This is a genomic window from Pseudomonas mosselii (genome assembly GCF_003205295.1).
Taxonomy (GTDB): domain Bacteria; phylum Pseudomonadota; class Gammaproteobacteria; order Pseudomonadales; family Pseudomonadaceae; genus Aquipseudomonas; species Aquipseudomonas mosselii_B.
In genome coordinates this window covers 54560-111071 of sequence record NZ_QJRP01000017.1, presented here as the reverse complement: position 1 = coordinate 111071, position 56512 = coordinate 54560, and the positions used below count along the sequence as shown (strand labels likewise).

Here is a 56512-nt window from a genome sequence, read left to right as displayed (position 1 = left end):
GCCTGCGAACAACAGCAGGCTGAGGGTGCGAGCCTTCTGCTCCTGCAACTCGATGCCGAACAACTCGATATGGCTGTGCAGCAGACCCAATATGGCCGCGCCCAGGCGCCGACCGGAGGCGCCCGTGCCGATGGCGTCGTTGTCCATGCCGGCTCCTCAGCGCTTGGCCAGCAGGCCGATCAGCAGGCCGACGCCGGCGGCGATGCCGATGGCCTGCCACGGGTTCTCCTGCACGTACTGCTCGGCGCTGCCGAGCGCCGCCTGGCCACGGGCACGCACCGAGTCCTGGGTCAGTTGCAAGGTCTCGCGGGCTTGTACCAGGCGTTCGTGGATCTGGTCGCGCAGTTCGTCGGCCTGGTCGCCGGCCAGGTTGGCGGTGTCGGCGAGCAGCTTCTCGGTGTCGCGGACCAGGGCCTGGAAGTCAGCCATCAATATTTCCTGTGCAGTCTTTGCCGATTTGCTGGCCATGGATGGGCCTCTCCCTGTGGATGTGTACTGGCTATTTCGAGTGACCGATGGTGCGGAAGGTTCAGCGGGATGTGTTGGTACAGCCCTTGCTAAAAAGCGGTGCGTGTCCGCCGAGGCTTGCGCCGAAACCATGCGCCACCGGTGCAGATACCGCTAAACCTTAACCCAATCCACGACAAACCCAAGAAAAAACCACGCAGGTTCCGCCCGGCTCACCGAAATGGGGCAGGGGCCTGGCACCGATCAGGTGCATGGATGCCGGTTCTTGAACTGTCCTGGTGCCTTTTTGCAGGTCTGCCACTTCATGGAAAACATGCACAGCGCGATGGACTCCCTGGTCCACGGCTCCAACACCTTGTTCATTCTCATGGGCGCGATCCTGGTCCTGGCCATGCACGCGGGGTTCGCCTTTCTCGAGGTCGGCACGGTGCGGTACAAGAACCAGGTAAACGCCTTGTCGAAGATCCTCAGCGACTTCGCCGTCTCGGCATTGGTGTACTTCTTCATCGGCTACTGGATCGCTTATGGCGTGAGTTTCCTGCAACCGGCGGCGACGCTGGCAAGCGATCACGGCTATGCGCTGGTCAAGTGCTTCTTCCTGCTGACCTTCGCCGCGGCCATTCCGGCGATCATCTCCGGCGGCATCGCCGAACGGGCGCGCTTTGCGCCGCAACTGTGCGCCACGGCGTTGATCGTGGCGTTCATCTACCCGTTCTTCGAAGGCGTGGTGTGGAATGGCAACTTCGGCCTGCAGGCTTGGCTGCAGGCGCGCTTTGGCGCGCCGTTCCATGATTTTGCCGGGTCCGTGGTGGTGCACGCCATGGGCGGCTGGCTGGCGCTGGCGGCGGTGCTGCTGCTCGGTGCGCGCCGCGGGCGCTACCGCGACGGGCGCCTGGTGGCGTTCGCGCCGTCGAGCATTCCGTTCCTGGCCCTGGGCTCGTGGATCCTGATCATCGGCTGGTTCGGCTTCAACGTCATGAGCGCGCAGACCCTGCAGGGGGTGAGCGGGCTGGTGGCGATCAACTCGCTGATGGCCATGGTCGGTGGCACGCTGTCGGCCCTGCTGGCCGGGCGCAACGACCCGGGCTTCCTGCACAACGGCCCGTTGGCCGGCCTGGTGGCGGTTTGCGCGGGCTCCGACCTGATGCACCCGGTGGGCGCGCTGGTCACCGGGCTGGTGGCCGGTGGCCTGTTCGTCTGGTGCTTCACCGCCGCGCAGAACCGTTGGAAGATCGACGACGTGCTGGGGGTGTGGCCATTGCACGGCCTGTGCGGTGTATGGGGCGGCATCGCCTGCGGCGTGTTTGGTCAAGCGGCCCTGGGCGGGTTGGGCGGCGTCAGCCTGGTCAGCCAGTTGCTGGGGAGCCTGGCGGGCGTGCTGGTGGCGCTGGCCGGTGGTTTTGCCGTGTATGGCCTGATCAAGGCGGTGCATGGCCTGCGTCTGAGCCATGAGGAGGAGTTCCAGGGGGCGGACCTGGCCGTGCATCGGATCGGTGCCACCAGCCAGGATTGAGCCAGGTCAGGTGCGCATCGGTGGGGACGGACCTAGAATGAGCATCCATTCATGCGAATTACGGATGTCTGCATGCTCCCTGAAACCCAGTTGTTCGGCACCGTGGGGTGCCACCTGTGCGAAGTGGCCGAGGCCGTGCTGATGCCATTCGTCGAGCACGGCCTGTTGGTCGAGCTGGTCGATATCGCCGACAGCGAGGTGTTGTTCGAACGTTACGGGCTGAGCATCCCGGTGCTGCGCCGTTGCGATACCGGCGCCGAGCTGGGCTGGCCGTTCGATGCCGAGCAGGTGGTGGCCTTCCTCGGCTGAGTCGCGCATTGACGAGCGGGTGGCTCGCTCCGTATGCTGTATATAAATACAGTATCCGAGGTGAAGCCATGCTCAATGTCGAGCAACTCAAGTACAGCGTCAATCACATGGCTCCCGAGCGTGTGTGCGAGGCCGTGCTGGAATTGCGCCTCGACGGCATCGTCACCGACGAACGCACGCCGTTCGGCAAGGTGCATTTCAACACCTGCTTCGCCGAGATCGAGGCGCTGTTCCAGCGCGCCGGCTTCCACCGTCCGCTGGACGTGGTGGGCTACCAGGGCCTGAGCTATGCCCTCTACGATCCGGGGCGCTGGGACGCAGTGCAGGTGCTGCGCTGGCTCAAGGCGCGTTGCGAGCTGGCCAGCGAGGCTGGTTGAGGGGCGTGGGGTAGGGGATAATGCCGCCCCCTGCAAAACCGAGCCTGATGATCATGCCTTTCGACCCCGCCCGCCAGCAAGCCAGCACCGTATGCCTGCCCCCAGGGCACTGGACGACCGTGCTCGACTGCCTGTGCGATCATTTCAAGGGCATCGGCCGTGAGCAATGGCTCGACCGCTTCGCCCGGGGCCGGGTGCTGAATGCCGATGGCCAGCCCATTGCGGCGGATACGCACTATCGGCGGGGCATGCGCTTGCACTATTTCCGTGAAGTGCCCAACGAAAAAGTGATCCCGGTGCAGGAAGCAATCCTGCATGTCGACGAGCATCTGGTGGTGGCGGACAAGCCGCACTTCCTGCCTGTCACGCCCACCGGCGAGTACGTCGAACAGACGCTGCTGCGCCGGCTGATCCGGCGCCTGGACAACCCGCACCTGGTGCCGCTGCACCGCATCGACCGGCATACTGCCGGGCTGGTGCTGTTTTCCGCCAACCCGCAAAGCCGTGGCGCCTATCAGCGCCTGTTCCCCGAGCGGCGCATCGACAAGCACTACCAGGCCATCGCCGCGGCCATGCCGCAGCATGACTACCCGCTGGTGCACCGCAGCCGCCTGGTGCATGGCGAGCCGTTCTTCCGCATGCATGAAGTGGAAGGAGCCGACAACAGCGAAACCCATGCCTGTGTGCTGGAGAAGAATGGCGAGCTGTGGCGCTATGGCCTGGCACCGGTTACCGGCAAGACCCACCAGTTGCGGGTGCATATGGCGGCATTGGGCGCGGGGATCTGCAACGATCCGTTCTATCCGCAGTTGCTCAACGAGCAGGATGATTACGCGCGACCGCTCAAGCTGCTGGCCCACAGTCTGCGCTTCGAGGATCCGTTGACGGGGGAGGTGCGTTACTTCGAGAGCCGACTGAGGCTCGACTGGTAAAAGCATCGCGGGGCCAGCCCGCTCCCACTGGCCTGGCGCTATGCACAGGACTTGTGGGAGCGGGCTGGCCCCGCGATGACGCCTACCGATTTCAGCGGTTGAAGCGCTCCACCAGCGAGTACTGGGTCCCCGCCGTGCTGGTCAGCTCTTCGCTGAGCAGCGCCGAGCGCTGGGCCTGGCCGGAGGTTTGGTCGGCCAGGTCGGCGATGGTGCTGATGTTGCGGCTGATCTCCTCGGCCACCGCGCTCTGCTCTTCGGTGGCGGCGGCGATCTGGGTCGCCATGTCGGTGATGTTGGCCACGGCCTCGCTGATGCCCACCAGCGCCTGGTCGGCCTCCATCACCCGCTCGACGCCTTCCTGGGCCTGGCGGTGGCCAGTCTCCATGGTCTGCACCGCATTGTTGGCGGTCTGTTGCAGCTTGGCGATCAGGGTGTGGATCTGACCGGTGGATTCGGCGGTACGCTGGGCCAGCTGACGGACCTCGTCGGCGACCACGGCAAAGCCACGGCCCATCTCCCCGGCGCGCGCCGCTTCGATGGCGGCGTTGAGCGCCAGCAGGTTGGTCTGGTCGGCAATGCCCTTGATCACATCGACCACGCCGCCGATCTCGTCGCTGTCCTTGGCCAGCTGGGTGACGGTCAGCCCGGTCTCGCCCACGGCGGCGGACAGCCGCTCGATGGCGTCACGGGTCTCGCCGGCGATGTTGCGGCCCTGGCTGGTCAGGCGATTGGCTTCCTGGGTGGCGTCGGCGGTGCGCTGGACATGGTTGGCCACTTCCTGGGTGGTGGCGGCCATCTGGTTGACGGCGGCGGCGACCTGCTCGGTCTCCACCCGCTGGCGCTCCAGGCCCGAGGAGCTCTGGTGGGCCAGGGCATCGGACTGGCGGGCCTGGTCGCTGAGCTGCTCGGCGCTGTCCTGCAGGCGGGTCAGGCAGGTCTTCATCCGTGCGTCCTGGCTGAGCATGGCCATTTCCAGGCGTGCCTGGACACCGCGACTGTCGGTGTACATCTGCGCGATCAGCGGGTCGGAGGTGGTCTGTTCGGCCAGGCGCAGCAGGCGCTTGAGGCCGCGCTGCTGCCAGCTCAGGCCGAGCAGGCCGAGCGGCACCGACAGGCCGGCGGCCAGGGCGAAGCCCCAGGAGTGGCCGAGCCAGTTGCCGATCAGGAAGCCGATCTGGCTGACCAGGATGAACGGCAGCCAGTCCTGCAGTACCGGCAGCCACTTGTCACGTTTCGGGATGGCCGAGCGGCCTTGGTTGATGCGCTGGTACAGCGCCTCGGCGCGGCGGATCTGCTCGGCGGTGGGCTTGACCCGCACCGATTCGTAGCCAACCACCTGGTTGCTGTCGAAGATCGGCGTGACGTAGGCGTTGACCCAGTAGTGGTCGCCCGACTTGCAGCGGTTCTTGACGATGCCCATCCACGGCAGGCCCTGCTTGAGGGTCTGCCACATGTGGGCGAACACGGCCGGCGGCACGTCGGGGTGGCGCACCAGGTTGTGCGGCGCGCCCATCAGGTCCTCGCGGGAAAAACCGCTGATCTCGATGAAGGCATCGTTGCAGTAGGTGATCACGCCCTTGGCGTTGGTGGTGGAGATCAACCGCTGCTGGGCAGGGAAAGTCCGTTCTCTCTGGGTAATCGGCTGGTTGTTACGCATTGGCTGTTCAATCCGCAAGGCTTTCGACGGGTATCGGCAAGCCTCTGGTTTTATTGAATGAATATTTAACTGGCTTGATCTGGGGCAAGGTGCCATCAGTCGGGTTGAGCTAATGCAGCCCACCTGATCGCAGCCGTTGCCACCAATATTGCAGTTTTCTTTATAAATGATGACGAATAGGTCTGATCATGACCGATTGTTCAGTTCGGGGCCAGCATCGGGTAGCTGAAAGCCGCGAAGTGCGCCAGGTTGACGCAGGTGTGGCACAGCACCGCCGCCGCCAGCCCGCCATGGCGATAGGCCAGACCATACCCCACCCCGGCCAGGGTGGCCAGGTAGAACCATTGCCAGCCACCGGCCAGGTGGGCGAGGCCGAACAACAGCGCGGCCACCAGCAACGCCAGCCCTTCATGCCTGAACAGACGTTGCAGGCCGCCCTGGATATAGCCGCGGAACAACAGTTCCTCGGTCAGGCTCACCAGCAGCAGGTTGTTCAGCAGCCACAGCCAGGCCTGGTCGGGCCATTTCGGTGCCCAGGCGACCATGCCCAGTGCCCAGGCGCCGCCCAGGCAGGCGAGCAGGGTCAATGGCAGGGTCAGTGCCAGGCCGGGCAGCAGGCCGCGCGGACGCAGCATCACCAGCCACGGGCAAGCCAGCAGCAACCATAGGCCGATCAGGGGCTTGTCCAGGTTGAGGTACAGGGAGAAGGGCACGGCGCCGTCGCTGAGCACGGCCTTGTCGATCACTTTGGCGCCGTTGAAACCGGGTAGCCAGTGCAGGGCCAGGGCGATGGCGAGCAGGACGAACAGCAGATGGCCGAGGCTTTGTTGCCAGCGTACCGGACGGCGGGCGAGCAGAGCGCTGCACAGCAGGGCAAGCAAGGCGGGCAGGGCGGCGAGGCCGAGGCTGCCGTAGGTCAGGGCGATCGCATAGCCGAGGGCGAGCAGGAGCAGGGCGATCCAGTGGGGAAGGGGCATGACATTTCCTTAGTGCCGGTGAATCCGAGGAGGGTAGGACTTACACCATGGCTGTCAGGACACGTGGCTGTTTGCGCGCATGGGCGGGTATTGCCGGGACCGCGTTGCGGTCCTTTCGCGACACAAGGCCGCTCCTACAGGACGGCGCGGTCCCCTGTAGGAGCGGCCTTGTGTCGCGAAAGGGGCGCAACGCGCCCCCGGCAATCTTGAATTGGAAAGGGATGGGCCCAGCCTTACCCCGCGATCAATTGCCGCAGCACATAATGCAGGATCCCCCCCGACTTGAAGTACTCCACCTCATTGAGGGTGTCGATCCGGCACAGCACCTCGATCTGCTCCTGGCGCCCGTCCTCGCGGGTAATGCGCACCGGCAGGGTCATGCCCGGACGAATCTGCGCGCCATCAAGCCCCAGCACATCGATGCGTTCCTTGCCAGTCAACCCGAGGCGCTTGCGGTCGTCGCCAGCCTTGAACTGCAAGGGCAGCACGCCCATGCCCACCAGGTTGGAGCGGTGGATGCGCTCGAAGCTCTCCGCCAGCACTGCCTTGACCCCCAGCAGGTTGGTGCCCTTGGCCGCCCAGTCACGGCTGGAGCCGGTGCCGTATTCCTGCCCGGCGATCACCACCAGTGGCGTGCCGTCCTGCTGGTAGCGCATGGCGGCATCGTAGATCGACAGTTTTTCGCCCGTGGGTACGTACAGGGTGTTGCCGCCTTCCTCGCCACCGAGCATCTCGTTGCGGATGCGGATGTTGGCGAAGGTGCCGCGCATCATCACCTCATGGTTGCCGCGCCGTGAGCCGTAGGAGTTGAAGTCCCGCGGCTCCACGCCCTTGCCGCGCAGGTAGCGGCCAGCCGGGCTGTCGGCCTTGATGTTGCCGGCCGGGGAGATATGGTCGGTGGTCACCGAGTCGCCGAGCAGGGCGAGGATGCGCGCGCCGTGGATATCGCCGATTTCCGGCAATGGACCACCGATGTCGTCGAAGAACGGCGGGTGCTGGATATAGGTGGAGTCTTCCTGCCAGACATAGGTGGCCGCCTGGGGCACCTCGATGGCCTGCCACTGGGCGTCGCCGGCAAACACTTCGGCGTACTCCTTGTGGAACATGCGCGTGTCGACATTGCGCACGGCCTCGGCGATCTCCTGCTGGCTTGGCCAGATATCGCGCAGGTACACGGGCTTGCCGTCCTTGCCGGTGCCCAGGGCGTCCTGGGTCAGGTCCAGGCGCACGCTGCCGGCCAGGGCATAGGCCACCACCAGCGGCGGCGAGGCCAGCCAGTTGGTCTTGACCAGCGGGTGCACCCGGCCTTCGAAGTTGCGGTTGCCCGACAGTACCGAAGCCACGGTGAGGTCGGCGCTGCCGATGGCCTTCTCGATCGCCTCGTCCAGGGGGCCGGAGTTGCCGATGCAGGTGGTGCAGCCATAGCCGACCAGGTCGAAACCGAGCTGATCCAGGTAGGGGGTGAGGCCGGCAGCCTTGAAGTAGTCCGTCACCACCTTGGAGCCTGGGGCCAGCGAGCTCTTGACCCAGGGCTTGCGGGTCAGGCCCTTCTCCACGGCTTTTTTCGCCACCAGCCCGGCGGCCATCATCACGCTGGGGTTGGAGGTGTTGGTGCAGGAGGTGATGGCGGCGATCACCACGGCGCCATCGCGCAGCGTGTGGGTCTGGCCGGCGTGGCTATAGTCGATCTCGCCGGCCTGGTCGGCATTGCCCACCGCCACACCGCCGCCGCCTTCGCTTTCCAGGCGGCCGACTTCCTTGGCCAGAGGCTTGGGCTGTAGTTCGATGAAGTGGTCGAAGGCCTGGGCGACCTGGCCCAGGGCGACCCGGTCCTGCGGGCGCTTGGGCCCGGCGAGGCTGGCCTCCACCTCGTTCATGTCCAGCGCCAGGGTATCGCTGAACAGCGGCTCCTGGCCCGGCAGGCGCCACAGGCCTTGGGCCTTGCTGTAGGCCTCGACCAGTTGCACGGCCTCCTCGGGGCGGCCGGACAGGCGCAGGTAGTCCAGGGTCACCTGGTCCACCGGGAAGAAACCGCAGGTGGCGCCGTACTCGGGAGCCATGTTGGCGATGGTGGCGCGGTCGGCCAGCGGCAGGTCGGCCAGGCCGTCGCCGTAGAACTCGACGAACTTGCCCACCACGCCTTTCTTGCGCAGCATCTGTGTCACCGTCAGCACCAGGTCGGTGGCGGTGATGCCCTCGCGCAGCTTGCCGGTGAGCTTGAAGCCGATCACCTCGGGAATCAGCATCGACACCGGCTGGCCGAGCATCGCTGCCTCGGCCTCGATGCCGCCCACGCCCCAACCGAGCACGCCCAGGCCGTTGATCATGGTGGTGTGCGAGTCGGTGCCGACCAGGGTGTCGGGGAAGGCGTAGGTGCGGCCGTCCGCTTCACGGGTCCACACCGTGCGGCCCAGGTACTCGAGGTTGACCTGATGGCAGATGCCGGTGCCCGGCGGTACCACGCGGAAGTTGTCGAAGGCGCTCTGGCCCCAGCGCAGGAAGGCATAGCGTTCGCCGTTGCGTTGCATCTCGATGTCGACGTTCTGGGCAAAGGCATTGGGGCTGGCGTAGCGGTCGACCATCACCGAGTGGTCGATCACCAGGTCCACCGGCGACAACGGGTTGATCCGCTGCGGGTCGCCGCCGGCCTTGGCCATCGCAGCGCGCATGGCGGCCAGGTCGACCACCGCCGGCACGCCAGTGAAGTCCTGCATCAACACCCGCGCCGGGCGGTACTGGATCTCGCGATCGGAGCGACGCTCCTGCAGCCACTGGGCCACGGCGCGCAGGTCGTCGCCGGTGACGGTCTTGCCGTCTTCCCAGCGCAGCAGGTTTTCCAGCAGCACCTTCAGCGACATGGGCAGGCGTTGCAGGTCGCCGAGCTGGCGGGCGGCTTCGGGCAGGCTGAAATAGTGGTAGGCGCGGTCGCCCACCTGGAGGGTCTTGAGGGTTTTCAGGCTATCGAGCGAGGGCATTTACAACTCCTTGTGCTCCGGTGCCCGGCGACTGCGGGTCGCTCGCCGGTGTCACCGCTCTGGACCGGTCCGCACGGCACGGACCTGGCTGAACAGTCAGGTTAGACCGGTTTGTCCGCCCTGACCCTTTTCTGGACCGATGGGGCGTGTCGTCGGTTCCGATCTTCCTTTATCATTCGCCGCCCTGGCGCCGTCTGCGCCAGTGATGTGGAGTGAGAAATGAATACCCTGTTCATGCATTGCCGGCCCGGCTTCGAGGGCGAAGTCTGCGCCGAAATCAGCGAACACGCCGCCCACCTGGGCGTGGCCGGCTATGCCAAGGGCAAGCCGCAGAGCGCCTGCGCCGAGTTCGTCTGCACCGAGCCCGGTGGCGCCGAACGCATGATGCAGACGCTGCGCTTCTCGCAGCTGATCTTCCCGCGCCAGTGGGCCCGCGGCACCTACGTCGAGCTGCCGGAGACCGACCGCATCAGCGTGCTGCTCGAGCACCTGGCCGCGCTGCCGGTGTGCGGCAGCCTGTGGCTGGAAGTGCTCGACAGCAACGATGGCAAGGAGCTGTCGACGTTCTGCCGCAAGTTCGAGGTGCCGCTGCGCAAGGCCTTGGAAAAGGCCGGACGGTTGGTGGACGATGCCCGGCGGCCACGCCTGCTGCTGACCTTCATCAGTGGCCGGCGGGTATTCCTGGGGCTGGCCGAGGCCGATAACTCGGCGCTGTGGCCGATGGGCATCCCGCGCCTGAAGTTCCCTCGCGAAGCCCCCAGCCGCTCGACCCTCAAGCTCGAGGAGGCGTGGCACCAGTTCATTCCCCGCGAGCAGTGGGACCAGCGCCTGAACGACGACATGACCGGCGTCGACCTGGGCGCCGCCCCCGGCGGCTGGACCTACCAGCTGGTCAAGCGCGGCATGCTGGTGACCGCCATCGACAACGGGCCGATGGCCGAAAGCCTGATGGACACCGGCCTGGTCACCCACCTGATGGCTGACGGCTTCACCTGGAAACCCCGCCAGACCGTCGACTGGATGGTCTGCGACATCGTCGAGAAGCCGGCGCGTACCGCCTCGCTGATCGAGACCTGGCTGGGCGAAGGGCTGTGCCGCGAGGCAGTGGTCAACCTGAAGCTGCCGATGAAGCAGCGCCATGCCGAGGTGCGCAAGCTGCTCGAGCGCATCGAGGCCGGGTTCAAGGCGCGCAAGGTGAAGGTGTCGATCGCCTGCAAGCAGCTGTATCACGACCGCGAGGAAGTGACCTGCCACCTGCGCCGGCTGGACCTGAAACCGCGCTGAGGCCATCGCGGGGCTGTGACAGCCCCGCTTCATGCGCCACAATGACGATCATTTTGCGGAGCCCTACATGACCGATTTCACCCACGACGCGATCCTCGATGCCACCGGCCTGAACTGCCCGGAGCCGGTGATGATGCTGCACAAGCACGTGCGCGAGCTGGCCGGCGGCGGCGTGCTCAAGGTGATCGCCACCGATCCGTCGACCCGCCGCGACATTCCCAAGTTCTGCATCTTCCTTGGCCACGAGCTGCTTGGCCAGCAGGAAGAGGCCGGCACCTACCTGTACTGGATCCGCAAGAAGGCCGACTGAGCCGGCTGCGATCGCGCTACACTGCGCTCCCCTGACAGGAGAGCGCCATGCTGATAGTTGCCGACGAGAATATCCCGCTGCTCGATGCCTTCTTCGCCGGTTTCGGCGAGATCCGCCGTTACCCCGGCCGGGCCATCGACGCCGCCTGCGTCAAGGACGCCGACGTGCTGCTGGTGCGCTCGGTGACCCGCGTCGACCGGCAACTGCTCGAAGGCAGCCGGGTGCGTTTTGTCGGCACCTGCACCATCGGCACCGACCACCTTGACCTCGAATATTTCGCCCAGGCCGGTATCCACTGGAGCAGCGCACCGGGCTGCAACGCCCGCGGCGTGGTGGACTACGTGCTGGGCAGCCTGCTGACCCTGGCCGAACTCGAAGGCGTGGACCTGGGCAAGCGGGTCTATGGCGTGGTCGGCGCCGGCGAGGTCGGCGCACGCCTGGTGCGGGTACTGCATGGACTGGGCTGGAAGGTGCTGGTGTGCGACCCGGTGCGCCAGGCGAGCGAGGGCGGCGACTTCGTCGACCTGCAGACGATCCTCGAACAGTGCGACGTGATCAGCCTGCACACGCCACTGCAACGCGGCGGCGAGCACCCGACCTGGCACCTGCTCGACCAGCCGCGCCTGGCGCGCCTGCGTGCCGGCGCCTGGCTGATCAACGCCAGCCGCGGCCCGGTGGTGGACAACTCGGCCCTGCGCGAACTGCTGCTGGATCGCGAGGATCTGCACGCGGTGCTCGACGTCTGGGAGGGCGAGCCGCAGGTGGACCTGCAACTGGCCGACCTGTGCACCCTGGCCACGCCGCATATCGCCGGCTACAGCCTGGACGGCAAGCAGCGGGGCACGGCGCAGATCTACCAGGCCTTCTGCCGCTGGCGCGGGGAGCCCGAGCAGGTGAGCCTGGCCGACCTGCTGCCGGCACCGGGTCTGGCGCAGATCGAGTTTGACCCGAGCGCGGATCCGGCGTGGGCATTGGCCACCCTGTGCCGGGCGGTCTACGATCCTCGTCGCGACGATGCCGATTTCCGTCGCAGCCTGAGCGAAGATCCTGCCGAACAGCGTGCGGCGTTCGATCTGCTGCGCAAGCACTACCCGGTAAGGCGCGAGATCGAGGGGCTGGCAGTGCGTGTACGTGGGGAGGCGCCGCAACTGGCGCAACTGGTCAGTGCACTGGGGGCGGTGCTGGCCTGAGGGCCGGCCAATAAAAACCCGGCGCAAGCGCCGGGTTGCAGGCAATTCGGGGGTCAGGCCTTGGCGACTTTCTTGACCCGGCTCTCTTCCAGGTCCTTGCAGGCCTTCTGGATCATCTGCTCGGTGATCGGGATCTCGCGGCCCTGGGCATCGATGATCGAGCCGCAGACCTGAGATTGCGGACGGTTCTGGGTCTTGGGCGTGTCGGTGCTGTGCTGCAAGCTCATGTCCTGTCTCCTCTTTCAGGTTCAAGCTCAAGGTAGCGCTTCGCCGTGACTGGTCTGTGACAGTTTCTTCGGCGTCATGCCGGAACAGTCCAACAGAAAGCGCGACAAAGCTCCAGACACAGGTTAGAACGAATGAGCATAGTCACTGTTGTCCTGTTCGATCATGGGACGGCGACGCATTCCCAGGCGTTGCATGAGGCCGACGAGTGGTAGTCTTGGTCTAATCCGAGCACAGAACGACGTTTGCCATGCCCGAGCCGATCTCCCCCCGCCAGCGCCGCGCCCTGCACCTGGGCTGGCGTTTCGTCCGCCCCTATCGCCGCCAGGCCCTGCTGGCCTTGCTGGCGCTGGTGGTCACCGCCGCCATCACCCTGTCCATGGGGCAGGGTATCCGCCTGTTGGTCGACCAGGGCTTCATGACCGGGTCGGCGCACCAGCTCAACCAGACCATCGGCCTGTTCCTGCTGCTGGTGCTGGCACTGGCGGTGGGGACCTTCGCCCGCTTCTATCTGGTGTCGTGGATCGGCGAGCGCTGCGTGGCCGATATTCGCCGGGCGGTGTTCGATCACCTGATCGGCCTGCACCCGGGCTTCTTCGAGGACAACCGCAGTTCGGAGATCCAGTCGCGGCTGACCGCCGACACCACCTTGCTGCAGTCGGTGATCGGCTCGTCGCTGTCGATGTTCCTGCGTAACGCCCTGATGGTACTGGGCGGGGTGATCCTGCTGTTCGTCACCAACCCCAAGCTGACCAGCATCGTGGTGCTGGCCTTGCCCCTGGTGCTGGCGCCGATCCTGCTGTTCGGGCGGCGTGTGCGCAGCCTGTCGCGGCAGAGCCAGGACCGGGTGGCCGACGTGGGCAGCTATGTTGCCGAGACCCTCGGCCAGATCAAGACGGTGCAGGCCTACAACCATCAAGGGCATGATCAGGCGCGCTTTGCCGAGACCGTGGAGGCGGCGTTCGGCGTGGCGCGCCGGCGCATCGCCCAGCGCGCCTGGCTGATTACCCTGGTGATCGTGCTGGTGCTTGGGGCGGTGGGGGTGATGCTCTGGGTTGGCGGCATGGACGTGATCGCCGGACGCATCTCCGGCGGTGAGCTGGCCGCCTTCGTGTTCTACAGCCTGATCGTCGGCAGCGCCTTCGGCACCCTGAGCGAGGTGATCGGTGAGCTGCAGCGGGCCGCCGGTGCCGCCGAACGCATCGCTGAGCTGCTGGCGGCGCAGGCGGCGATCCTGGCGCCGGCACGACCGCAGGGGCTGGCGCAGGGCCGTGCCACGGGTGACATCCAGCTGTGCGACGTGCGCTTCGCCTACCCGTCACGCCCCACTGCCGCTGCCATCGATGGCCTGAGCCTGCACATCCGCCCGGGCGAAACCGTGGCCCTGGTCGGGCCGTCGGGAGCCGGCAAGTCGACCCTGTTCGACCTGCTGCTGCGCTTCTACGACCCGCAGGAGGGCGCGATTCTGCTCGATGGCCGGTCGATCACCGGGCTTGAGCCTGCCGAGCTGCGCCGCCAGTTCGCCCTGGTGGCCCAACAGCCGGCACTGTTCCGTGGCACGGTCGAGGCCAACATCCGTTACGGCCGGCCCGACGCCAGCCTGGCCGAGATCGAGGCAGCGGCGCGCAGCGCTCATGCCGATGAATTCATCGCCCAGTTGCCCCAGGGCTACCAGACGCTCCTGGGCGAGGGCGGCGTGGGCTTGTCTGGCGGCCAGCGCCAGCGCCTGGCGATTGCCCGGGCGCTGCTGGTGGATGCGCCGATCCTGTTGCTGGACGAGGCCACCAGTGCCCTGGACGCGCAGAGCGAGCACCTGGTCCAGCAGGCGTTGCCGCAGTTGATGGCCGGGCGCACCACGCTGGTCATCGCTCACCGCCTGGCGACGGTGCAGCATGCCGATCGCATCGCGGTGATCGACAAAGGCCGACTGGCGGCAGTCGGCAGCCATCGACAATTGATCGAGCAAAGCCCACTCTACGCACGCTTGGCAGCGCTGCAGTTCAACCCAGCCTGAGCGGCCGTGGCTGTCGCTGTTTTGTAACAATTCTGTAGCAATTGCCTGAGACTATCTGCCTCGGCCGTTGCGCAGGTGCTCGCCCTGGCTGTCATCGCCCGATGGCGGCTTTTTGGGGCGAACGAGGACAAGGATGCCTCTGTCGGCGGTGCCGGCGTGCGCCGTTTCCCTCTTCCTTGTTCCGAGATCCGCAATCTTGCGTAAATCCCTCAGAGTGCAAATCCTCTCCCTGCTCGGTGGCAGCCTGGTGGCGATCCTGCTGATCGCCCTGGTGTGCTTCCAGTTCCTGTCGTCCAGCGTGCGCGGCTACGCCGAGCTGGTGGACGGGCCGTTGCGTGCCTCGCAACTGATCGACGAAGCCAACCTGCAGTTCAAGGTCCAGGTCCAGGAGTGGAAAAACGTGCTGCTGCGCGGTCGTCAGCCGGCGGAGCTGGACAAGTACTGGCAGCAGTTCCAGGCCCGCGAGCAGCAGGTACAGCAGTTGCTGGGGCAATTGATCGACAGCAGCGAGCCGGCGCTCAAGGCGCGCCTGGAGCAGCTCAAGGCCAGCCACCGGCAACTGGGCTCGGCCTATGAGCAGGGGCGCCAGGCGTTCCTGGCCGCCGGCGGCGACCCGGTGGCGGGCGACCTGGCGGTCAAGGGCGTGGACCGTGCAACCAGCGACCAGATGAGCGCGCTGGTGGAGCAGTTGCGCGCCGACGCCCACGGGCGTGCCGGCGCCATCAGCGCCAGCGCCGAGCGCACGGTATGGCTGGGTGTGCTGGTGATGCTGGGCTCGGCCGTACTGGTAGGGCTGTTCAGCCTGTGGCTGGTCAACCGCAGCCTGGTCGAACCGATCCGTCAGCTGATCGACTACGTCGCCCAGCTCAGCCAGGGGCGTTTCGCCGCCCGCGTCGACAGCCGCCGCGAGGATGAACTGGGGCGCCTGGCGCTGGCCGCCAACACCCTGCGCGACTTCCTCGCCGAGACCGTCGGGCGCCTCAAGGACAACGCCGAGGAACTGGAAAGCGCCAGCGGCCGGTTGCGCAGCATTGCCGGCGACATGGCCCATGGCACCCACGACCAGTTCCAGCGCACCGACCAGGTCGCCACGGCCATGCACGAGATGTCCGCCACTGCCCAGGAAGTAGCGCGCCACGCCGCCGATGCCGCCCGCGCCGCGGACGAGGCCGACCACAGTGCCCAGGCCGGCGAGCAGGTCATGCAGCGGACCATCGACACCATTGCCGTGGTCAACCGCGAGATCGCCGGTACCGCGACGGTGATCCGTCACCTGGAGCACGACAGCACGCGCATCGGCAAGGTGCTCGAAGTGATTCGCGGCATTGCCGAGCAGACCAACCTGCTGGCGCTCAACGCCGCCATCGAGGCCGCCCGTGCCGGCGAGGCCGGGCGTGGTTTTGCGGTGGTGGCCGACGAGGTGCGCAGCCTGGCCCAGCGCACCGCGGCGTCGATCGCCGAGATCCACCAGATCATTGAGGCGGTGCAGTCGGGCGCGGTGGAGGCGGTCAAGGCCATCGAGAGCGGCCAGCAGCGCAGCGAGGAGGGCGCCGAGCAGGTGCAGCAGGCCGGGCAGATGCTGCAGCGCATCACCACGGCGGTGGAGGCGATCCGCGACATGAACCGGCAGATCGCCACGGCCGCAGAGGAACAGACCAGTGTCGCCGAGGACATCTCGCGCAACCTGGTCGAGATCACCCGCATCGCCACCGCCAACCAGGAGGCCGTGCAGCACACCGAACAGGCCGGGCAGCGCTTGCACGGTCTGTCGGGACAGCTGGGTGAGGTCACTTCCCGCCTCACTGCCTGACAAGCCTGCACGATCCCTGTGTAGGAGCGGCCTTGTGCCGCGAACGGGCCGTGCAACGGCCCCGGGATTTCAATGTTGACGCAATGATCGCCGGGGCCGCTTTGCGGCCCTTTCGCGGCACAAGGCCGCTCCTACAGGCGTTCGGGGGAAATCCGCCATCCACCCGGCAAAGTACCTGTCCATTTGGCGGATTGCCGCCAACCAGCCCCGGCCAATCCCACTGCGTCAGCACGCCACAGGCCTGCGCCATTGGCCCAGGCCAACCTGGCACACTCCCTGCTTTACGGCGCTCCGGGCCACGGCCCGAGGCGATCGTGCCCCGATTTCGCAAGACTCCTGCTGACCAGAACAACAACATCCGGGCGTGCACGCCGGGGGCAACGACTGCCAGTCCTTCACTTCAATTGGATTGAGCTAATGAAAAAAATCCTGCTGACGCTCCTGTGCCTGGGCGTCATCGGCTGCTCCAAGCCCGCGGAACCACAGAAGTCCGTCGAGGTCCTGCTGATCGGCGGCGGCATCATGAGCGCGAGCCTGGGGACCTACCTCACCGAGCTGGAACCGAACTGGAAGGTCGACGTCTACGAGCGCATGGACCAGGTCGCCGAGGAAAGTTCCAACGCCTGGAACAACGCCGGCACCGGCCACTCGGCGTTCTGCGAGCTGAACTATACCAGTGTCGGCAAGGATGGCAGCATCGACATCAGCAAGGCGGTCAACGTCAACGAGCAGTTCGAGGTGTCCAAGCAGTTCTGGGCCTATCAGGTCGAGCAGGGTGTGCTGAGCAACCCGCGTTCGTTCATCAACAACGTGCCGCACATGAGCTTTGTCTGGGGTGACGACAACGTCGCCTTCCTGCACAAACGCGTCGAGGCCCTGCAGCACAGCTCGCTGTTCCGCGGCATGGAGATCACCGAGGACCACGAGCAGATCCGCAAGTGGGTGCCGCTGGTGATGGAAGGCCGAGATCCCGGGCAGAAGGTGGCCGCGACCCGCATGGCCATCGGCACCGATGTGAACTTCGGCGAGATCACCCGCCAGCTGTTCGCCTCCATGACCCGCAACCCCAATGTGCAGCTGCATCTGAGCCACGAAGTGCGCGACATCGTGCGCAACGCCGATGGCAGCTGGAATGTGGTAGTGGCCGACCTGGCCAACGGTGGCAAGGAGTCTTCGGTCAAGGCGAAGTTCGTCTTCATCGGCGCCGGTGGTGGTGCGCTCAAGCTGCTGCAGAAGTCCGGCATTCCAGAGGCCCAAGGCTATGCAGGCTTCCCGGTCGGTGGCCAGTTCCTGATGACCGACAATGCCGACCTGGTCGCCCGCCACAAGGCCAAGTTGTACGGCAAGGCCTCGGTCGGCGCGCCGCCGATGTCGGTGCCGCACCTGGACACCCGGGTGATCGATGGCAAGGAAGTGCTGCTGTTCGGCCCGTTCGCGACCTTCTCCACCAAGTACCTCAAGCACGGTTCGCTGTTGGACATGTTCAGCTCGCTGACCACCCACAACATCAGCCCGATGATGCATGCCGGTATCGACAACATTGACCTGAGCACCTACCTGATGGGTCAGCTGATGCTCAGTTTCGATGACCGCATGGCGGCCCTGCGCGAGTACTTCCCCAACGCCAAGAACGAAGACTGGAAGCTGCTCCAGGCCGGCCAGCGCGTGCAGGTGATCAAGAAGGATCCCGAGCACGGTGGCGTGCTGCAGTTCGGCACCGAAGTGGTGGCCGCCGAGGATGGCAGCATTGCCGCGCTGCTGGGCGCTTCGCCCGGCGCCTCGACCGCCGCACCGATCATGCTGAGCGTGCTGGAGAAGACCTTCAAGGATCGGATCAAGAGCGCCGAGTGGCAGGCCAGGCTCAAGGAGATCGTGCCGACCTACGGCCAGAAGCTGAACAACGACCTCGAACTGACCAACAAGACCCGTGAGTGGAGCAGTACGCGCCTGCAACTGCTGTACGTGCCGGTGTTGCCGGAGTAACCGCGTAAGCTGAGCGCGGGAGCGGCGCCAACCTGTAGGAGCGGCCTTGCCGAGGCGTCGGACCGGTCGGAAAGGGCTGCGCAGCAGCCCCGGGATTTCAGCGTTGTTGCAAAGATCGCCGGGGCCGCTTTGCGGCCCTTTCGCGACACAAGGCCGCTCCTACAGGGTCCAGTGTTGCCCGATGCAGGGCGCCACCAGGCCTTTTCGCAGGCAACAAAAAACCCGCTCGAGGCGGGTTTTTTGCGGGATATGGTCGGAGAGACAGGATTCGAACCTGCGGCCTTCTCGTCCCGAACGAGACGCGCTACCTGGCTGCGCTACACTCCGATGTCCAAAATGCTACTGCATCGCTTTTTTCAACGCAACCCCTTGTTGCAAAAAGGAGTTGCGCCAAAAACGCAGGGCTGGATCACAGCTCCTTGACGGTGCGGATCTGGTCCTTGTTGATGCGCGTGCGCTTGCCGTCGAGCTGTTCGAATTCGTAGAAACCGGAATCGTCGTCATAGGAAGGGGTGTCCACCGCCTGGATCTCGCGGCCGTCGTTCAGGGTGATGACGGTTGGCGAGGCGCAGCCGGCGAGGGCGCCCAGGCCCAGGGCAAGCAGGAAGGCGGGAAGGGTCCGTTGGATCATCGTGTTTCTCCAGTGCGATGGTGCTAGATGTCATTAAGACGCAGGGCGTCCACGCAAGTTCCTTGCACAGTGCAGCATAGCGCCATCGCGGCGGCATTGACCAAGAACAACGCCGCGGGTGGCCTGTGATATAACAGCGCACATTCCCAGTTACCCTGCGACGGACTCCCATGAAAGCCAAGGCAGATACCCCTTTCGTTGCGCTGAACATTGCCGTGCTGACGGTCAGCGACACCCGCACCTTCGACACCGACACCTCCGGCCAGCTGTTCGTCGATCGCCTGGGCGCCGCCGGCCACCGCCTGGCCGAGCGCGTGCTGCTCAAGGACGACCTCTACAAGATCCGCGCCCAGGTCGCGACCTGGATCGCCGACGACCAGGTGCAGGTGGTGTTGATCACCGGTGGCACCGGCTTCACCGGCCGCGACAGCACCCCGGAAGCCGTGGCGTGCCTGCTGGACAAGCAGGTCGAGGGCTTTGGCGAGCTGTTCCGGCAGATCTCGGTGGCCGACATCGGCACCTCCACCGTGCAGTCCCGCGCCCTGGCCGGGCTTGCCAATGGCACCCTGGTCTGCTGCCTGCCGGGCTCGACCAACGCCGTGCGCACCGGCTGGGACGGCATCCTCGCCGAGCAGCTGGACGCCCGTCACCGGCCGTGCAATTTCGTGCCGCACCTGAAGCAGGCGGCGGCCTGTGACAGCCGTGGCTGAGGTGGCCCGGCCCTTGATGCCGGTGGAAGAGGCCCTGGAGCGCCTGCTGGCGCTGGCCGACACGGCGCCCATCGCCGAGACCGAACAGGTAGTACTGGCCGAGGCCGAAGGGCGGGTCCTGGCCCATGAGCTGGTGGCCGGCCTCGACCTGCCGCCGTGGCCCAACAGCGCCATGGACGGTTACGCGCTGCGCCTGGCCGACTGGCAGGGCGAACCGCTGCGGGTGACCCAGCGCATCTTCGCCGGGCATGCGCCACAGCCCCTGGAACCTGGCACCTGCGCACGGATTTTTACCGGCGCGCCACTGCCGGAAGGTGCCGATTGCGTCGAGATGCAGGAAAACACCGAGGTGCTCGAAGACGGCCGGGTGCGCTTTCTCGAGCCTCTGGCACTGGCGCAGAACGTACGCCCCAAGGGCCAGGAAACCCGTGTCGGCGAACAGGTGATGAGCGCCGGCACGCGGCTGGGCCCGATCCAGCTCGGGCTGGCCGCGACCTTGGGTTTCGGCACGCTCGAAGTGCGGCGTCGGCCCCGGGTTGCGGTGCTGTCGACCGGTGACGAACTGGTCGAGCCGGGCCTGGCCCTGGGCCCCGGGCAGATCTACAACAGCAACCGACGCCTGTTGGTCAGCTGGCTGCAACGCCTGGGCTGCACGGTGGTCGACGCCGGCATCCTCCCGGACGATCTCGAGCGCACCCGCCAGTGCCTGGGCGGGCTGGGCGATGTCGACCTGATCCTGTCCACCGGCGGCGTGTCGGTGGGCGAAGCCGATTTCCTCGGCCTGGCCCTGCGCGAGGCGGGTGAGCTGGCGCTGTGGAAGCTGGCGATCAAACCGGGCAAACCACTGACTTTCGGCCATTACCAGGGGGTGCCGGTGATCGGCCTGCCGGGCAATCCGGCCTCGACCCTGGTCACCTTCGGCCTGCTGACCCGGCCCTACCTGCTGCGTCGGCTGGGAATGACCCATGTCGCTCCGCTGCGCTTCAGCGTGCCGGCGGGCTTCGACTGGCCCAAGGCCGGAACGCGCCGCGAGTACCTGCGGGCGCGCATCGAGGACGGTCGCGTGCGCATCTACAAGAACCAGAGCTCCGGCGTGCTGCGCAGCGCGGCATGGGCCGATGGCGTGGTGGAGGTGCTCGAAGGCACGACGCCGCAACAGGGCGATGCGGTGACGTTCATTCCGTTCAGCGAGCTACTTGGCTAGCACGCCGCCGGCGGCTGCGGCGCCGGCCGGCGCCAGCTGGGTCAGGCGCATGTGCACGTTCTCCAGCTGCTGGGCGGCGACGCTCCAGTCATGACGCTGGCGGGCGAACTGGCGCCCGGCCTCACTGAGCTGGCACATGCGCCATGGCTGGTTGAGCAACTGGGTGACCAGTAGCGCCAGCTGGCCGCTGTCGTCGCTGCCCAGGTAGTGCTCGCCGTTGTTCATGGCCAGGCCTGAGGCGCCCTTGCTGGTGGTGATCACCGGCAACCCGGCGGCCATGGCTTCAAGGATCTTCACCTTGGAGCCGCCGGCGTGGCGCAGCGGCGCGAAGAACAGCGCCGAGCGCCGTTGCAGCTCGCGCAGGTCGGGGCGATAGCCCACCCACTCGATGCGCGGGTCGTTCCAGTGCAGCTTCCAGCTGGCCGGCAGGGCGTGGCCGGCAATGGCCAGGCGCACCGCCGGATTGCTCATCCATACCTGGGGCAGGATCTCTTCCAGCGCCCATTCGATGGCCTCCAGGTTGGCGCCGTACTCGAAATTGCCGACGAACAGCAGACGCTGGCTGTGCGGCGTGGGGCGAACCTCCTGGTAGTGGTCGCAGTCCACGCCATTGACCACCACGTTCACCGGGCGCCCGCTGATCTGGCCGATAAGCTCGGCATCATGGGCGCTGACCGCCACCACCTCGGTGGGCTGGCGCAGCACTCGCTGCTCCCAGCGCCGGTAGCGCCAGCGGTCGAAGGCGTTCAGCGGCCGTAGCCACAGGGGCAAGCGGTCGTGGCAGGCGGCGCCCATCACCGATTCCAGGTAGTGCTCGCTGAGCATGTAGGGCAGGCCACGGGCCTGTAAGGCCTTCTCGAACGGCTGGAAACTGTAGCTGTGCTCGATCTGGATCACGTCCCAGGGTTCGTCCAGCAACTGCTCGAAGCGGTGCCTCAGGCAGGGCGCCAGGCCATTGATGATGGCCCGCATGGGGTAGTCGATGATGGGCGAGGCCAGCAGGTTCAGCGGGCTGTGCAGCGCGCGCCGGGGTAGCACCACCAGGCGCTCCACCAGTGGCTCCAGGGCCTCGCGCGCCGCGTCGCTCAACGGGACCTTGGACTGCACCAGCAAGGTGATCCGGTGGCCATGCTGCGCCAGGGCGCGCAGCAGGTGGTATTGCCGGGTCTTGCTGCCGCTGGTGGTGGGCCAGGGCAGGTAGGGCAGGGTCCAGAGTATGCGCATGAGCCCGAATCCTCGCGGTTGGCCGGGTGTCGGCCCTGGATGGCAAAACGCGCCCTCTGGCAGTCAAGCAGGTGCTGCTGCTGCCGGGGCGCGTCCATAGATATCAGTAAAGCGTACGATGTCGTCTTCGCCCAGGTATTCGCCGCTTTGCACCTCGATCATCACCAGGTCGATGACGCCGGGGTTGGTCAGGCGGTGGCTGCGTCCGGGCTTGATGAAGGTCGACTCGTTGGTGTCGAGCAGAAACTCCTCTTCACCGTTGGTCACGCAGGCCATGCCGCTGACCACGATCCAGTGCTCGCTGCGGTGATGGTGCATCTGCAGTGACAGCGATTCGCCGGGGCGCACCATGATGCGCTTGATCTTGAATCGCGGCCCTTCCTCGAGCACGGTGTACAGGCCCCAGGGGCGGGTCACGGTGCGGTGCAGGCGGTAGGCGTCGTGGCCCTGGTGCTTGAGCTGCTGGGCGATCACCTTGACCTCCTGGCTGCGCGCGGCATCGGCGATCAGCAAGGCGTCGGGGGTGTCGATGACGATCAGGTTGTCCAGCCCCACCGCGCCCACCAGTCGCCGGGGCGAGTCGATGTAGCAGTTGCTTACGTCATGCAGCACGGTTTCGCCGTTGCAGTAGTTGCCCTGGCTGTCGGCCGGGCGCAGCTCGCGCACCGCTTCCCAACTGCCGATATCGCTCCAGCCGATGGCGCAGGGCACCACGGCCACCTGGGTGGAGGGCTGCATGAGGGCGTAGTCGATGGAGATATCGGGGGCCAGCGCAAAACTGTGGGCGTCGAGTTCCACCTGCTGGCCGCACGTCCCCTCCTTGAACTGGCTCTGCGCCAGGCAGTGGGTCACGTTGTGCAGTACCTCGGGGGCATGGGCCTGCAGCTCCTGCAGCACAGTGCCCGCGCGCAGGCAGAACATGCCGGCGTTCCACAAGTGCCGGCCGCCGTCCAGGTACGCCTGGGCGGTGTCGGCGTCGGGCTTTTCGACGAAGCGCGCGACCCGGTAGCCGTCGTCGCCGAGCGCTTCACCCTGTTCGATGTAGCCGAAGCCGGTCTCGGCGCGGGTCGGCAACAGGCCAAAGGTGGTCAGCCAGCCTTGCCCGGCCAGGTCCATGGCCTGCTGGACGGCCGCCTCGAAGGCACCCTGGTCCTGGATCAGGTGATCGGCGGGCAGTACCAGCAACAGGCTGTCCTCGCCGTGCAGGCGGGCGCAGTGCAGTGCTGCTGCGGCGATGGCGGGGGCGGTGTTGCGACCGAACGGTTCAAGGATGAAGTCGAGGGTGACGCGTTGGGTGCCGACCTGGCGATACTCGTCCTGGGTACGGAATACCACTTCGCGGTTGGTCACCGTGAGCACCCGTTCGACGCCGGGCAGGGCGCTGGCGCGGGTAAAGGTCTTCTGCAGCAGGCTCATGCCATCGGGCAGGCGCATGAAGGGCTTGGGCATGGCCTCGCGGGAGACCGGCCACAATCGGGTGCCGGCGCCGCCAGCGATGATGCAGGGAATCAGAACGCTCATAGTCACAGCCTCGTATCAGGGCGCCGGGGGGCAGCGCAATGCAAGGAAATCACGACCTGTCAGGCGTCTGGCGGCGCAAAGTCAATAAAATGACTTTTCGAGTCGGCTTCGTCCGTTATGGCCAAATATTTGTCAGATGATGCACCTGTGGCGTCCGGCTTTCAATGGCATTTGTGTGAAGCGGCGGTTTTTCGGCGTTGCAGGGAGCAATCTGCTCGTTGCAGTGGTCGAGATTGCGGTAGGGCATTTCTTTTCGGGGAGAACAGCATGAGCGAGCGCAAGGCACTGTTGATCCTGCATGGCAAACAGGCTGGCAACGAAGAGGTGCGAGCCGCGGTGGGCCAGTTGCGCGAGCGGGGCTGGACCCTGGATGTGCGACTGACCTGGGAGGGCGGTGATGCCCAGCGCCTGGTCGGCGAGGCGCTGGTGGCGGGTTATGCCCAGGTGGTGGCCGGGGGTGGCGATGGCACGTTGCGTGATGTGGCCGAAGCCATGGGCCTGGCCGCCACCCAGGCCAGCCTGGCGCTGTTACCGCTGGGCACTGCCAACGATTTCGCCAAGGCGGCCGGCGTGCCCCTCGAGCCACAGGCGGCGCTCGACCTGCTGGAGGTGCCGGCGCGGCCGATCGACCTGGGGCGGGTGGGTGACCAGTTGTTCCTGAACATGGCCACCGGTGGTTTCGGCAGTCAGGTCACGGCCAATACCTCGGAAGACCTGAAGAAGGTGCTGGGCGCGGCGGCCTACCTGTTCACCGGCCTGTCGCGCTTCAGCGAGCTACAGGCCGCCTCGGTGGAACTGCAGGGACCAGGCTTCCAGTGGCAGGGTCAGTTACTGGCGCTGGGCATCGGCAACGGCCGCCAGGCCGGCGGCGGGCACGTGCTGTGCCCGGAGGCGACGGTGGACGATGGCCTGCTGGACATCGGCATCCTGCCTGCGCCACAGGAGATTGCCGGCGCCCTGCGCGACCTGTTGGCCGGCGACGGCCTGTTTGTCCGCGCGCGGCTGCCGTGGGTGGAAATCAAGGGCGCCCAGGGGCTGGACATGAACCTTGACGGCGAGCCACTGCAAGCCGCCAGCCTGCGCTTCGAGGCCGTGGCGCAGGCGTTGCGCATGCACCTGCCGACGGACTCGCCGCTGCTCAGTCGTCCAGGCTGATGATCTTCTCGCGCACGGCGAACAGCACCAGCCCTGCCACGTCGTAGATCTGCAGGCGCTTCATGATCTGCGAGCGGTGGGTCTCCACGGTCTTGATCGACAGGCCCAGGCCGGCGGCGATCTCCCGGGTCGACTTGCCGCGCACGATCAGGCGCAGGATCTCCAGCTGACGCCCCGTCAGGTTATGACCTTCGCTGCTCGGCTGGCGGCCGTTCTGCGCGCGTAGCAGGGCCTGGTTGATGACGGTGTGGGCGATGGCCGGGCTGAGGTAGCGTTCGTCGTTGCACAGCGCAGTGAGCGCCTGTTCCAGCTCGGTGGCCGTGGTGTCCTTGAGCAGGTAGCCGTGGGCGCCGCTTTCCAGGGCGCGCATGATCATTTCCGGGTCGGTGTGCATCGACAGGATCAGGACCTTGCAGGTGCAACCGTTTGCGCGCAATTGCGTCAGCGCGTCCAGGCCGCTGGTCGAACGCATGGAAATGTCCAGCAGGACGATGTCCGGCGCCAGGCGCAGGACGTGGTCCAGAAGTTGGCCGCCGTCGTCGGCCTCGCCGATCACGGTGTAACCGGGGATGTCCGATACCAGTGCCCTGACGCCTGCGCGGATCAGGGAGTGGTCGTCCACCAGCAGTAATCTACAGGTCATCGGGGGCAGGGGTCCTGGCGCGTTCTTGGCTGCGGGGTGGCCATGGAAAGAGGGCTTCGATCTGGGTGCCTTGGCCGGGCTGGCTGGTGATGGTCAGGCTGCCTCGCAGGGCGGTCACCCGCTCCTGCATGCCGGCCATGCCGCGCTGGCCGTAATCCGCGGGGGACTGGGCTGGCACGAAGCCGCCGCCGTCGTCGTGGATCGACAGGGCAAGGCCGGCCGAGGTGCGTTGCAGGCGAACCACCAGGTTGCGGGCACCGGCATGGCGCAACATGTTGGTGACCGCCTCCTGGGTGATGCGGAAGGCGGCCATGGCCACCTCTTCGCTGATGCCGCCCAGGCGCTGCTTGCATTCCAGGCTCCAGTGCACCTCGGTGTTTTCCAGGGTGCGCAGCAGATGCGCGCGCAGGCTCGCCTCCAGGCCCAGGCTGGCCAGCTGGCGCGGGTTGAGAATGGTGGAAACGTCGCGCACGTTGCTCAGGGTCAGGTCCAGGGTGCTGCGCAGGGTGCTGCAGTGCTCCTGCAGCTCGGCCGGTACCCGGCGTTGCAGCCAGTCGACCTGCAGCTTGGCGGCGGTCAGCAGCTGGCCGATATCGTCGTGCAGCTCGCGACTCAGGCGCTGGCGCTCGCTCTCCTGCACCTTGAGCATGCGCGTGGCCAGTTCCGCCGGGCGCAGGCTGATCGAACGCGCCCAGTGGCGCAGGTGCCAGCCGACGCCGAGCATCGCCAGCAGTTGCAGCAGCAGCAGGCTGGCCGACAGCGGCTGGGTGCTCAGGTATACCACCAGGTTCGCCGCCAGCGATGCAACGCACAGCAGCGCGGTCGTCCAGCGCAGCAGGGCAACGCTGGAGCGGCAACGCTGGAGAAACTTCAAGCGTGGGAGCATAGATAGGGAAGCCACTGAATTATAGCGGTTAGGGGCATTGCACACGTCTGACCAGGGGTTTTACCGCCCCGCTTGCAATCAAGTGCGGAATGCGGATCCAATCGCCCGATAACCTGGGCGCGCATGTTCGAGTGGGCGCATGTTATCACTTTGATTGAATTTGGTCGCGGGGGGATAACTGCTTGAAACCTCGTATTTTCCGGGCTGTGGCGGGCCTGGCGGTCGAGGGCTTGGCTAGCAGAGTGCCATTATTAAATGATGTTTCCAGTGCGCACAGGGCAACTAATAATCCCGCTTCGCAAAAACATTTGGAAAAACTTGTCCAACTTTGCAAGTTTCATCCTGAGCCGACCTTAGTTGTGACTCAGTTGGCTGCATTTAATGTTGCCGGTCGGGCGAGTCGATGCCGGTGCTTGCCGTATGAGGGTGGGCGCAGTACACCCCTGTCTGCTGGCAGTCCGCGCACAGCTGCGTGGACGGCTGGCCCAGGGAGGTGGCCAGTTCGCCCAGCAGCAGCCGTTGTTCGTCGGTGTCCATGCCTAGCTGGCCGGTCTGCGGGTCCAGCAGTTCCAGTTGCCAGTCGAGCAGGGTCAGGCAGGCGTCCAGTGCGGGCAGGCTGCTGCCGTGCAGGTGCTGCTGGGCACAGGTGGGCGCGAGCAGCTTTTGCAAGGCGAACGCATAGTGGGCGACCTCGAGCAGGCCGAGCGCGTCGGCACGGCGGGCCAGGGTATCAAGTGCCGTGGTGAGACTGTGGCAGGCGTCCGGGTCGTTGGCGATCAGTTCCAGGTGCTGCAGGCATTCCTGGGACCTGGCCAGCAGGACCTGTGCATCCTGCAGGAAGGCCGCCACGGCGGCGTTGTGCAATGGTGTGCTATCCATCATGGCGCCCCGTCGTCAGGGATTGGCCGTACCAAGATGATCGCTCGCAAAAGCCTGACTCCGTTCATGCAGTGAGAATGGCGTCACATTAATGGCTAATGGATATTGCGAACATCAGGTTGCACCCGATTGCTACTAGGGGATTCCCTGATGAGGATTCAGGCGGGTCGTTCGTTGCGAGCGACGGCTGCAGCGGGATGTGGCAGCAGTAAAGCATGATGGTAAAGTGATATCAATCACCCGGCGTGGCTTTTTCCATAAGGGGTCAAGCTGCGCGCGCATCCGCCGATACAGGGGGATGCATTCATTTTTTACCGACTCACGCCTGGGGGCTTTCCAATGGCTGGCATTCTCGACACGGTAGACCAACGCACGCAACTGGTGGGTGAGAACCGCCTGGAAATCCTCATGTTCCGCCTGGCCGGCCGACAGTTGTTCGCCATCAACGTGTTCAAGGTCCAGGAGGTGCTGCAACTGCCCAAGCTGACCCTCATGCCGCAGCGCCATTCCTTCGTCTGCGGCGTGGTCAACCTGCGTGGCCAGACGCTGCCGGTGATCGACCTGTCCCAGGCGATCGGCATGCGCCCGCTGCAGCCCGGGCCGGACAGCACCATCATCGTTACCGAGTACAACCGCTCGGTGCAGGCGTTCCTGGTGGGCGGCGTTGATCGTATCGTCAACATGAACTGGGAAGCCATCATGCCGCCACCGGCCAGCGCCGGTCGCCAACACTACCTCACGGCGATCACCAAGGTCGACGAGAAGCTGGTTGAGGTCATCGACGTGGAGAAGGTGCTGGCCGAGATCGTGCCGTACAGCGCCAAGGTGTCCCGCGACAAGCTGGAAGACCCGGTGCTGGCCCGCGCGCGTGGCCGCGAAGTGCTGCTGGTGGACGACTCCAGCGTGGCCCTGGCGCAGTTGCGCGACACCCTGTCGCAACTGGGGGTGAAGCTGCACGTGGCCAGTGACGGCCTCAAGGCCCTGCGCCTGCTCAAGGGTTGGGCCGACGCCGGGGAGAATGTCTGCGAAAAGCTGCTGATGATCTTCACTGACGCCGAAATGCCTGAGATGGATGGCTACCGGCTGACCACCGAGATCCGCAGCGACCCGCGCCTGCGTGGCCTCTACGTGGTGCTGCACACCTCGCTGTCGGGCAGTTTCAACGAATCGATGGTCAAGAAGGTCGGTTGCGACAACTTCCTGTCCAAGTTCCAGCCCGACCGCCTGGTGGATGTGGTGCGTCAGCGTCTGAACATGGATCAGGCTCAGGTGTAAGCTTGGTTTTTCCATGGAAAGCGGGTGAGCAGGGATGTTTCTGAGTGCGTTGTATCGATACCCGGTGAAATCGGGGCAGGCCCAGGGCCTGCAAGCGTCCTCGGTCGGCAATCTGGGCCTGGACGGTGATCGGCGCTGGCTGGTGGTGGAGGAAGAGAACGGCCGTTTCCTGACCCAGCGCGCCTGGCCCCGACTGGGGCAGATCGGTGCCGACTACGGCGAGCAGGGCCAGCTGCTGCTCCAGGCGCCGGGGCAGGCACCGCTGGAAGTGCCGGTGCCGCCAGCCGACGACGCCCTGCGCGGCGTCACCATCTGGCGCGACTCCTTGCGCGTGCCCGATGCCGGCGATGCCGCCGCGGCCTGGCTCAGCGAGCTGCTGGGCAAGGCGGTCAGGCTGGTGTATTGCCCGGAGCAGCGGGCCCGCTACCTGCCTAGCGGCTACGGCCTGAACAGTGACCGGGCAGCCTTTCCCGATGGTTTTGCGCTGCTGCTGATCGGCCAGGCCTCGCTGGATGAGCTGAGCCGTCGGGTGGGGCGCCCCATGGAGATGCTGCGTTTTCGCCCGAACCTGGTGGTCGAAGGTGCCGAGGCGTTCGCCGAAGACCGCTGGAAGCGCATCCGCATTGGCGACATGACCTTTCGCGTGCTCAAGCCGAGCGTGCGCTGCATCCTCACTACCCTCGATCCTGCCACCGGCGAGCGCAGCCCGGACCGTGAGCCGTTGACCACGCTCAAGACGTTTCGCGAGAGGGAAGGGGATGTGCTGTTCGGCCAGAACCTGGCGGTGGATGGCGAGGGGGAGCTTAAGGTGGGTATGGCCGTCCAGGTCCTCGAATAGTGCCATCGCGGGGCAAGCCCGCTCCCACACACCGTGGGAGCGGGCTTGCCCCGCGATAGGGTCCGATCACATATCGTCGAAATACCGCTCATGCCAATCCACCAGCGGCTGCGGTGAATTGAGCTTCTGCCCGTAGATGACCGAATACGACAGCACGTTCTGTACGTACTGGCGCGTCTCGTCGAACGGAATCGACTCGACCCATACATCGAAGCTCAGGTGCTTGGCGCCCTTGAGCCACTGGCGCACGCGCCCGGGGCCGGCGTTGTAGGCGGCCGAGGCCAGCACGCGGTTGCCGTTGAACTGGCTGTGCACCTGGCTCAGGTAGGCGGCGCCGAGCTGGATGTTCTTGTCCGGGTTGAACACCTGGGCTGGCGAGGCCAGCGGGATGCTGAATTTGCGCGCGGTCTCCTTGGCGGTGCCCGGCATCAACTGCATCAGGCCGCTGGCACCGACGCTGGAGCGGGCGTCTTCCATGAAGGCGCTCTCCTGGCGGGTGATGGCGAATACCCAGCTCGAATGCAGGCCGCGGACCTTGGCTTCGCGCACCAGGGTGTCGCGGTGGGCCATGGGGAAGCGGATGTCCAGGTCGTCCCAGTACTGGGCCTGGCTGATGGTGCGGATCGCCGGGAAGTACCAGCGCATGTCGTAGGCCAGGCGGGCCTGTGCGACCATCTCGTCACGGTTGAAGTGGCGGCTGACGTGATACCACTCGCGGCGGCCCTCGACGATCTGGCCGCGGGCATGGAACTCCAGGGCGCGACGCACGCCCGGGGTGTTGCGGACCTTGTTGATCACCGCCTGGCTGAGCGCCAGCGGCTTGTTGTTCAGCTGGTAGGGCGTCTGCGCCCGGTCAGCGGCGAGGAAGCCGTAGAAGTCGCGTTCGCGGGCGACGGTCTTGTACAGCACAGGGACCTGCGGGTTGTTCGGCTGGGCCAGTTCCAGGCTGCGCGCCTGCCAGTACTTCCAGCGGTTGCTGCTGGCCAGGTCCTGGGGCAGGCGCTTGGTCAGCTCGTAGGCGTCTTCCCAGCGGCCCAGGCGCAGCAGCAGGCGCAGGCGCCATTCGCTGACGGTGTTGTCGCGCAGCTCGGGGTCGTAGCGGGTCATCAGGTCGAGCGCGCGCGGGTCGTAGCGTCGGGCCAGGGTCAGGCCGATCTCGCGGGCGATGGCGACCTTCTCGTCACGGGAGAAGTGCATGCGCTGGGCGTAGTCGTCGAGCAGCGCCATGGCCTGCTCGGGGTCCTGGCGGGCAAGGCGGCGCAGGCCAAGGCTGACCACGTCGGACATGGCCTCGTTGACGGGGGTGAAGCGCGACGGCTGGTTGAGCAGCTCGGGCTTCTGCGCCACGTCGATCAGCAGCTTGCCCTGGGGGGCGAGGGTGGTGAGGGTCTTGACCAGGCTGCTGGCCAGGCCGTAGTTGCGTGCCTGGGCCGCCAGCTTGGCGCGCTGCCAGCGCTTGGCCTCGGTCAACTGGCCCTCGGCGGCCCACATCGCGAACAGGGTGTCGCAGGCGGTGGGCTGGGACTTGCCGACGTTCCACAGCTTGTCGGCGGTGGCGAAGCCTTCGGCGCGCAAGCCATGGGAGAGCTGGTACTGGCCGTTGAGGCAGTCCAGTTCGGTGAAGTTGAGCTTGGGGTCGTAGTAGCGGGTGAAGGTGTTCCACTCGCCGCGCTCGGCCAGCCAGCGCAACCAGCGCAGCTTCATCCAGTTGGCCTGGGGCAGGTCGCCGTGGGCCTTGAGGAAGCCCTCGATCTCCTCGTTGCTGGCGCTCTTCAGGCGGGCGGTCAGCTCGTCGTAGGTGAGGTAGGGCGTGAGCGGATAGTCGCGCAGCGCCTGCGCGTAACGCAGGTAAGGGCCCTTGTCGCCCTTGGCCAGGGCGCGCTTGGCCTCGTCGTAGTACTGACGCTGCTGGGAGAGGTCGACGGCCTGTGCGGCGCTCGCGGCGGTGGCGGTGAGCAGCAGGCAGGAAGCAATTTGTAACAGGCGGCTGCGCATGATACGTCCGGGCAGTAGAACCATGGAAAGTGACGGCGGAGCCAGCACTGTTGGGTATTACTGCCTAGCTTAGCCGTTTGCCGGTGGCCGGTGAAAGCACTGTGCTTGTATCGAGTTGTTATCCGACGCCCTGCTGCCGGCGATGGGCTTTTGATGCCGTGAAGGGGCAAGTCAGGTAGAATGCGCGCCCGGTTTTTGGAGATGATCATGACCCTGCTCAAATTCAGCGATGTGTCCCTCGCCTTCGGCGCCATGCCGCTGTTGGACAAAGTGTCCTGGCAGATCGCCCGTGGCGAGCGGGTGTGCATCATCGGCCGCAACGGCACGGGCAAGTCGAGCATGCTGCGCCTGGTCAAGGGCGAGCAGAAACCCGACGACGGCGACATCTGGCGCGCGCCGGGGCTGAAGATCGGCGAATTGCCGCAGGAACTGCCGGTGGCCGACGAGCGCAGCGTGTTCGACGTGGTGGCCGCGGGCCTGGATGGCGTGGGCGAGCTGCTGGCCGAGTACCACCACCTAAGCCAGAACATCCACGGCGACGAGGACCTGGAAAAGCTCATGCATGTCCAGCACGAGCTGGAGGCCCGCGACGGCTGGCGCTTGCAGCAAGTGGTGGAAAGCACCCTGAGCCGCCTGCAGCTGCCCGCCGACAAGACCCTGGCCGAGCTCTCCGGTGGCTGGCGCCGCCGCGTGCTGCTGGCCCAGGCGCTGGTGTCCGAGCCCGACCTGCTGCTGCTCGACGAGCCGACCAACCACCTGGACATCGGTGCCATCGCTTGGCTGGAAGATGCCCTGAACGGCTTCAACGGTGCGGTGCTGTTCATCACCCACGACCGTTCCTTCCTGCAGAACCTGGCCACGCGCATCCTCGAGCTGGACCGTGGCGGGCTGATCGACTGGAACGGCGACTACGCCAGCTTCCTGGTGCACAAGGAGGCGGAGCTTGCCGCCGAGGCGACCGCCAACGCGCTGTTCGACAAGCGGCTGGCCCAGGAAGAAGTGTGGATCCGCCAGGGCATCAAGGCCCGGCGTACACGTAACGAAGGCCGTGTGCGTGCGTTGAAGGCGCTGCGCGTGGAGCGCGGCGAGCGCCGTGAACGCCAGGGCAAGGCGAACATTCTTATCGAAGTGGCGGACAAGTCCGGCAAGCAGGTGATGGTGCTGGAGGATGTCAGCTTCGCTCACAAGGATGGCCCGAAACTGGTCAAGGACTTCTCCATGGTCCTGCAGCGCGAAGACCGCATCGGCCTGCTCGGCGCCAACGGTACCGGCAAGACCACGCTGCTCAAGCTGATGCTGGGCGACCTGGAGCCGACCAGCGGCAAGGTCGAGCGCGGCACCAAACTGGAAGTGGCCTACTTCGACCAGATGCGCCATCAGTTGGACCTGGAAAAGACCGTCATCGACAACCTGGCCGAGGGCCGCGATTTCATCGAGATCGATGGCCAGAACCGCCATGTCCTGAGCTACCTCGGCGACTTCCTGTTCAGCCCGCAGCGCGCGCGCACGCCGGTCAAGGCGTTGTCCGGTGGCGAGCGAGCGCGCCTGCTGCTCGCCAAGCTGTTCAGCAAGCCGGCCAACCTGCTGGTGCTGGACGAACCGACCAACGACCTCGACGTCGAGACCCTCGAGCTGCTGGAGGAAGTGCTGTGCAACTACAAGGGCACGGTGCTGATGGTCAGCCACGACCGGGCCTTCCTCGACAACGTGGTGACCAGCACCCTGGTGTTCGAGGGTGAGGGGCGCGTGCGCGAGTACGTCGGCGGCTACGAAGACTGGATCCGCCAGGGTGGTTCGCCGAAGCTGCTGGGCGTGACCGAGAGCAAGGGCGGCAAGTCCGAACTCAACAGTGCGGTGGTAGCCAAGCCGGTTGAAGAGCAAGCGCCTGCGGCCGTCGCCGCGCCCGCTGCCGATGCCAGCAAGAAGAAGCTCAGCTACAAGCTGCAGCGCGAGCTGGAGGCGTTGCCAGGGCAGATCGATGCGCTGGAGCGGCAGATTGCCGAGGTGCAGGAAGAGGTCGGCGCCTCGAACTTCTACCAGCGTCCGATCGATGAAACCTCTGCGGTGCTGGCCAAGCTGGAGAAGCTGCAGGGCGAGCTGGACGTGCTGGTGGAGCGCTGGGCCGAGCTGGAAGGTTGATTTCCTGTCCTGGCGTTTTCGCGGGTAAACCCGCTCCCACAGAGTTACCACTGCCTCAGGAGCGGTGACCAACCTGTGGGAGCGGGTTTACCCGCGAAGAGGCCGGTACAGGCAAACACACATTTCTCCCACAGGATTGCCGCTGCCTCAGGAGCAGTGACCAGCCTGTGGGAGCGGGTTTACCCGCGAAGAGGCCGGAGCAGGTTGACTTATTCTTTCTTCTGCAACCGCACCGCCAGTACATCGCACGGCGCGCCGTGCAGCACGTCATTGGCAGTGGAGCCCAGCAGCAGCGCCAGGCCATGGCGGCCATGGCTGCCGACCACGATCAGGTCGCAGGCTTGTTTCTTGGCAAGCTCGTGGATTTCCTGGCGCGGCTGGCCATAGACCAGATGCGAGTCGCCTCGCTGGATGTCCGGGTACTTGTTGAACAGGCGCTCCATGCGCTCCTTGGCCTGGTCGAACTGTTGCTGCTGTAGCTGCGAGAGGTCCATCGGCACGTCGCCGCCGAAGGCCATGGCCATGGGTTCGACGATATGCACCAGGGACACCTTGGCGCCACTGGCCAGGGCGATGGTCTTGGCCCGCTTGATCACCGGGTCGCATTCTTCGGTCAGGTCGACGGCGACCAGAAGATGTTCATAGGACATGTGCAGTACTCCTGACAATCGCGATAGTAGAAGTATGGTCGCTTTCGGGCCGGGCGTTCGTGAAACCTGGATAACCCGCTCATTTGCAACGCTTTATAAGGTCTACAGATATGACGGTATGGCTGGTGGTGTCAATCCTTGCGCTGATGCTCAGCCCGCTGGCCTGGCTGCGCCAGTCGCGCAAGCAGAGCGAGCAGATGAGCCTGCGCCTGGAGGGCCGGCGCATGGGCCTGGCCATGCAGCTGGCGCCGCAGCAGTGGCCGCACTGGCTGGAAAAGGAGCCGCCCAGCCCTTGTCCGCAATACCATCGGGCGCGGCGCAAGGGCCGCGAGGACTGCTGGTGCTACTGGCAGATCAGCCCGGGCGTGTGGTGGAACCAGTGGCGCGAACCCTGCGAGGACCCGCGCCTGGCCGAGGTCTTCACCCGCCTGCCGGAAACCGTCTACAAGGTCGAGGCGGACCGGCGCATGATCGCCCTGTACTGGAGCGAGCGGGGCGATAAATCTGTTTTGCAGGATATTGCCCAGGCCCTCGATACCCTCGCCTGAACCTGGCCAACGCAAAACGGCGCGCAGGAGCAACCATGCTCTTGCGCGCCGTTTTGCGTTCTGCAGCGCAGAAAAAGGCCAGGCAGGCCGGAAACACTTTCATGCAGACCCAGTGTAGCCGTCGTTGGCGGATGCGTTTAGAAAAAAGGCCGTCCGCTGTCGTTGATGGTCTATCGCTGACATGAATGGTCGGCGATCACTGTCATCAGTTTTCGTACCCGGCGGGTAGAAGATGACTGGAAAGTCGCGTTTTCACGGTGTTCGCGAGCATTTGACAACGCCGTTCATTTCGGAGAATGTGTGCACACCCAAGTCAAACGGGCGTATGAATTGAGCGTTTGTATGTCAGACGGCTCTTACAGAATCCCGATTAGCGCGTCGACGGGTGTGCCTGGGGCGAGGGACCGGTAGACCGGCTCTTGCGCCAGCGTTCGACGTGTACTGTTCAGCTTCCATATCGTGGAGATCAGTTGATGATTTACGAAGGTAAAGCCATCACGGTTAAGGCTCTTGAAAGCGGCATCGTCGAACTGAAGTTCGACCTCAAGGGTGAGTCCGTCAACAAGTTCAACCGTCTCACTCTGAACGAGCTGCGTCAGGCCGTGGACGTGATCAAGGGCGATGCCTCGATCAAGGGCGTGATCGTCAGCAGCGGCAAGGACGTGTTCATCGTCGGCGCCGACATCACCGAATTCGTCGACAACTTCAAGCTGCCCGAGGCCGAACTGGTCGCCGGCAACCTGGAAGCCAACCGCATTTTCAATGACTTCGAAGACCTGCAGGTGCCGACTGTCGTCGCCATCAACGGCATCGCCCTGGGTGGCGGCCTGGAGATGTGCCTGGCCGCCGACTACCGGGTCATGTCCAGCAGCGCCAAGATCGGCCTGCCGGAAGTCAAGCTGGGCATCTACCCAGGCTTCGGCGGCACCGTGCGCCTGCCGCGTCTGATCGGCTCGGACAACGCCATCGAATGGATCGCCTCGGGCAAGGAAAACCGTGCCGAGGACGCCCTGAAGGTCGGCGCCGTCGACGCCGTGGTCGCCCCCGAGTTGTTGCAGGCCGGTGCCCTGGACCTGATCAAGCGCGCCATCAGCGGCGAGCTGGACCACAAGGCCAAGCGCCAGCCCAAGCTGGAAAAGCTCAAGCTCAACGCCATCGAGCAGATGATGGCGTTCGAGACCGCCAAGGGCTTCGTCGCCGGCCAGGCCGGCCCGAACTACCCAGCGCCGGTCGAGGCCATCAAGACCATCCAGAAGGCTGCCAACTTCGGCCGTGACAAGGCCCTGGAAGTCGAAGCCGCAGGCTTCGCCAAGCTGGCCAAGACCTCGGTCGCCGAGAGCCTGATCGGCCTGTTCCTGAACGACCAGGAGCTCAAGCGCAAGGCCAAGGCCCACGACGAGATCGCCCACGACGTGAAGCAGGCCGCCGTGCTCGGCGCCGGCATCATGGGCGGCGGCATCGCCTACCAGTCGGCGGTCAAGGGCACGCCGATCCTGATGAAGGACATCCGCGAGGAAGCCATCCAGCTGGGCCTGAACGAGGCCTCCAAGCTGCTCGGCAAGCGCGTCGAGAAGGGTCGCCTGACCCCGGCGAAGATGGCCGAGGCGCTCAACGCCATTCGTCCGACCCTGTCCTACGGCGATTTCGCCAACGTCGACATCGTTGTCGAGGCCGTGGTCGAGAACCCGAAGGTCAAGCAAGCGGTACTGGCTGAAGTGGAAGGCCAGGTGAAGGAAGATGCCATCCTGGCTTCCAACACCTCGACCATCTCCATCAACCTGCTGGCCAAGGCGCTCAAGCGTCCGGAAAACTTCGTCGGCATGCACTTCTTCAACCCGGTGCACATGATGCCGCTGGTCGAAGTCATTCGCGGCGAGAAGTCCAGCGAAGTCGCGGTCGCGACTACCGTGGCCTACGCCAAGAAGATGGGCAAGAACCCGATCGTGGTCAACGACTGCCCGGGCTTCCTGGTCAACCGCGTGCTGTTCCCGTACTTCGGCGGCTTCGCCAAGCTGGTCAGCGCAGGCGTCGACTTCGTGCGCATCGACAAGGTCATGGAGAAGTTCGGCTGGCCGATGGGCCCGGCCTACCTGATGGACGTGGTCGGCATCGACACCGGCCACCACGGCCGCGACGTGATGGCCGAAGGCTTCCCGGATCGCATGAAGGACGATCGTCGCTCCGCCGTCGACGCCCTCTACGAGGCCAACCGCCTGGGCCAGAAGAACGGCAAGGGCTTCTACGCCTACGAGACCGACAAGCGCGGCAAGCCGAAGAAAGTCGCCGACGCCAGCGTGCTCGACGTGCTCAAGCCGGTCATCTTCGAACAGCGTGAAGTCAGCGACGAGGACATCATCAACTGGATGATGGTGCCACTGTGCCTGGAGACCGTGCGTTGCCTGGAAGACGGCATCGTCGAGACTGCCGCCGAAGCCGACATGGGCCTGGTCTACGGCATCGGTTTCCCTCCCTTCCGCGGTGGCGCGCTGCGCTACATCGATTCGATCGGGGTCGCCGAGTTCGTCGCACTGGCCGACAAGTACGCCGACCTGGGGCCGCTGTACCACCCCACTGCGAAGCTGCGCGAAATGGCCAAGAACGGCCAGCGCTTCTTCAACTGAGCGCCCAACGAGCTAGAGCGAGAATATTGATATGAGCCTGAATCCAAGAGACGTGGTGATTGTCGACTTCGGTCGCACGCCGATGGGCCGTTCCAAGGGTGGCATGCACCGCAACACCCGTGCCGAGGACATGTCCGCGCACCTGATCAGCAAGCTGCTGGAGCGCAACGACAAGGTCGATCCGAAGGAAGTTGAGGACGTGATCTGGGGCTGCGTCAACCAGACCCTGGAGCAGGGTTGGAACATCGCCCGCATGGCGTCGCTGATGACCCAGATCCCGCACACCTCCGCCGCCCAGACCGTCAGCCGCCTGTGCGGATCGTCGATGAGCGCGCTGCACACCGCCGCCCAGGCGATCATGACCGGCAACGGCGATGTGTTCGTGGTCGGTGGTGTCGAGCACATGGGCCACGTCAGCATGATGCACGGCGTCGACCCCAACCCGCACATGTCCTTGCACGCCGCCAAGGCTTCCGGGATGATGGGCCTGACCGCCGAGATGCTCGGCAAGATGCACGGCATCACCCGTGAGCAACAGGATCTGTTCGGCCTGCGTTCGCACCAGCTCGCCCACAAGGCGACGGTCGAGGGCAAGTTCAAGGACGAGATCATCCCGATGCAGGGTTACGATGAGAACGGCTTCCTGAAGGTCTTCGACTACGACGAGACCATTCGCCCGGAAACCACCCTCGAAGGCCTGGCGTCGCTCAAGCCTGCGTTCAACCCCAAAGGTGGCACCGTCACCGCGGGTACCTCGTCGCAGATCACCGACGGTGCCTCGTGCATGATCGTCATGTCCGGCCAGCGCGCCATGGACCTGGGGATCCAGCCGTTGGCGGTGATCCGTTCGATGGCGGTGGCCGGCGTGGATCCCGCGATCATGGGCTACGGCCCGGTCCCGGCGACGCAGAAAGCCCTCAAGCGCGCTGGCCTGACCATTGCCGACATCGACTTCTTCGAGCTCAACGAAGCCTTCGCCGCACAGGCCCTGCCGGTGCTGAAGGACCTGAAAGTGCTCGACAAGATGGATGAGAAGGTTAACCTGCACGGCGGCGCCATCGCCCTGGGCCACCCGTTCGGTTGCTCCGGTGCGCGGATCTCCGGCACCCTGCTCAACGTCATGAAGCAGAATGGCGGTACCCTGGGCGTCGCCACCATGTGTGTCGGCCTGGGCCAAGGCATCACCACTGTCTTCGAACGCGTCTGATCGCGTCGCGGGACAGCAGCCGGGGCCATGTGCCCCGGCTTTTGTTTTTTACAGGATTTGTTCAAGAGGGCGAGTGACATGCAGATACAACCTGGTGTGTACCGGCATTACAAAGGCCCTGAATACCGCGTGTTCAGCGCGGCGCGGCATTCCGAGAGCGAAGAGTGGATGGTCTTCTACCAGTGCCTGTATGGTGACTACAGCTTCTGGGTCAGGCCACTTTCGATGTTCCAGGAGTCCGTCGAGGTTGACGGCGAGCAGGTGCCACGCTTTGCTTTGGTCAAGGCCGAAGAGGGGCTGGGCGAGCGGCTTGGCAAGGCGCACGAGTGATCGACCACGCTTGACCTCACTCTTTTGCCACTATATATAGCGGTGCCGCGTCCGGCACCTGACGCGTTTTTCATCTTCAGATTCAGGAATACTCCGATCCATGGGCAAATCGCTGGTCATTGTGGAATCCCCGGCCAAGGCCAAGACCATCAACAAGTACCTGGGCAGCCAGTACGTGGTGAAGTCGAGTATCGGCCACATCCGTGACCTTCCCACCAGCGGTTCCGCCAGTGCGAGCAAGGAACCGGCGGCCAAGCGCGGCAAGGCCGCGGCCGAGGCCCCGGCCTTGTCGCCGAAGGAGAAGGCACGCCGCACCCTGGTCGCGCGCATGGGCGTCGACCCGGAGGCAGGTTGGAAGGCCAAGTACGAGATCCTTCCCGGCAAGGAGAAGGTGATCGAGGAACTGCGCCGCCTGGCCAAGGATGCCGACACCATCTATCTCGCAACCGACTTGGATCGCGAGGGGGAAGCCATTGCCTGGCACCTGCGCGAAGCCATCGGCGGTGACGACAGCCGCTACAAGCGCGTGGTGTTCAACGAGATCACCAAAAAGGCTATCCAGGAAGCCTTCTCCCAGCCGGGCGAGCTCGATATCGACCGGGTCAACGCCCAGCAGGCGCGGCGCTTCCTCGATCGCGTGGTCGGCTACATGGTCTCGCCGCTGTTGTGGGCCAAGATCGCTCGCGGCCTGTCCGCCGGCCGCGTGCAGTCGGTGGCGGTGAAGCTGGTGGTCGAGCGTGAGCGCGAGATCCGCGCGTTCAACCCGGAAGAGTACTGGGAAGTTCACGCCGACCTGGGCACCGCCAAGAACGCCAAGGTGCGTTTCGAGGTGGCCCGTGAGAAGGGCGAGGCCTTCAAGCCGCTCAACGAAACCCAGGCCATGGCCGCGCTGGAGAAGCTCAAGGCCTCCAGCTACAGCGTTAGCAAGCGCGAGGACCGGCCGACCAGCAGCAAGCCTTCGGCGCCGTTCATCACCTCCACCCTGCAGCAGGCCGCCAGCAACCGCCTGGGCTTCGGGGTGAAGAAGACCATGATGATGGCCCAGCGTCTGTACGAAGCCGGCTACATCACCTACATGCGTACCGACTCGACCAACCTGTCGACCGACGCCGTCGAGATGGCGCGCAGCTACATCGAGAAAGAATTCGGCAAGCAGTACCTGCCCGCCGCGCCGATCGTCTACGGCAGCAAGGAAGGCGCCCAGGAGGCGCACGAGGCGATTCGCCCGTCGGACGTGACAACCCATCCGACCAAGCTCAGCGGCATGGAGCGTGACGCCGAGCGCCTGTACGAGCTGATCTGGCGCCAGTTCCTGGCCTGTCAGATGCCGCCGGCGCAATACCTGTCCACCAGCGTCACCGTGGTGGCCGGCGAGTTCGAGCTGCGTGCCAAGGGCCGCATCCTCAAGTTCGACGGTTACACCCGTGTCCTGCCGCAGCAGAGCAAGCCGGGCGAGGACGACGTGCTGCCGGAAATGGCCCAGGGCGAGGCGCTCAAGCTGATTCAGCTCGACCCCAGCCAGCACTTCACCAAGCCGCCGGCCCGCTTCACCGAAGCCAGCCTGGTCAAGGAGATGGAAAAGCGCGGTATCGGTCGTCCCTCGACCTATGCGGCAATCATCTCGACCATCCAGGATCGTGGCTATGTGACCCTGCACAACCGCCGCTTCTACTCCGAGAAGATGGGTGACATCGTCACCGAGCGCCTGTCCGAGAGTTTCGCCAACCTGATGGACTACGGCTTCACCGCCGGCATGGAAGAAAACCTCGACGATGTGGCCCAGGGCGAGCGTGACTGGAAGAACGTCCTCGACGAGTTCTATGGCGATTTCAGCAAGAAGCTGCAGACCGCCGAGTCCAGCGAGCACGGCATGCGCGCCAACCAGCCGACCCTGACCAACATCGCCTGCAAGGAATGCGGCCGGCCGATGATGATCCGTACCGCCTCTACCGGCGTGTTCCTCGGCTGCTCGGGCTATAGCCTGCCGCCGAAGGAGCGCTGCAAGGCCACGGTGAACCTGGTGCCGGGTGACGAGATCGCTGCCGACGACGAGGGCGAGTCCGAGTCGCTGGTGCTGCGCGGCAAGCACCGCTGCCCGATCTGCTCGACGGCGATGGACGCCTACCTGCTCGACGAGAAGCGCAAGCTGCACATCTGTGGCAACAACCCTGACTGCGCCGGCTACGAGATCGAAGAGGGTAGCTACCGCATCAAGGGCTACGAAGGCCCGAGCCTGGAGTGCGACAAGTGCGGCAGCGAGATGCAGCTCAAGACTGGCCGGTTCGGCAAGTTCTTCGGCTGCACCAACGCGACCTGCAAGAACACCCGCAAGCTGCTCAAGAGCGGCGAGGCGGCGCCGCCGAAGATGGACAAGGTGGACATGCCGGAGCTCAAGTGCGAGAAGGTCGACGACACCTACGTGCTGCGCGACGGTGCTTCGGGCCTGTTCCTGGCCGCCAGCCAGTTCCCGAAGAACCGCGAGACCCGCGCGCCGCTGGTGCTGGAGATCGTCCCGCACAAGCACGAGATCGATCCGAAGTACCACTTCCTCTGCGAAGCGCCGCAGAAGGATCCGGACGGTCGCCCGACGGTGATTCGCTACAGTCGCAAGACCAAGGAGCAGTACGTGCAATCCGAGGTCGACGGCAAGCCGACCGGCTGGAAGGCGTTCTACGACGGCAAGGCGTGGAAGGTCGAAGACAAGCGCTGATCTGAGTCTCAGGCTCATCGCGGGGCAAGCCCGCTCCCACAGGTGCTCTGCAACCTCGTGGGAGCGGGCTTGCCCCGCGATCGTTTGTGCTTGCGGTAACGCAAGGCTATCCCCGAAACTGCGATATCGCCTTGTTGCCCATGGGAGGTCATGGAAAATGGCCCAGGAACTCTACACCCGCACCAACCAGAAACTGTTCTTCGCCGGCCTTGCCCTGGAGTCCATGGCCAAGGCCGCCGACAGCCAGGCCATGAACGCCCAGGGCTTGCTCCAGGCCGAGCGCGAATCGGCACTGTTCCACCTGTATGGCGCGCTGTTGGGGCTATGCCACGAGATCGCCGGCTTCTACCGTCTGCCCCAGGCCTCGGCGTCACGGGCCGAGCTGCTGTTCAGTGACGAGGTGCTGCAGAGCGTGGCGATCCCGGAAATGGCCGAGCTGCTGGAATTGGCCCGCCAGTCGGAAACCTGGCTGGCGCGGCTGCTGGCCGCTTATGCCGATTTGTTCCGACCGCCGGTCGCGAAGAAGGAAGTGAAGGGCGATGTCACCCAGCCGCTGATCCAGGCTGTCAATCTGGACGAGCCCGAGCCGGCCGAGCTATCCCGAGAGGAGCTCGAAGCCTGGCGACAGAACCTGAAAAGCCTGGTGAGACGATTCCGCGAAGCGCTGAGTGAGTGCTGATCGCCGTCATGGCTGGTACACTGATGGCCTTTCGTGAAAAGCAGGCCCTTTATGTCAACGTCCTTTCTAGAAATTGTCGAGTTGCCTGATGGCCGGATCGAGCTGCGCCGCGCCGAAGATGAAGGCTCCCTGGTGACCTTGGATTTCTCCGAGGATGCCAAGGCATTCCTGCAAGGACAGCATGTGGAAGTGGCCAAGGCCATGCTCAGCGTCGGCGTGCAAATGGCCGGTCGCCTCGTCGAGGGTGACTTCGAGCGTGAAGAAGGGCCGCGCGTCCTTCACTGAGGCAGATTGCCTGCCCAGGGTTTCAAGCATTTGACAGGCAAAGCCTGGACATCAGCCGAGGCGGATGTTCAGGCTTTGTGCGTTTCCGTTGGCGGCGGCGCGCTGCAGTTGTTGGCGGGCATTGGCGTTGAGCGTGCCCAGCCAGCTGACCACCGTGTGGCTGTGGCCCAGGCGCAAGGCTTCGCAGGCCAGTTGCAAGGCGGTCTGGCTGCCACCGGGTTGCAAGAGCAGGATGCGTTCACGGTTGAGGCCGGCATCGCGCAGCCAGGCCTGGGTGAGGCTGCCGGGCGGGGCGATGAGCGTCAGCCAGCGGCTGTCGTCCTCTTCGCTGAGATCGCGCAGGATCGGCGCCAGCAGGCTCTGGCAGTGCCCGGGCGCGCCGCGCAGGGCCAGCTCGCTGAACAGCTCGGGCTGGCTGTTCTTGCGCGCTTTCGGGGCGGGCTTGAGGCCTGGCAGCACCGGCTGGGCAAGAAAGGCCTCGAACAGCGGCAACTGGGCTTGCTGGGGTGCATGGGTGAACGGCTGCATGACGCCTCCTGGTTCAGCGGCGCAGAACGCCGACGCTCAAGCCCTCGATCACCAGTTCCTGTTCTTTCAGGTCGACTTCGATGGGGGCGAATTCGGGGTTTTCGGCAATCAGCCAGACCTTGCTGCCTTCGCGCTTGAAGCGCTTGACGGTCACTTCGTCGCCGATGCGGGCCACCACCACCTGGCCGTTGCGGGCTTCGCGGGTAGTGTGCACGGCGAGCAGGTCGCCGTCGAAGATGCCGATGTCCTTCATGCTCATGCCGTTCACGCGCAGCAAGTAGTCGGCGCGGGGATGGAAGAAGGCCGGGTTGATATTGCAGGAGTCCTCGATGTGCTGCTCGGCGAGGATCGGCGCGCCGGCGGCGACCCGGCCGATGATGGGCAGGCCGCTGTCCTCGTGCTTTGGCTCGAGGCCGGGAATGCGGATGCCGCGGGAAGCGCCAGGGGTCATCTCGATGGCGCCCTTGCGGGCCAGGGCCTTCAGGTGTTCCTCGGCGGCGTTGGGCGATTTGAAGCCCAGTTCCTGGGCGATCTCGGCGCGTGTCGGCGGGAAACCGTTGTCTTCGAGGCAACGTTTGATGAAGGCCAGAATCTCGGCTTGGCGTGGCGTCAGTTTCAGCATGGGCGAGCGCTCTGTCTTTTTATACAGTGACTGGGATTATATACAGTGGCTCGCGGGCTGCAACCCACCCGGACCAAGAAAGATCGAAACGCCGACGCATCTTGTCGCTTGCAGCCTGCGTCTTGGCGCTTTTAAATGGCGACCGACCGGTCACCCAGCCTTGACATCGGCAGGCCTGAAACGTATGTTTCAAACAACTGTTTGTCAGGCGGAGTAGTCATGGCCCAATCGGAAACCGTTGAACGCATCCTCGATGCGGCGGAGCAGCTGTTCGCGGAGCGCGGGTTCGCGGAAACCTCATTGCGGCTGATCACCAGCAAGGCCGGGGTCAACCTGGCGGCGGTGAACTACCATTTCGGTTCGAAGAAGGCCCTGATCCAGGCGGTGTTCTCGCGCTTCCTGGGGCCGTTCTGCGCAAGCCTGGAGCGCGAGCTGGAGCGCCGCCAGGCGCGTCCCGAGCAAAAGGCCTCGCTCGAGGAACTGCTGGAGATGCTGGTGGAGCAGGCCCTGGCCGTGCAGCCGCGCAGCAACAACGACCTGTCCATCTTCATGCGCCTGCTGGGCCTGGCCTTCAGCCAGAGCCAGGGCCACCTGCGGCGTTACCTGGAAGACATGTACGGCAAGGTGTTCCGCCGCTACATGCTGCTGGTCAACGAGGCCGCGCCGCGCATCCCGCCGCTGGAGCTGTTCTGGCGCGTTCACTTCATGCTCGGCGCTGCGGCGTTCAGCATGTCGGGGATCAAGGCCCTGCGGGCCATCGCCGAGACCGATTTCGGCATCAACACCTCGATCGAGCAGGTCATGCGCCTGATGGTGCCGTTTTTGGCCGCGGGCATGCGCGCCGACAGCGGTGTCACCGACGAGGCCATGGCCACGGCGCAACTGCGTCCGCGCAGCAAGTCCGCCGCCCCCGCCAAGGCCTGAGCACTGGGCGGGGCAGGGCGCTTGCGCTAAGCTAGCGCCCATGCATGACCTTGCCCGCCGCCACATTCCCCGCCAGTACGGCCGCTTCGCCACTGAACCATCGGGCACTTCGTTGTCCGATGTTTGCGCGTGTCTGCGTTACGGCGACGCGCACCCTGGATTTTCCATGAAGGACTCCCTATGACTGCCAGCCTGCAAGGCTCCCTGATGGTGGATATCGCCGGTAAATGGCTGACCGCCGAAGACCGCCATCTGCTGCGCCAGCCCGAAGTGGCCGGCCTGATCATCTTCGCCCGCAACATCGACAGCCCGCGCCAGGTGCGCGAGCTGTGCGCGTCGATCCGCGCCATCCGCCCCGAGCTGATCCTCGCCGTGGACCAGGAAGGCGGGCGTGTCCAGCGCCTGCGCCAGGGCTTCGTGCGCCTGCCGGCCATGCGTGCGATCGCCGACAACGCCAATGCCGAGTACCTGGCCGAGCAGTGCGGCTGGCTGATGGCCACCGAGGTGCTGGCGGTGGGCCTGGACCTGAGCTTCGCCCCGGTGCTGGACCTCGATCACCAGCGCAGCGCCGTGGTCGGCAGCCGCGCCTTTGAAGGCAATCCGCAGCGTGCCACCGAGCTGGCCGGTGCGTTCATCCGCGGCATGAACGCCGCGGGCATGGCCGCCTGCGGCAAGCATTTCCCCGGCCACGGCTGGGCCGAAGCCGACTCCCATGTGGCGATCCCGGTCGACGAACGTAGCCTCGAGCAGCTGCGCGCTACCGACCTGGTGCCGTTCACCCGCCTGAGCGGCCAGTTGGCGGCGGTGATGCCGGCCCATGTGATCTATCCGCAGGTCGACAACCAGCCGGCCGGCTTCTCCCGGCGCTGGCTGCAGGACATCCTGCGCGGCGAGCTGGGCTTCGACGGGGTGATCTTCAGCGACGACCTGTCCATGGCCGGCGCCCATGTGGTGGGCGATGCCGCCAGTCGTATCGAGGCGGCCCTGAGCGCCGGCTGCGACATGGGCCTGGTGTGCAACGACCGGGCGGCGGCGGAGCTGGCGCTGAGCGCGGCGCAGCGGATGAAGGTCAAGCCGTCGCCGCGGATCGCGCGGATGCGCGGGCAGGGCTTTGCGCGTACCGATTACCGCCAGCAGCCGCGTTGGCTGGAGGCGTTGGGGGCGTTGAAGGAAGCCCAGCTGGTCGATTGATCGCGTTGGCTTCTTCGCGGGTAAACCCGCTCCCACAGGTTCGGCGTCACCCTCAAGGAATACGCCGATCCTGTGGGAGCGGGTTTACCCGCGAAGAGGCCAGCACGGGAAAAGCCTGGCTTAACGCCCGCGCTTACCCGGCAACGGTGCGAACAGCGCCTCGATCTCGTCATCGCCCAGCCGCCATTGCCCGGCCTGCCCGCCATCGAGCAGCCCGGCCGCCAGCGCCGCCTTCTCCTGCTGCAACTGCTGGATCTTCTCCTCCACCGTGCCCCGGGTGATCAGCTTGAACACGAACACCGGCTTGTCCTGGCCGATGCGGTAGGCGCGGTCGGTGGCCTGGTTCTCGCTGGCCGGGTTCCACCACGGGTCGTAGTGGATCACGGTGTCGGCGGCGGTCAGGTTCAGCCCGGTGCCGCCGGCCTTGAGGCTGATCAGGAACACCTCGCTGTCGCCGTTCTGGAACTGTTGCACCGGCGCGCGGCGGTCGCGGGTGTCGCCGGTCAGCAGGCTGTAGCGGATGCCGCGCTTTTCCAGCTCGAACTCGATCAGTGCCAGCATCGAGGTGAACTGCGAGAACAGCAGCACCTTGCGCCCCTCGCTGAGCAGCTCCTCGAGCATCTCCAGCAGGCTGCCCAGCTTGCCCTTGTCGGCGAACGTGCCCTTGGCCTCGGTGCCCTTGACCAGGCGCAGGTCGCAGCATACCTGGCGCAGCTTGAGCAGGGCGTCGAGGATGACGATCTGGCTGCGGGCGGCGCCGTTGCGGGCGATTTCGTCGCGGACCTTCTTGTCCATCGCCACCCGCACCGCCTCGTAGGTGTCGCGCTGGGCGTCGCTGAGCTCGACCCAGTGGATCATCTCGGTCTTGGCCGGCAGCTCGGTGGCCACCTGCTCCTTGGTGCGGCGCAGCAGGAACGGGCGGATACGGCTGGCCAGGTGGCCCATGCGCTCGGCGTCGCCGTGGCGCTCGATCGGGGTGCGGTAGTCCTGGGTGAAGCGCTTGCTCTCGCCCAGCCAGCCGGGCATCAGGAAGTGGAAGATCGACCACAGTTCGCCGAGGTTGTTCTCCATCGGCGTGCCGGTCAGGCACAGCCGCTGGTTGGCCTGCAGCTCACGCACGGCCTGGGCGGCCTTGCTGGTGCTGCTCTTGATGTTCTGCGCCTCGTCCAGCACCAGCAGGTGCCAGGGCTGGGCCTTGAGGTGTTCCAGGTCGCGGGGGACGAGGGCGTAGGTGGTCAGCACCAGGTCGTAGTCGGCCAGCTTGGCGAAGTGCTTGTTGCGCCCGGGGCCGTGCAGGGCCAGGACGCGCAGGTCGGGGGCGAAGCGCCGGGCCTCGTCGAGCCAGTTGGGCACCAGGCTGGTGGGCATTACCGCCAGCGCCGGGTGGGCCAGGCGCCCGGCTTCCTTCTCCAGCAGCAGGTGGGCCAGGGTCTGCAGGGTCTTGCCCAGGCCCATGTCGTCACCGAGGATGCCGCCGGTGCCCATTTCGCGCAGGGCCTGCAGCCAGTTCAGGCCTTGCTGCTGGTAGGGGCGCAGGGTGGCGTTCAGGCCCTTGGGCGGCACCACCTGCAGGTCGCGGGCGTCGCGCAGGCGCCGGCCCAGGTCGCGCACATGACTCCCTCCCTCCCACTGCAACGGCAGGTGGTCGATGTCGTTCAGGCGCGCGGCGTCGGCGCGCTCCAGGCGCAGGCTCGGGCCGCTGGCGTCGTCGTGCAGGTACAGCTCGCCCAGGGTGCCCATGACCGCCTTGATCCGCCCGTAGGGCAGGGCGACCCGCAGCGCCGGGCTGTCGTGGCGGGCGCGGTTGAGGTCGATCAGCAGGTGTTCGTCGTCACTGCGCCGTGCCAGTTCGCTGGGGCGCAGCAGCTCGGGGCTGGCGCGCAGCAGTTGCAGGACGATGGGCAGCAGGCTGTGGCGCTGGCCATCGACGACGATGCCCAGCTCCAGGTCGAACCACTCATGGCCCGGCGCTTCGTCGATGGTGGCGTACCAGTCGTCGACCTCGTGCAGGTTGAAGGCGAAGTCGCGGTGCACATCGATGGCCCAGCCGGCCTCGCGCAGGCGCGGCAGGCCCTCGCGGGCGAAACGTAGCCAGGCTTCGTCGTCGGGCAACTGATACATCTCGCCGGCGCTGTCGGGCAGGGCCTTGCTCTGGCGGGTGGCGGGCTTGAAACCATGCTCGCGCAATGCCTTGCGCAATGCCTGCTCGGCTTGGGGCTGGCGGCGGATGCGCTGGCTGGTGCTGCCCACCAGGCGGCTCAGCGGCTTGTCGTCGCCGCCACTGGCACGCAGGCCGTCGTAGTCGAACGCCAGTGCGGCGCGGTGCTGCATTTGCCGCTGCATGCGCCCGGTCTTGGGCGTGTAGGCGCTGAATTCGAGGCTGCCGAGGGTCAGGTGCGGGGTCGGCTCGATGCCGTCGAGCTGCTCCTGCTGCACGGTGGTGGGCGTCGGCAGGTGATGGTTGAGGGCGTTGAGCTTGTGGCTGAGGGGCACGATGAGGTGTTCCGGTACATCGGGAGCAAGGGACAGCTGCAGGGCAGTGTGCGGATCCAGGTCGTGGGAAACGCTGCCGACCTCATGGGTGTCGATGTCGAAGTAGTACAGCGGCACCAGCGGCAGCACGCAATTGAGCGGTTCCTCGCCGTTGTACCACATGCCCCTGTAGTCGCCGCTGTCCAGGCGCACCCAGCGGAAGTCCGCCTGACGAGGCGCGCCCTGGGTCAGCAGGGGCAGGTCGTCGATGAGCATCAGGCGTCCGGTGTCCAGCGCCCGCTGCAGCAACTCGCCGCCCTCGAGCCCCTTGAGTGCATAGCCGCGCTCATGGCCGTAGGGCGCGGTCTGCGCCGAGAGCTGGCGAAGGATGCGCAGGTCCTCTTCCTTGACGAACTTCGGGGGCTCGTAGAGCAGTTCATACAGCGACTGGATGCGGCTGTAGCGAATGCCGTGCTCTGCGCGGGTGCCCTTGCGCACGCGCAGCGCGCAACTGCTGGGATCGTCGTTGAGCACCAGCTGGTAGCAGACCATGCGGCCCCGTTTGTCTTCGGCGTCGCCCTGCCGGAACGTGGGCGGCTCCAGGCCCTGCAGCCAGTGCTGCAGGTGATGGGGCAACTGGTCGCCGTTGGCAGCGCCGTGTCCGTGGCTGTTGGCCAGGGTGTAGAGCGCTGCGGCGCAGTGCTTGCAGTTGGTGCCCACCGGACAGGAGCAGTCGCCGCGCACATGGCATTGCCCGGAGGGGCCGGCAGTGATGATGATCCGCTGGCGGTAGATGTTGCCGCCGCTGCCGTGGCAGGTGGACTCGATGCGCGAGTCGCCGTGGGACTGGATCTGCACCAGGCCCTGTTCGGCGTAGCGTTCGCCGCGTTGCAGGGTGGCCGCGGAAAAATCGCGCTTCCAGCTCGGATTCTCGGCTGCCAGCTTCTGCACATCGGCGTTCACGGTTTCACTGCTCCATCATTTCCGGATCCGGCAGCGGGATCTTGCGCATGCCGGCCGGCGAGACCTTGAGCAGCAGCGCCAGGTGCCCGCCATCGAGGAAGGTCAGCTGGCCGGCCTTCATGTTGCTGTTGCTCTGCTTGAACTGTTCGCTGCGCAGCACACTGCCGTTGGCGTCGAGCTGGTTGACCCAGAGGCTGGCATCGACCGCGATGAAACGGCCTTCCTTGATGGTCAGGTTGCCTTCGATGGGGAAGTGGCCGAACTGCTCGTCACCGGCGCTCAGGGCGACGGCATCGCCGTCCTGTTGCCAGGCCCTGTGCAGCAGCACGGTGTAGTCTGCGGTGGCCTGCAGGCGGGTGACTTCGTCGCCCAGGCCGGTGGGGCGTTCGGCCCCCTTGTCCAGGCGCGGCGCGCCGGCGCTCCAGTCTTCCGGGGCAAACGGGCTGGTGATCGCCGGCACGGCGTTTTGCCGCACCAGGATCATTTCCACCTGGTAGGGCCCTGCGGCGAAGGCAGCCGGCGCGAGCAGGGCCAGCAGCAGGGTCAGGCAACGGATGGCACGCATGAAGCTTCCTTATGGGGTTTGTGGGGTGAGGCGCTCGAACAGCGCTTCCAGGGTGTTGAAACGTTCTTCGGGGCGCTCCATCGGTACCAGGAAGCGGAACTGGGTCGCGCCTTCGAACTTGTAGCGTTTGGGCTGGCCCTGGATCAGCTTGATCAGGGTCAGCGGGTCGACCGGGGTTTCGGCCTCGAACTCGAGCTTGCCGCCGTTGGGGCCGGCATCGACTTTCTTGATGCCGAGCTTTTCCGCCTGCAGCTTGAGCAGGGTCAGGCGCATCAGGTTCTTGGTCGGCTCGGGCAGCAGGCCGAAGCGGTCGATCATCTCCACCTGCAGGTCCTTGAGGCCCTCTTCGTCGGCCGCCGAGGCGATGCGCTTGTAGAGGATCAGGCGCGCATGCACGTCGGGCAGGTAGTCCTCGGGGATCAGCGCCGGCAGGCGCAGGTTGATCTCCGGGCCGCCGCCGAGGGGCTGCTCGAGGTTCGGCTGGTTGCCCTTGCGGATGGCCTTGACCGCGCGCTCGAGCATTTCCATGTACAGGGTGAAGCCGACCGCCTGGATCTGCCCGCTCTGGCCTTCGCCGAGCAGCTCGCCGGCGCCGCGGATCTCCAGGTCGTTGGTGGCCAGGACGAAGCCGGCGCCCAGGTCCTGGGTGTTGGCGATGGCCTCCAGGCGCTTTTCGGCATCGGCGCTGATCTGCTGGCGCGGCGGCGTCAGCAGGTAGGCATAGGCCTGGTGGTGGCTACGGCCGACCCGGCCGCGCAACTGGTGCAACTGGGCCAGGCCGAACTTGTCGGCGCGCTCGATGACGATGGTGTTGGCGCTGGGTACGTCGATGCCGGTCTCGATGATGGTCGAGGCGATCAGCACGTTGAAGCGCTTGTGGTAGAAGTCGCTCATCACCTGTTCGAGTTCGCGCTCGCGCATCTGCCCGTGGCCGATGCCGATGCGTGCTTCTGGCACCAGTTCGGCCAGTTCCGCGGCGCACTTCTCGATGGTCTTGACGTCGTTGTGCAGGTAGTACACCTGGCCGCCGCGCAGCAGTTCGCGCAGCAGCGCTTCCTTGACCGTGCTCTTGTTCTGCTCCATGACGAAGGTGCGCACCGACAGGCGCCTGGCCGGCGGGGTGGCGATGATCGACAGGTCACGCATGCCCGACACCGCCATGTTCAGCGTGCGCGGAATGGGCGTTGCGGTCAGGGTGAGGATGTCCACTTCGCTGCGCAGGGCCTTGAGCTGCTCTTTCTGGCGCACGCCGAAGCGGTGCTCCTCGTCGATGATGGCCAGGCCCAGGTCCTTGAAGCGCACATCGTCCTGCAGCAGCTTGTGGGTGCCGATGAGGATGTCGATCTTGCCCTCGGCCAGGTCCGCCGCGGCGCTGGCGACTTCCTTGGCCGACTTGAAGCGGCTCATCACCTCGACCTTCACCGGCCAGTCGGCGAAGCGGTCGCGGAAGCTGTTGTAGTGCTGCTGGGCGAGCAGGGTGGTGGGTACCAGCAATGCGACCTGGCGCCCGCCGTGCACGGCGATGAAGGCGGCGCGCATGGCCACCTCGGTCTTGCCGAAGCCGACATCGCCGCAGACCAGGCGGTCCATGGGCTGGCCGGCGAGCATGTCGGCACGCACCGCCTCGATGGCGGCCTGCTGGTCGGGGGTTTCCTCGAACGGGAAGCCGGCGCTGAAGGTGGCGTAGTCGGCGGCCGGGTCGGCGAAGGCATAGCCTTTGCGCGCAGCGCGGCGGGCATAGATGTCGAGCAGTTCGGCGGCGACGTCGCGCACTTGCTCGGCGGCCTTGCGCTTGGCTTTTTGCCAGGCTTCGGAGCCCAGCCGGTGCAGCGGCGCCAGGGCGTCGTCGCTACCGGTGTAGCGGGCGATCAGGTGCAGGTTGGCCACCGGCACGTAGAGCTTGGCGCCCTCGGCGTATTCGAGGGTGAGGAACTCGGCGGCCTGGCCGTCGATCTCCAGGGTCGCCAGGCCCAGGTAGCGGCCCACGCCGTGGTCGATGTGCACCACCGGGGCGCCTTCGCGCAGCTCGGTGAGGTTCTTGATTACCGCGTCGTTGGCCGCCTCGCCGCGTTTCTCGCGGCGCCGGCGCTGCATCACGCGCTGGCCGAACAGCGGGCTTTCGGCGACCAGGGCCAGGCTGGGGTCGTCCAGCAGCAGGCCGTCGTCCAGCGGCGCGATGGTGATCGCCAGGCGCTCGCTGCCGCTGACGAAGTCGGCCCAGCCGTCGACGGTGTGCGGGCGCAGCTTCAGGCGCTCGAGCAGTTCCAGCAGCACTTCGCGCCGGCCCGCAGACTCGGCGGTAAAGAGCACGCGGCCGGGGAACTGGTCGAGGAAGTTCGACAGCTCCGCCAGCGGCTGGTTGGCCTTGGCCTCGATCGCCAGGTTGGGCAGGGCGCGGGCCGGGAAGCGCTCGCGGCCGACGCCGGGCTCGACGTCGTCGGCACCGGCCACCACCCGCGGCCATTGCTTGAGGCGGGCGAAGCAGTCCTCCACCGGCAGGAATAGCTCGGCCGGCGGCAGCAATGGCCGGCTGAGGTCGCCGCGGCGCTCTTCATAGCGCCCGCGCACGTCGTTCCAGAAGTGCTCGGCGGCCTGCTCCACGCCCGGCAGGGAGAACACCTGGGTGTCGGCCGGCAGGTAGTCGAACAGCGTGGCGGTCTCTTCGAAGAACAGCGGCAGGTAGTACTCGATGCCGGCGGGAATGATGCCGCTGGTGAGGTCCTGGAAGATCGCGCTGCGGCGAAAATCCACGTCGAAGCGTTCGCGGAAACGCGCCTTGAAGCGGGTCACCTCGTCCTTCTGCATGGGGAACTCGCGTGCCGGCAGCAGGCGGATCGAGTCGACCTTGTCGATCGAGCGCTGCGACTCCGGGTCGAAGGTGCGCAGGGTCTCGATCTCATCGTCGAACAGGTCGATGCGGTACGGCTGCTTGCTGCCCATGGGGAACAGGTCGATCAGCGCGCCGCGCACGGCGAACTCGCCATGCTCGTAGACCGTGTCGACGCAGCGATAGCCGCTGGCCTCGAGACGTGCGCGCATCTGCTCGACGTCGATCTTCTGGCCGATGTCCAGCACCAGGCTGCTGCCCAGCAGGAAGCGCGTGGGGGCCAGGCGGTGCAGGGCGGTGGTGATCGGCACGACGAGGATGCCGTGGTCCAGCTCCGGCAGCCGGTAGAGGCTGGCGATGCGCTGGGAGATGATGTCCTGGTGCGGCGAGAACAGGTCGTAGGGCAGGGTTTCCCAGTCGGGGAACGGCAGCACCGGAAGCGCCGGCGCGAAGAAGCGCAGCTCCTGCTCGAGGCGGTCGGCCGCCTGGCTGTCGGCGGTCAGCAGCAAGGTGAAACGACCGGCGGTACTGGCCGCCTCGGCGATGGCCAGGCTCAAGGCGGCGCCGGGCAGGTTGCCCCAGGTTTGTTTGCCGGCCGTGGCCGACATTTGCGGTAGGCGCAGAACTGACACGGGAGATCGGACTCCAAGCGTTGCGGCAAAGAGGTCGATTGTACCGGTGACGGGGCTCGCTGTCAGGCTTGCGAGGGCATGATGACGGGGTCTGGCGTCGGCGACAGGCGCTCATTGCCCGATACGCCGAGGGGCGTCATAATGTAGCCCCTTTTTTGTTCCCCTACATGTGGAAGGTTACCGTGACTCAGAAGCCCGACCAGTGTCTTGGTGAGTGGATCGATCGTGAAGCCCTGGCTGAAGCGATGATCCCGCTTATCGGTCAGCTCTACCGCAACAACAACGTGGTGAGCTCGATCTATGGCCGCAGCCTGATCAACCGTTCGGTTATCTCGATCCTCAAAGCCCACCGCTTTGCCCGTCACCGTCAGACCGACGAGACCGAGCTGTCCGTCCACGAGACATTCCCCCTGCTCAAGGCCATGAGCGAGCTGAAGCTGGGTGCCGCCTCGGTGGACCTGGGCAAGCTGGCCAACAAGTTCAAGGTCGAAGGCAACGGCCGCAGCGCCGAGCAGTTCGTCCGTGACGAACTGGCCGACGTCGTGGGTCAGCAGAACGCTTCCGCACGCAAGGGCACCGACGTCGTCCTGTACGGCTTTGGCCGCATCGGCCGCCTGCTGGCGCGCATCCTGATCGAGAAGACCGGTGGCGGCGACGGCCTGCGCCTGCGCGCCATCGTCGTGCGCAAAGGCGCCGAGAACGACCTGGTCAAGCGCGCCAGCCTGCTGCGCCGCGACTCGGTGCACGGTCCGTTCGACGGCACCATCGTCATCGATGAAGCCAACAACACCATCACCGCCAACGGCAACCTGATCCAGGTGATCTACGCCAAGAGCCCGAGCGAAGTCGACTACACCCAGTACGGCATCCACGATGCGCTGATCGTCGACAACACCGGCGTATGGCGTGACGCCGACGGCCTCGGCCAGCACCTGGCCTGCCCGGGCGCCGCCCGCGTGATCCTCACCGCACCGGGCAAGGGCGCGCTGAAGAACATCGTGCATGGCATCAACCACGGTGACATCAGCGCCGACGACAAGATCATCTCGGCGGCGTCCTGCACCACCAACGCCATCGTGCCGGTGCTCAAGGCCATCAACGACCAGTACGGCATCGTCAACGGCCACGTCGAAACCGTTCACTCGTTCACCAACGACCAGAACCTGATCGACAACTTCCACAAGGGCAGCCGTCGTGGCCGCGCCGCGCCGCTGAACATGGTCATCACCGAGACCGGTGCCGCCACCGCAGCCGCCAAGGCACTGCCAGTGCTCAAGGGCAAGCTGACCGGCAACGCGATCCGTGTGCCGACGCCGAACGTGTCGATGGCCATTCTCAACCTGAACCTCGAGAAGGCCACCAACCGCGAAGAGCTAAACGAGTACCTGCGCCAGACCGCCATGCACTCGGAGCTGCACAAGCAGATCGACTACGTCAGCTCCCAGGAAGTGGTATCGACCGACTTCGTTGGTTCGCGCCACGCCGGTGTGGTCGACGCCGAGGCGACCATCTGCAACGACAACCGCGTTGTCCTGTACGTCTGGTACGACAACGAATTCGGTTACAGCTGCCAGGTGGTGCGCGTGATGGAAGACATGGCCGGTGTGAACCCGCCAGCGTTTCCACGCTGATCCGCTTGTAATGCGTTGAAAAAACGGGAACCTTCGGGTTCCCGTTTTTTTTCTTTCCGCCTCGCAGCTATCGATGTGGGAGCGGCCTTGTGTCGCGAAAGGGCTGCGCAGCAGCCCCGGCAATTGTGGCGGCGTTGCTGAAACCCCGGGGCCGCTTTGCGGCCCTTTCGCGACACAAGGCCGCTCCCACACCGACCGCGTGGGTCGGTCAACCGAGAAGTTCATTTTGCGCACCGTTCTTCTGTTCTGCCTGTTGTTGCTGTCAGCCTGCAACCAAGGCCCCACCCTCGAGCGCTTCGGCGGCCCGACCATGGGCAGCAGCTACAGCATCCAGTACGTGCGCCAACCCGGCGGCCCGGCACCGGCGCAGGTGCAAGGCGAGGTCGAGGCCATCCTCCAGGCCATCGACGCCCGCTACTCCACCTACCGTAGCGACTCCACCGTCAGCCGTTTCAACCAGCTTGCGGCCAACCAGTGCCTGCCCATCGACGCCGACCTGTTCGAGCTGGCCAGCTTCGGCCAGCATCTGGCCGAGCAGAGCCGGGGCGCCTTCGACCTCACCGTCGAGCCACTGCTCGACCTCTGGGGCTTCGGCCCGCAAGCCCGCGAGATGCACGTGCCCGACCCGCAGGCGCTGGCCCGGGCACGTGAGCGCGTGGGCTACCGGCACCTGCGCATCGAGGGTGACGCCCTGTGCAAGGACGCTTCCATCGAGCTGGATTTCAACAGCATCGCCGCCGGCCACGCCGTCGACCTGATCGCTAAGCGCCTGCGCGCCATGGGTATCGAGGCGTTTCTCGCCGAAGCCACTGGCGAGCTCAAGGCCGTGGGCCGCAAGCCCGACGGCAGTGCCTGGCGGGTGGCGCTGGAGCTGCCGCGCGAGGACCGCCAGATCGCCCGCCAGGTCATCGGCGTGGAGGACATGGCCGTATCGAGCTCGGGTGACTATCGGCATTATTTCGAGGACAATGGCCGGCGCTATTCGCACACCTTCGATGCCCGTCTCGGGCGCCCGGTCGAGCACGACCTGGCGGCGGTGACGGTGCTTGACGGCTCGGCGCTGCAGGCCGACGGCTACTCGACCCTGCTGCTGATCCTCGGTCCGCAGCAGGGCTGGGATTTTGCCATCGCCCACGGCATCGCTGCGGTGCTGGTGACCCGGGTCGACGGTGGTTTCGTCTCCCGTTCCACGCCGGCCTTCGAGCGGGTGGTGAAAGGCGAGTGAAAGGCGAGCCACGGATGATCAATGCCAGGGAAACGGTGAAACGACATGTAGTGCAGGCAATAATGGCCTACGACGCGACCAAGGGTTAATGTGCGCGGCGTTCACGCTTGATTAGACTGCACCCGAATTTTCTCATGGCGCTCCGGCGACATGATCGCGCCCCGCGGCCATCCGGCCGGCGGGCCAGTTCTGAAGGAGTACGCATGGCTGTCTACAACTACGACGTAGTGGTGCTGGGTTCCGGCCCGGCCGGAGAAGGCGCGGCAATGAACGCCGCCAAAGCAGGGCGCAAGGTGGCCATGGTCGACAGCCGTCGCCAGGTCGGCGGCAACTGCACCCACCTGGGCACCATTCCGTCCAAGGCGCTGCGTCACTCCGTGCGGCAGATCATGCAGTTCAACACCAACCCGATGTTCCGCGCCATCGGCGAGCCGCGCTGGTTCTCCTTCCCCGACGTGCTCAAGAGCGCCGAGAAGGTCATCAGCAAGCAGGTCGCCTCGCGCACCGGCTACTACGCGCGCAACCGCGTCGACGTGTTCGTCGGCACCGGCAGCTTCGCCGACGAGCAGACCGTCGAAGTGGTCTGCCCCAACGGCGTGGTCGAGAAGCTCAACGCCAAGCACATCATCATCGCCACCGGCTCGCGCCCGTACCGTCCGGCTGACATCGACTTCCACCACCCACGCGTCTACGACAGCGACACCATCCTCAGCCTGAGCCACACCCCGCGCAAGCTGATCGTCTACGGCGCCGGGGTGATCGGTTGCGAATACGCCTC

Annotated in this window: 47 protein-coding genes, 1 tRNA gene and 1 pseudogene (2 of these 49 cut by a window edge); 29 read left to right on the top strand and 20 right to left on the bottom strand. The window is 65.7% G+C overall.

The features are described from left to right. Nucleotides 1-147, bottom strand: partial view of a phage holin family protein gene (locus tag DMX06_RS17180; protein ID WP_110738551.1) — the start only. The gene continues 228 nt to the left of window position 1, outside the view; only the first 147 of its 375 coding nucleotides appear in the window; its start codon is at nucleotides 145-147; its stop codon lies off the left edge, out of view. A 9-nt stretch (nucleotides 148-156) separates the two neighbouring features. Beyond that, the gene (locus DMX06_RS17175) at nucleotides 157-468 is read right to left on the bottom strand and encodes a DUF883 family protein (RefSeq protein ID WP_110738550.1); all 312 of its coding nucleotides are present in this window, start codon (nucleotides 466-468) and stop codon (nucleotides 157-159) included. A 304-nt stretch (nucleotides 469-772) separates the two neighbouring features. Between DMX06_RS17175 and DMX06_RS17170 the strand changes: the two genes are divergently transcribed. The 4 genes from DMX06_RS17170 (at nucleotide 773) to DMX06_RS17155 (ending at nucleotide 3599) form a co-directional block, all read left to right on the top strand. Next, nucleotides 773-1981: an ammonium transporter gene (locus DMX06_RS17170; protein ID WP_110738565.1), complete on the top strand. Its 1209-nt coding sequence runs from the start codon at nucleotides 773-775 to the stop codon at nucleotides 1979-1981. Nucleotides 1982-2053: 72 nt separating this feature from the next. Then, nucleotides 2054-2290 (top strand): glutaredoxin family protein, encoded by a 237-nt coding sequence (locus DMX06_RS17165; RefSeq protein ID WP_110738549.1) that lies wholly within the window; start codon nucleotides 2054-2056, stop codon nucleotides 2288-2290. A gap of 68 nt (nucleotides 2291-2358) precedes the next feature. Then, entirely contained in the window at nucleotides 2359-2667 is a 309-nt protein-coding gene (locus DMX06_RS17160) for a transcriptional regulator (RefSeq protein ID WP_110738548.1), read from the top strand. Nucleotides 2668-2714: 47 nt separating this feature from the next. Beyond that, nucleotides 2715-3599: a pseudouridine synthase gene (locus DMX06_RS17155; RefSeq protein WP_110738547.1), complete on the top strand. Its 885-nt coding sequence runs from the start codon at nucleotides 2715-2717 to the stop codon at nucleotides 3597-3599. Nucleotides 3600-3690: 91 nt separating this feature from the next. Here DMX06_RS17155 and DMX06_RS17150 read toward each other — a convergent pair whose 3' ends face one another. The 3 genes from DMX06_RS17150 to acnA form a co-directional block, all read right to left on the bottom strand. Beyond that, the gene (locus tag DMX06_RS17150) at nucleotides 3691-5256 is read right to left on the bottom strand and encodes a methyl-accepting chemotaxis protein (protein ID WP_110738546.1); all 1566 of its coding nucleotides are present in this window, start codon (nucleotides 5254-5256) and stop codon (nucleotides 3691-3693) included. A 200-nt stretch (nucleotides 5257-5456) separates the two neighbouring features. Further along, on the bottom strand, nucleotides 5457-6233 hold the full coding sequence (locus DMX06_RS17145) for a CPBP family intramembrane glutamic endopeptidase (protein WP_110738545.1): 777 nt from the start codon (nucleotides 6231-6233) through the stop codon (nucleotides 5457-5459). Between the two features lie 233 nt (nucleotides 6234-6466). Then, a complete protein-coding gene (gene acnA / locus DMX06_RS17140; protein ID WP_110738544.1) occupies nucleotides 6467-9208 on the bottom strand; it encodes an aconitate hydratase AcnA in 2742 nt (913 codons plus the stop codon). A 219-nt stretch (nucleotides 9209-9427) separates the two neighbouring features. Between acnA and rlmM the strand changes: the two genes are divergently transcribed. The 3 genes from rlmM (at nucleotide 9428) to pdxB (ending at nucleotide 11992) form a co-directional block, all read left to right on the top strand. Then, nucleotides 9428-10492, top strand: coding sequence for a 23S rRNA (cytidine(2498)-2'-O)-methyltransferase RlmM (gene rlmM / locus DMX06_RS17135; RefSeq protein ID WP_110738543.1), 1065 nt, complete (start codon nucleotides 9428-9430; stop codon nucleotides 10490-10492). 67 nt (nucleotides 10493-10559) lie between these two features. Continuing rightward, on the top strand, nucleotides 10560-10802 hold the full coding sequence (gene tusA / locus DMX06_RS17130; protein WP_050704845.1) for a sulfurtransferase TusA: 243 nt from the start codon (nucleotides 10560-10562) through the stop codon (nucleotides 10800-10802). A gap of 47 nt (nucleotides 10803-10849) precedes the next feature. Then, a complete protein-coding gene (gene pdxB / locus DMX06_RS17125; protein ID WP_110738542.1) occupies nucleotides 10850-11992 on the top strand; it encodes a 4-phosphoerythronate dehydrogenase PdxB in 1143 nt (380 codons plus the stop codon). A gap of 53 nt (nucleotides 11993-12045) precedes the next feature. Here pdxB and DMX06_RS26350 read toward each other — a convergent pair whose 3' ends face one another. After that, nucleotides 12046-12219, bottom strand: a complete 174-nt coding sequence (locus DMX06_RS26350) for a PA1571 family protein (RefSeq protein WP_181427851.1) — start codon at nucleotides 12217-12219, stop codon at nucleotides 12046-12048. A gap of 248 nt (nucleotides 12220-12467) precedes the next feature. On the opposite strand from DMX06_RS26350, the gene DMX06_RS17120 reads away from it, so the two are divergent. The 4 genes and pseudogenes from DMX06_RS17120 to mqo all read left to right on the top strand — a co-directional run bounded on the left by DMX06_RS17120 (nucleotide 12468) and on the right by mqo (nucleotide 18024). Then, nucleotides 12468-14231: an ABC transporter transmembrane domain-containing protein gene (locus tag DMX06_RS17120; RefSeq protein WP_110738541.1), complete on the top strand. Its 1764-nt coding sequence runs from the start codon at nucleotides 12468-12470 to the stop codon at nucleotides 14229-14231. Nucleotides 14232-14364: 133 nt separating this feature from the next. Next, nucleotides 14365-15108 (top strand): annotated as a pseudogene (locus tag DMX06_RS26870) (methyl-accepting chemotaxis protein); the annotation flags it as partial. A 165-nt stretch (nucleotides 15109-15273) separates the two neighbouring features. After that, nucleotides 15274-16041 (top strand): methyl-accepting chemotaxis protein, encoded by a 768-nt coding sequence (locus DMX06_RS26865; protein WP_375538107.1) that lies wholly within the window; start codon nucleotides 15274-15276, stop codon nucleotides 16039-16041. Nucleotides 16042-16458: 417 nt separating this feature from the next. Then, nucleotides 16459-18024, top strand: a complete 1566-nt coding sequence (gene mqo / locus DMX06_RS17110; RefSeq protein WP_110738540.1) for a malate dehydrogenase (quinone) — start codon at nucleotides 16459-16461, stop codon at nucleotides 18022-18024. Nucleotides 18025-18274: 250 nt separating this feature from the next. Here mqo and DMX06_RS17105 read toward each other — a convergent pair. Further along, nucleotides 18275-18351 (bottom strand) — tRNA-Pro (locus DMX06_RS17105). A gap of 82 nt (nucleotides 18352-18433) precedes the next feature. Beyond that, entirely contained in the window at nucleotides 18434-18655 is a 222-nt protein-coding gene (locus tag DMX06_RS17100; protein WP_023632528.1) for a YgdI/YgdR family lipoprotein, read from the bottom strand. A 170-nt stretch (nucleotides 18656-18825) separates the two neighbouring features. Here DMX06_RS17100 and moaB point away from each other — a divergent pair, with 170 nt between their 5' ends. Together moaB and DMX06_RS17090 are read left to right on the top strand one after the other, a co-directional pair. Next, nucleotides 18826-19365 carry a molybdenum cofactor biosynthesis protein B gene (gene moaB, locus DMX06_RS17095; RefSeq protein ID WP_028692756.1) on the top strand — a complete coding sequence of 180 codons (540 nt, stop codon included), beginning with the start codon at nucleotides 18826-18828 and terminating at the stop codon, nucleotides 19363-19365. Continuing rightward, the gene (locus tag DMX06_RS17090; RefSeq protein ID WP_181427850.1) at nucleotides 19349-20569 is read left to right on the top strand and encodes a molybdopterin molybdotransferase MoeA; all 1221 of its coding nucleotides are present in this window, start codon (nucleotides 19349-19351) and stop codon (nucleotides 20567-20569) included. Before moaB ends, DMX06_RS17090 begins: the two co-directional genes overlap by 17 nt. Here DMX06_RS17090 and DMX06_RS17085 read toward each other — a convergent pair. Together DMX06_RS17085 and DMX06_RS17080 are read right to left on the bottom strand one after the other, a co-directional pair. After that, entirely contained in the window at nucleotides 20558-21793 is a 1236-nt protein-coding gene (locus DMX06_RS17085; RefSeq protein ID WP_110738539.1) for a glycosyltransferase family 4 protein, read from the bottom strand. The genes DMX06_RS17090 and DMX06_RS17085 overlap by 12 nt on opposite strands. A gap of 63 nt (nucleotides 21794-21856) precedes the next feature. Continuing rightward, nucleotides 21857-23314 carry a mannose-1-phosphate guanylyltransferase/mannose-6-phosphate isomerase gene (locus DMX06_RS17080; RefSeq protein ID WP_110738538.1) on the bottom strand — a complete coding sequence of 486 codons (1458 nt, stop codon included), beginning with the start codon at nucleotides 23312-23314 and terminating at the stop codon, nucleotides 21857-21859. A gap of 267 nt (nucleotides 23315-23581) precedes the next feature. Here DMX06_RS17080 and yegS point away from each other — a divergent pair, with 267 nt between their 5' ends. Further along, nucleotides 23582-24469 carry a lipid kinase YegS gene (gene yegS / locus DMX06_RS17075; protein ID WP_110738537.1) on the top strand — a complete coding sequence of 296 codons (888 nt, stop codon included), beginning with the start codon at nucleotides 23582-23584 and terminating at the stop codon, nucleotides 24467-24469. Here the strand turns inward: yegS and DMX06_RS17070 are convergent. The 3 genes from DMX06_RS17070 to DMX06_RS17060 form a co-directional block, all read right to left on the bottom strand. Further along, on the bottom strand, nucleotides 24453-25112 hold the full coding sequence (locus DMX06_RS17070; RefSeq protein ID WP_110738536.1) for a response regulator: 660 nt from the start codon (nucleotides 25110-25112) through the stop codon (nucleotides 24453-24455). The genes yegS and DMX06_RS17070 overlap by 17 nt on opposite strands. Continuing rightward, nucleotides 25102-25998 carry a sensor histidine kinase gene (locus DMX06_RS17065; protein ID WP_110738535.1) on the bottom strand — a complete coding sequence of 299 codons (897 nt, stop codon included), beginning with the start codon at nucleotides 25996-25998 and terminating at the stop codon, nucleotides 25102-25104. Before DMX06_RS17065 ends, DMX06_RS17070 begins: the two co-directional genes overlap by 11 nt. Nucleotides 25999-26376: 378 nt before the next feature. Further along, nucleotides 26377-26877, bottom strand: coding sequence for a histidine kinase (locus DMX06_RS17060; RefSeq protein ID WP_110738562.1), 501 nt, complete (start codon nucleotides 26875-26877; stop codon nucleotides 26377-26379). A gap of 339 nt (nucleotides 26878-27216) precedes the next feature. Here DMX06_RS17060 and DMX06_RS17055 point away from each other — a divergent pair, with 339 nt between their 5' ends. Together DMX06_RS17055 and DMX06_RS17050 are read left to right on the top strand one after the other, a co-directional pair. Further along, a complete protein-coding gene (locus tag DMX06_RS17055; protein WP_110738534.1) occupies nucleotides 27217-28152 on the top strand; it encodes a chemotaxis protein CheV in 936 nt (311 codons plus the stop codon). A gap of 34 nt (nucleotides 28153-28186) precedes the next feature. Next, complete coding sequence (locus DMX06_RS17050; protein ID WP_110738533.1) at nucleotides 28187-28990, top strand: MOSC domain-containing protein; 804 nt, start codon at nucleotides 28187-28189, stop codon at nucleotides 28988-28990. A 66-nt stretch (nucleotides 28991-29056) separates the two neighbouring features. Here DMX06_RS17050 and DMX06_RS17045 read toward each other — a convergent pair whose 3' ends face one another. Beyond that, on the bottom strand, nucleotides 29057-30985 hold the full coding sequence (locus tag DMX06_RS17045; protein ID WP_110738532.1) for a transglycosylase SLT domain-containing protein: 1929 nt from the start codon (nucleotides 30983-30985) through the stop codon (nucleotides 29057-29059). A gap of 207 nt (nucleotides 30986-31192) precedes the next feature. Here DMX06_RS17045 and DMX06_RS17040 point away from each other — a divergent pair, with 207 nt between their 5' ends. Beyond that, a complete protein-coding gene (locus tag DMX06_RS17040; RefSeq protein ID WP_110738531.1) occupies nucleotides 31193-33124 on the top strand; it encodes an ATP-binding cassette domain-containing protein in 1932 nt (643 codons plus the stop codon). A gap of 209 nt (nucleotides 33125-33333) precedes the next feature. On the opposite strand, the gene DMX06_RS17035 is transcribed toward DMX06_RS17040, so the two are convergent. Next, nucleotides 33334-33774: a universal stress protein gene (locus DMX06_RS17035; RefSeq protein ID WP_050704826.1), complete on the bottom strand. Its 441-nt coding sequence runs from the start codon at nucleotides 33772-33774 to the stop codon at nucleotides 33334-33336. A gap of 110 nt (nucleotides 33775-33884) precedes the next feature. Between DMX06_RS17035 and DMX06_RS17030 the strand changes: the two genes are divergently transcribed. The 7 genes from DMX06_RS17030 (at nucleotide 33885) to DMX06_RS17000 (ending at nucleotide 42154) form a co-directional block, all read left to right on the top strand. Next, nucleotides 33885-34322: a hypothetical protein gene (locus DMX06_RS17030; RefSeq protein ID WP_110738530.1), complete on the top strand. Its 438-nt coding sequence runs from the start codon at nucleotides 33885-33887 to the stop codon at nucleotides 34320-34322. A 473-nt stretch (nucleotides 34323-34795) separates the two neighbouring features. After that, nucleotides 34796-36943: a fatty acid oxidation complex subunit alpha FadB gene (fadB, locus tag DMX06_RS17025; protein WP_050704828.1), complete on the top strand. Its 2148-nt coding sequence runs from the start codon at nucleotides 34796-34798 to the stop codon at nucleotides 36941-36943. A 31-nt stretch (nucleotides 36944-36974) separates the two neighbouring features. After that, on the top strand, nucleotides 36975-38150 hold the full coding sequence (fadA, locus tag DMX06_RS17020; RefSeq protein WP_050704829.1) for an acetyl-CoA C-acyltransferase FadA: 1176 nt from the start codon (nucleotides 36975-36977) through the stop codon (nucleotides 38148-38150). A 78-nt stretch (nucleotides 38151-38228) separates the two neighbouring features. After that, nucleotides 38229-38480: a DUF1653 domain-containing protein gene (locus tag DMX06_RS17015; RefSeq protein WP_050704830.1), complete on the top strand. Its 252-nt coding sequence runs from the start codon at nucleotides 38229-38231 to the stop codon at nucleotides 38478-38480. 100 nt (nucleotides 38481-38580) lie between these two features. Further along, nucleotides 38581-41190, top strand: coding sequence for a type I DNA topoisomerase (gene topA, locus DMX06_RS17010; protein WP_110738529.1), 2610 nt, complete (start codon nucleotides 38581-38583; stop codon nucleotides 41188-41190). Between the two features lie 157 nt (nucleotides 41191-41347). Beyond that, a complete protein-coding gene (locus tag DMX06_RS17005) occupies nucleotides 41348-41869 on the top strand; it encodes a DUF6586 family protein (protein WP_110738528.1) in 522 nt (173 codons plus the stop codon). Nucleotides 41870-41920: 51 nt separating this feature from the next. Continuing rightward, the gene (locus DMX06_RS17000; protein WP_023630868.1) at nucleotides 41921-42154 is read left to right on the top strand and encodes a hypothetical protein; all 234 of its coding nucleotides are present in this window, start codon (nucleotides 41921-41923) and stop codon (nucleotides 42152-42154) included. 51 nt (nucleotides 42155-42205) lie between these two features. On the opposite strand, the gene sulA is transcribed toward DMX06_RS17000, so the two are convergent. Together sulA and lexA are read right to left on the bottom strand one after the other, a co-directional pair. Continuing rightward, nucleotides 42206-42682 (bottom strand): SOS-induced cell division inhibitor SulA, encoded by a 477-nt coding sequence (sulA, locus tag DMX06_RS16995; protein ID WP_110738527.1) that lies wholly within the window; start codon nucleotides 42680-42682, stop codon nucleotides 42206-42208. A 13-nt stretch (nucleotides 42683-42695) separates the two neighbouring features. Next, nucleotides 42696-43304 carry a transcriptional repressor LexA gene (gene lexA / locus DMX06_RS16990; RefSeq protein WP_110738526.1) on the bottom strand — a complete coding sequence of 203 codons (609 nt, stop codon included), beginning with the start codon at nucleotides 43302-43304 and terminating at the stop codon, nucleotides 42696-42698. Nucleotides 43305-43523: 219 nt separating this feature from the next. Here lexA and DMX06_RS16985 point away from each other — a divergent pair, with 219 nt between their 5' ends. Continuing rightward, nucleotides 43524-44228, top strand: a complete 705-nt coding sequence (locus DMX06_RS16985) for a TetR/AcrR family transcriptional regulator (protein ID WP_028692735.1) — start codon at nucleotides 43524-43526, stop codon at nucleotides 44226-44228. A gap of 192 nt (nucleotides 44229-44420) precedes the next feature. Continuing rightward, a complete protein-coding gene (gene nagZ, locus DMX06_RS16980; protein WP_181427853.1) occupies nucleotides 44421-45419 on the top strand; it encodes a beta-N-acetylhexosaminidase in 999 nt (332 codons plus the stop codon). 120 nt (nucleotides 45420-45539) lie between these two features. Here nagZ and DMX06_RS16975 read toward each other — a convergent pair whose 3' ends face one another. The 3 genes from DMX06_RS16975 to mfd all read right to left on the bottom strand — a co-directional run bounded on the left by DMX06_RS16975 (nucleotide 45540) and on the right by mfd (nucleotide 52878). Further along, complete coding sequence (locus tag DMX06_RS16975; RefSeq protein ID WP_375538106.1) at nucleotides 45540-48443, bottom strand: DEAD/DEAH box helicase; 2904 nt, start codon at nucleotides 48441-48443, stop codon at nucleotides 45540-45542. 415 nt (nucleotides 48444-48858) lie between these two features. After that, nucleotides 48859-49419 carry a CsiV family protein gene (locus tag DMX06_RS16970; protein WP_110738523.1) on the bottom strand — a complete coding sequence of 187 codons (561 nt, stop codon included), beginning with the start codon at nucleotides 49417-49419 and terminating at the stop codon, nucleotides 48859-48861. Between the two features lie 9 nt (nucleotides 49420-49428). Continuing rightward, complete coding sequence (gene mfd / locus DMX06_RS16965) at nucleotides 49429-52878, bottom strand: transcription-repair coupling factor (protein WP_110738522.1); 3450 nt, start codon at nucleotides 52876-52878, stop codon at nucleotides 49429-49431. Nucleotides 52879-53045: 167 nt separating this feature from the next. Between mfd and DMX06_RS16960 the strand changes: the two genes are divergently transcribed. The 3 genes from DMX06_RS16960 to sthA all read left to right on the top strand — a co-directional run. Further along, complete coding sequence (locus DMX06_RS16960; RefSeq protein WP_110738521.1) at nucleotides 53046-54509, top strand: glyceraldehyde-3-phosphate dehydrogenase; 1464 nt, start codon at nucleotides 53046-53048, stop codon at nucleotides 54507-54509. Between the two features lie 226 nt (nucleotides 54510-54735). After that, a complete protein-coding gene (locus DMX06_RS16955; protein ID WP_110738520.1) occupies nucleotides 54736-55734 on the top strand; it encodes an FAD:protein FMN transferase in 999 nt (332 codons plus the stop codon). A gap of 203 nt (nucleotides 55735-55937) precedes the next feature. Continuing rightward, nucleotides 55938-56512 carry the start of a Si-specific NAD(P)(+) transhydrogenase gene (gene sthA / locus DMX06_RS16950; RefSeq protein WP_023631920.1) on the top strand. The gene runs 820 nt beyond the window's last position, so only the first 575 of its 1395 coding nucleotides appear in the window; the start codon lies at nucleotides 55938-55940; its stop codon lies beyond the right edge, outside the window.

Excerpts from the sequence above, each read along its gene's own strand:
- DMX06_RS17065 (WP_110738535.1), bottom strand. The coding sequence starts at position 25,998 with ATGCTCCCACGCTTGAAGTTTCTCCAGCGTTGCCGCTCCAGCGTTGCC.
- DMX06_RS17050 (WP_110738533.1), top strand. The coding sequence starts at position 28,187 with ATGTTTCTGAGTGCGTTGTATCGATACCCGGTGAAATCGGGGCAGGCC.
- DMX06_RS17120 (WP_110738541.1), top strand. The coding sequence starts at position 12,468 with ATGCCCGAGCCGATCTCCCCCCGCCAGCGCCGCGCCCTGCACCTGGGC.
- rlmM (WP_110738543.1), top strand. The coding sequence starts at position 9,428 with ATGAATACCCTGTTCATGCATTGCCGGCCCGGCTTCGAGGGCGAAGTC.
- DMX06_RS17100 (WP_023632528.1), bottom strand. The coding sequence starts at position 18,655 with ATGATCCAACGGACCCTTCCCGCCTTCCTGCTTGCCCTGGGCCTGGGC.
- fadA (WP_050704829.1), top strand. The coding sequence starts at position 36,975 with ATGAGCCTGAATCCAAGAGACGTGGTGATTGTCGACTTCGGTCGCACG.
- DMX06_RS17155 (WP_110738547.1), top strand. The coding sequence starts at position 2,715 with ATGATCATGCCTTTCGACCCCGCCCGCCAGCAAGCCAGCACCGTATGC.
- DMX06_RS17030 (WP_110738530.1), top strand. The coding sequence starts at position 33,885 with ATGACGGTATGGCTGGTGGTGTCAATCCTTGCGCTGATGCTCAGCCCG.
- DMX06_RS17005 (WP_110738528.1), top strand. The coding sequence starts at position 41,348 with ATGGCCCAGGAACTCTACACCCGCACCAACCAGAAACTGTTCTTCGCC.
- fadB (WP_050704828.1), top strand. The coding sequence starts at position 34,796 with ATGATTTACGAAGGTAAAGCCATCACGGTTAAGGCTCTTGAAAGCGGC.
- acnA (WP_110738544.1), bottom strand. The coding sequence starts at position 9,208 with ATGCCCTCGCTCGATAGCCTGAAAACCCTCAAGACCCTCCAGGTGGGC.
- DMX06_RS17070 (WP_110738536.1), bottom strand. The coding sequence starts at position 25,112 with ATGACCTGTAGATTACTGCTGGTGGACGACCACTCCCTGATCCGCGCA.
- DMX06_RS26865 (WP_375538107.1), top strand. The coding sequence starts at position 15,274 with ATGGCCCATGGCACCCACGACCAGTTCCAGCGCACCGACCAGGTCGCC.
- DMX06_RS17055 (WP_110738534.1), top strand. The coding sequence starts at position 27,217 with ATGGCTGGCATTCTCGACACGGTAGACCAACGCACGCAACTGGTGGGT.
- DMX06_RS16985 (WP_028692735.1), top strand. The coding sequence starts at position 43,524 with ATGGCCCAATCGGAAACCGTTGAACGCATCCTCGATGCGGCGGAGCAG.
- DMX06_RS17160 (WP_110738548.1), top strand. The coding sequence starts at position 2,359 with ATGCTCAATGTCGAGCAACTCAAGTACAGCGTCAATCACATGGCTCCC.
- DMX06_RS17035 (WP_050704826.1), bottom strand. The coding sequence starts at position 33,774 with ATGTCCTATGAACATCTTCTGGTCGCCGTCGACCTGACCGAAGAATGC.
- DMX06_RS17170 (WP_110738565.1), top strand. The coding sequence starts at position 773 with ATGGAAAACATGCACAGCGCGATGGACTCCCTGGTCCACGGCTCCAAC.
- mqo (WP_110738540.1), top strand. The coding sequence starts at position 16,459 with ATGAAAAAAATCCTGCTGACGCTCCTGTGCCTGGGCGTCATCGGCTGC.
- DMX06_RS17040 (WP_110738531.1), top strand. The coding sequence starts at position 31,193 with ATGACCCTGCTCAAATTCAGCGATGTGTCCCTCGCCTTCGGCGCCATG.
- DMX06_RS17015 (WP_050704830.1), top strand. The coding sequence starts at position 38,229 with ATGCAGATACAACCTGGTGTGTACCGGCATTACAAAGGCCCTGAATAC.
- DMX06_RS16975 (WP_375538106.1), bottom strand. The coding sequence starts at position 48,443 with ATGGTCTGCTACCAGCTGGTGCTCAACGACGATCCCAGCAGTTGCGCG.
- topA (WP_110738529.1), top strand. The coding sequence starts at position 38,581 with ATGGGCAAATCGCTGGTCATTGTGGAATCCCCGGCCAAGGCCAAGACC.
- DMX06_RS17060 (WP_110738562.1), bottom strand. The coding sequence starts at position 26,877 with ATGGATAGCACACCATTGCACAACGCCGCCGTGGCGGCCTTCCTGCAG.
- yegS (WP_110738537.1), top strand. The coding sequence starts at position 23,582 with ATGAGCGAGCGCAAGGCACTGTTGATCCTGCATGGCAAACAGGCTGGC.
- DMX06_RS16970 (WP_110738523.1), bottom strand. The coding sequence starts at position 49,419 with ATGCGTGCCATCCGTTGCCTGACCCTGCTGCTGGCCCTGCTCGCGCCG.
- tusA (WP_050704845.1), top strand. The coding sequence starts at position 10,560 with ATGACCGATTTCACCCACGACGCGATCCTCGATGCCACCGGCCTGAAC.
- DMX06_RS17175 (WP_110738550.1), bottom strand. The coding sequence starts at position 468 with ATGGCCAGCAAATCGGCAAAGACTGCACAGGAAATATTGATGGCTGAC.
- pdxB (WP_110738542.1), top strand. The coding sequence starts at position 10,850 with ATGCTGATAGTTGCCGACGAGAATATCCCGCTGCTCGATGCCTTCTTC.
- DMX06_RS17150 (WP_110738546.1), bottom strand. The coding sequence starts at position 5,256 with ATGCGTAACAACCAGCCGATTACCCAGAGAGAACGGACTTTCCCTGCC.
- sulA (WP_110738527.1), bottom strand. The coding sequence starts at position 42,682 with ATGCAGCCGTTCACCCATGCACCCCAGCAAGCCCAGTTGCCGCTGTTC.
- DMX06_RS17045 (WP_110738532.1), bottom strand. The coding sequence starts at position 30,985 with ATGCGCAGCCGCCTGTTACAAATTGCTTCCTGCCTGCTGCTCACCGCC.
- DMX06_RS26350 (WP_181427851.1), bottom strand. The coding sequence starts at position 12,219 with ATGAGCTTGCAGCACAGCACCGACACGCCCAAGACCCAGAACCGTCCG.
- DMX06_RS17165 (WP_110738549.1), top strand. The coding sequence starts at position 2,054 with ATGCTCCCTGAAACCCAGTTGTTCGGCACCGTGGGGTGCCACCTGTGC.
- DMX06_RS17080 (WP_110738538.1), bottom strand. The coding sequence starts at position 23,314 with ATGAGCGTTCTGATTCCCTGCATCATCGCTGGCGGCGCCGGCACCCGA.
- DMX06_RS17085 (WP_110738539.1), bottom strand. The coding sequence starts at position 21,793 with ATGCGCATACTCTGGACCCTGCCCTACCTGCCCTGGCCCACCACCAGC.
- moaB (WP_028692756.1), top strand. The coding sequence starts at position 18,826 with ATGAAAGCCAAGGCAGATACCCCTTTCGTTGCGCTGAACATTGCCGTG.
- DMX06_RS16960 (WP_110738521.1), top strand. The coding sequence starts at position 53,046 with ATGTGGAAGGTTACCGTGACTCAGAAGCCCGACCAGTGTCTTGGTGAG.
- DMX06_RS17145 (WP_110738545.1), bottom strand. The coding sequence starts at position 6,233 with ATGCCCCTTCCCCACTGGATCGCCCTGCTCCTGCTCGCCCTCGGCTAT.
- DMX06_RS17000 (WP_023630868.1), top strand. The coding sequence starts at position 41,921 with ATGTCAACGTCCTTTCTAGAAATTGTCGAGTTGCCTGATGGCCGGATC.
- lexA (WP_110738526.1), bottom strand. The coding sequence starts at position 43,304 with ATGCTGAAACTGACGCCACGCCAAGCCGAGATTCTGGCCTTCATCAAA.